This is a genomic window from Rhizobium sp. 22-785-1, assembly GCF_053521965.1.
On record NZ_JBNWDI010000001.1, the window covers coordinates 285,245 to 342,696 of the forward strand.

At 57.1% G+C, this 57,452-nt stretch carries 49 protein-coding genes and 1 tRNA gene (1 of these 50 cut by a window edge); 18 read left to right on the forward strand and 32 right to left on the reverse strand.

Annotated elements, in window-relative coordinates; translation table 11 throughout:
• The 3 genes from ACQZ5M_RS01365 to ACQZ5M_RS01375 all read left to right on the forward strand — a co-directional run.
• Nucleotides 1-1,709, forward strand: partial view of an extracellular solute-binding protein gene (locus tag ACQZ5M_RS01365; RefSeq protein ID WP_449078925.1) — the 3' portion only. Its footprint begins 118 nt before the window's first position; 1,709 of the gene's 1,827 nt are visible here — the last part of the coding sequence; its start codon lies off the left edge, out of view; it ends in the stop codon at nt 1,707-1,709.
• Between the two features lie 107 nt (nt 1,710-1,816).
• Complete coding sequence (locus ACQZ5M_RS01370; RefSeq protein ID WP_449078926.1) at nt 1,817-2,488, forward strand: DsbA family oxidoreductase; 672 nt, start codon at nt 1,817-1,819, stop codon at nt 2,486-2,488.
• Nucleotides 2,489-2,562: 74 nt separating this feature from the next.
• A complete protein-coding gene (locus ACQZ5M_RS01375; RefSeq protein WP_449078927.1) occupies nt 2,563-3,507 on the forward strand; it encodes a DMT family transporter in 945 nt (314 codons plus the stop codon).
• Nucleotides 3,508-3,578: 71 nt separating this feature from the next.
• Here the strand turns inward: ACQZ5M_RS01375 and ACQZ5M_RS01380 are convergent, their stop codons facing one another.
• The 3 genes from ACQZ5M_RS01380 to ACQZ5M_RS01390 form a co-directional block, all read right to left on the reverse strand.
• The gene (locus ACQZ5M_RS01380; protein ID WP_296037215.1) at nt 3,579-3,899 is read right to left on the reverse strand and encodes a hypothetical protein; all 321 of its coding nucleotides are present in this window, start codon (nt 3,897-3,899) and stop codon (nt 3,579-3,581) included.
• Between the two features lie 151 nt (nt 3,900-4,050).
• A complete protein-coding gene (gene mfd / locus ACQZ5M_RS01385; protein WP_449078928.1) occupies nt 4,051-7,560 on the reverse strand; it encodes a transcription-repair coupling factor in 3,510 nt (1,169 codons plus the stop codon).
• Between the two features lie 3 nt (nt 7,561-7,563).
• The gene (locus tag ACQZ5M_RS01390) at nt 7,564-7,875 is read right to left on the reverse strand and encodes an FAD assembly factor SdhE (RefSeq protein ID WP_296018560.1); all 312 of its coding nucleotides are present in this window, start codon (nt 7,873-7,875) and stop codon (nt 7,564-7,566) included.
• Nucleotides 7,876-8,045: 170 nt separating this feature from the next.
• On the opposite strand from ACQZ5M_RS01390, the gene recG reads away from it, so the two are divergent.
• A complete protein-coding gene (recG, locus tag ACQZ5M_RS01395) occupies nt 8,046-10,151 on the forward strand; it encodes an ATP-dependent DNA helicase RecG (RefSeq protein WP_449078929.1) in 2,106 nt (701 codons plus the stop codon).
• Nucleotides 10,152-10,156: 5 nt separating this feature from the next.
• The gene (locus ACQZ5M_RS01400; protein ID WP_296018556.1) at nt 10,157-10,423 is read left to right on the forward strand and encodes a hypothetical protein; all 267 of its coding nucleotides are present in this window, start codon (nt 10,157-10,159) and stop codon (nt 10,421-10,423) included.
• 60 nt (nt 10,424-10,483) lie between these two features.
• Here the strand turns inward: ACQZ5M_RS01400 and ACQZ5M_RS01405 are convergent, their stop codons facing one another.
• From ACQZ5M_RS01405 to coaD, 7 genes are all read right to left on the reverse strand, one after another.
• Nucleotides 10,484-11,971 (reverse strand): esterase-like activity of phytase family protein, encoded by a 1,488-nt coding sequence (locus ACQZ5M_RS01405; RefSeq protein WP_449078930.1) that lies wholly within the window; start codon nt 11,969-11,971, stop codon nt 10,484-10,486.
• Between the two features lie 181 nt (nt 11,972-12,152).
• Nucleotides 12,153-13,307 carry an aminodeoxychorismate synthase component I gene (locus tag ACQZ5M_RS01410; RefSeq protein WP_449078931.1) on the reverse strand — a complete coding sequence of 385 codons (1,155 nt, stop codon included), beginning with the start codon at nt 13,305-13,307 and terminating at the stop codon, nt 12,153-12,155.
• 21 nt (nt 13,308-13,328) lie between these two features.
• Complete coding sequence (gene tgt / locus ACQZ5M_RS01415; RefSeq protein ID WP_296018552.1) at nt 13,329-14,459, reverse strand: tRNA guanosine(34) transglycosylase Tgt; 1,131 nt, start codon at nt 14,457-14,459, stop codon at nt 13,329-13,331.
• Nucleotides 14,459-15,541, reverse strand: a complete 1,083-nt coding sequence (gene queA, locus ACQZ5M_RS01420; protein ID WP_449078932.1) for a tRNA preQ1(34) S-adenosylmethionine ribosyltransferase-isomerase QueA — start codon at nt 15,539-15,541, stop codon at nt 14,459-14,461. Before queA ends, tgt begins: the two co-directional genes overlap by 1 nt.
• Nucleotides 15,542-15,775: 234 nt before the next feature.
• Nucleotides 15,776-16,285, reverse strand: a complete 510-nt coding sequence (locus ACQZ5M_RS01425; protein ID WP_296018550.1) for a peptidylprolyl isomerase — start codon at nt 16,283-16,285, stop codon at nt 15,776-15,778.
• Nucleotides 16,286-16,351: 66 nt separating this feature from the next.
• Nucleotides 16,352-16,921 carry a peptidylprolyl isomerase gene (locus tag ACQZ5M_RS01430; RefSeq protein ID WP_296078197.1) on the reverse strand — a complete coding sequence of 190 codons (570 nt, stop codon included), beginning with the start codon at nt 16,919-16,921 and terminating at the stop codon, nt 16,352-16,354.
• A 28-nt stretch (nt 16,922-16,949) separates the two neighbouring features.
• Nucleotides 16,950-17,444, reverse strand: a complete 495-nt coding sequence (gene coaD, locus ACQZ5M_RS01435; protein WP_449078933.1) for a pantetheine-phosphate adenylyltransferase — start codon at nt 17,442-17,444, stop codon at nt 16,950-16,952.
• Between the two features lie 394 nt (nt 17,445-17,838).
• Between coaD and ACQZ5M_RS01440 the strand changes: the two genes are divergently transcribed.
• The 7 genes from ACQZ5M_RS01440 to ACQZ5M_RS01470 all read left to right on the forward strand — a co-directional run bounded on the left by ACQZ5M_RS01440 (nt 17,839) and on the right by ACQZ5M_RS01470 (nt 23,955).
• Nucleotides 17,839-18,018 carry a hypothetical protein gene (locus ACQZ5M_RS01440; RefSeq protein WP_449078934.1) on the forward strand — a complete coding sequence of 60 codons (180 nt, stop codon included), beginning with the start codon at nt 17,839-17,841 and terminating at the stop codon, nt 18,016-18,018.
• A 38-nt stretch (nt 18,019-18,056) separates the two neighbouring features.
• Nucleotides 18,057-18,191, forward strand: coding sequence for a hypothetical protein (locus ACQZ5M_RS01445; RefSeq protein ID WP_296018542.1), 135 nt, complete (start codon nt 18,057-18,059; stop codon nt 18,189-18,191).
• Nucleotides 18,192-18,401: 210 nt separating this feature from the next.
• Complete coding sequence (locus ACQZ5M_RS01450) at nt 18,402-20,294, forward strand: SurA N-terminal domain-containing protein (protein ID WP_449078935.1); 1,893 nt, start codon at nt 18,402-18,404, stop codon at nt 20,292-20,294.
• A gap of 13 nt (nt 20,295-20,307) precedes the next feature.
• Entirely contained in the window at nt 20,308-21,321 is a 1,014-nt protein-coding gene (gene trpD, locus ACQZ5M_RS01455) for an anthranilate phosphoribosyltransferase (RefSeq protein WP_296037238.1), read from the forward strand.
• A gap of 6 nt (nt 21,322-21,327) precedes the next feature.
• The gene (gene trpC, locus ACQZ5M_RS01460; RefSeq protein WP_449078936.1) at nt 21,328-22,143 is read left to right on the forward strand and encodes an indole-3-glycerol phosphate synthase TrpC; all 816 of its coding nucleotides are present in this window, start codon (nt 21,328-21,330) and stop codon (nt 22,141-22,143) included.
• Nucleotides 22,140-22,622 carry a cyclic pyranopterin monophosphate synthase MoaC gene (moaC, locus tag ACQZ5M_RS01465; RefSeq protein ID WP_449078937.1) on the forward strand — a complete coding sequence of 161 codons (483 nt, stop codon included), beginning with the start codon at nt 22,140-22,142 and terminating at the stop codon, nt 22,620-22,622. Before trpC ends, moaC begins: the two co-directional genes overlap by 4 nt.
• Nucleotides 22,623-22,737: 115 nt before the next feature.
• Complete coding sequence (locus ACQZ5M_RS01470; RefSeq protein ID WP_449078938.1) at nt 22,738-23,955, forward strand: molybdopterin molybdotransferase MoeA; 1,218 nt, start codon at nt 22,738-22,740, stop codon at nt 23,953-23,955.
• A 76-nt stretch (nt 23,956-24,031) separates the two neighbouring features.
• Here ACQZ5M_RS01470 and ACQZ5M_RS01475 read toward each other — a convergent pair whose 3' ends face one another.
• Together ACQZ5M_RS01475 and ACQZ5M_RS01480 are read right to left on the reverse strand one after the other, a co-directional pair.
• A complete protein-coding gene (locus ACQZ5M_RS01475; RefSeq protein WP_449079180.1) occupies nt 24,032-26,545 on the reverse strand; it encodes a GcvT family protein in 2,514 nt (837 codons plus the stop codon).
• A gap of 165 nt (nt 26,546-26,710) precedes the next feature.
• On the reverse strand, nt 26,711-29,323 hold the full coding sequence (locus tag ACQZ5M_RS01480; RefSeq protein ID WP_449078939.1) for a mechanosensitive ion channel family protein: 2,613 nt from the start codon (nt 29,321-29,323) through the stop codon (nt 26,711-26,713).
• A gap of 168 nt (nt 29,324-29,491) precedes the next feature.
• Here ACQZ5M_RS01480 and ACQZ5M_RS01485 point away from each other — a divergent pair, with 168 nt between their 5' ends.
• The 3 genes from ACQZ5M_RS01485 (at nt 29,492) to ACQZ5M_RS01495 (ending at nt 31,064) form a co-directional block, all read left to right on the forward strand.
• Nucleotides 29,492-29,743 (forward strand): GlsB/YeaQ/YmgE family stress response membrane protein, encoded by a 252-nt coding sequence (locus ACQZ5M_RS01485; RefSeq protein WP_296018489.1) that lies wholly within the window; start codon nt 29,492-29,494, stop codon nt 29,741-29,743.
• Between the two features lie 162 nt (nt 29,744-29,905).
• A tRNA-Lys gene (locus tag ACQZ5M_RS01490) sits at nt 29,906-29,981 on the forward strand.
• A gap of 870 nt (nt 29,982-30,851) precedes the next feature.
• A complete protein-coding gene (locus ACQZ5M_RS01495) occupies nt 30,852-31,064 on the forward strand; it encodes a hypothetical protein (RefSeq protein WP_296018486.1) in 213 nt (70 codons plus the stop codon).
• A gap of 493 nt (nt 31,065-31,557) precedes the next feature.
• On the opposite strand, the gene ACQZ5M_RS01500 is transcribed toward ACQZ5M_RS01495, so the two are convergent.
• Both ACQZ5M_RS01500 and ACQZ5M_RS01505 read right to left on the reverse strand, forming a co-directional pair.
• Nucleotides 31,558-31,809 (reverse strand): hypothetical protein, encoded by a 252-nt coding sequence (locus ACQZ5M_RS01500; protein ID WP_449078940.1) that lies wholly within the window; start codon nt 31,807-31,809, stop codon nt 31,558-31,560.
• A 117-nt stretch (nt 31,810-31,926) separates the two neighbouring features.
• Nucleotides 31,927-32,088: a hypothetical protein gene (locus ACQZ5M_RS01505; protein WP_296078177.1), complete on the reverse strand. Its 162-nt coding sequence runs from the start codon at nt 32,086-32,088 to the stop codon at nt 31,927-31,929.
• Nucleotides 32,089-32,319: 231 nt separating this feature from the next.
• Here ACQZ5M_RS01505 and ACQZ5M_RS01510 point away from each other — a divergent pair, with 231 nt between their 5' ends.
• A complete protein-coding gene (locus ACQZ5M_RS01510; RefSeq protein ID WP_449078941.1) occupies nt 32,320-33,093 on the forward strand; it encodes an NAD kinase in 774 nt (257 codons plus the stop codon).
• A gap of 14 nt (nt 33,094-33,107) precedes the next feature.
• Nucleotides 33,108-33,608, forward strand: coding sequence for a hypothetical protein (locus tag ACQZ5M_RS01515; RefSeq protein ID WP_296018483.1), 501 nt, complete (start codon nt 33,108-33,110; stop codon nt 33,606-33,608).
• Between the two features lie 93 nt (nt 33,609-33,701).
• On the opposite strand, the gene ACQZ5M_RS01520 is transcribed toward ACQZ5M_RS01515, so the two are convergent.
• The 4 genes from ACQZ5M_RS01520 to ACQZ5M_RS01535 form a co-directional block, all read right to left on the reverse strand.
• Nucleotides 33,702-34,166: a hydrolase gene (locus tag ACQZ5M_RS01520; protein ID WP_449078942.1), complete on the reverse strand. Its 465-nt coding sequence runs from the start codon at nt 34,164-34,166 to the stop codon at nt 33,702-33,704.
• 256 nt (nt 34,167-34,422) lie between these two features.
• Nucleotides 34,423-35,554 (reverse strand): peptide chain release factor 2 gene (prfB, locus tag ACQZ5M_RS01525; protein ID WP_296078171.1). Its coding sequence is split into 2 segments (ribosomal slippage): nt 34,423-35,484 and nt 35,486-35,554, totalling 1,131 coding nucleotides; the frame shifts between segments, so codons are not numbered across the junction.
• A 100-nt stretch (nt 35,555-35,654) separates the two neighbouring features.
• Nucleotides 35,655-38,090 carry a penicillin-binding protein 1A gene (locus ACQZ5M_RS01530; RefSeq protein WP_296018476.1) on the reverse strand — a complete coding sequence of 812 codons (2,436 nt, stop codon included), beginning with the start codon at nt 38,088-38,090 and terminating at the stop codon, nt 35,655-35,657.
• Between the two features lie 338 nt (nt 38,091-38,428).
• Entirely contained in the window at nt 38,429-39,598 is a 1,170-nt protein-coding gene (locus tag ACQZ5M_RS01535; RefSeq protein WP_296018655.1) for an N-acetylmuramoyl-L-alanine amidase, read from the reverse strand.
• Nucleotides 39,599-40,342: 744 nt separating this feature from the next.
• Here ACQZ5M_RS01535 and ACQZ5M_RS01540 point away from each other — a divergent pair.
• Nucleotides 40,343-43,273, forward strand: a complete 2,931-nt coding sequence (locus ACQZ5M_RS01540) for an Rne/Rng family ribonuclease (RefSeq protein WP_449078943.1) — start codon at nt 40,343-40,345, stop codon at nt 43,271-43,273.
• Between the two features lie 306 nt (nt 43,274-43,579).
• Here ACQZ5M_RS01540 and ACQZ5M_RS01545 read toward each other — a convergent pair whose 3' ends face one another.
• The 14 genes from ACQZ5M_RS01545 to rpsB form a co-directional block, all read right to left on the reverse strand.
• Nucleotides 43,580-43,900 (reverse strand): hypothetical protein, encoded by a 321-nt coding sequence (locus tag ACQZ5M_RS01545; RefSeq protein WP_296078167.1) that lies wholly within the window; start codon nt 43,898-43,900, stop codon nt 43,580-43,582.
• Between the two features lie 221 nt (nt 43,901-44,121).
• Nucleotides 44,122-45,312 carry a lipid-A-disaccharide synthase gene (gene lpxB / locus ACQZ5M_RS01550; protein WP_449078944.1) on the reverse strand — a complete coding sequence of 397 codons (1,191 nt, stop codon included), beginning with the start codon at nt 45,310-45,312 and terminating at the stop codon, nt 44,122-44,124.
• Nucleotides 45,309-46,217: an LpxI family protein gene (locus tag ACQZ5M_RS01555; RefSeq protein ID WP_296078162.1), complete on the reverse strand. Its 909-nt coding sequence runs from the start codon at nt 46,215-46,217 to the stop codon at nt 45,309-45,311. Before ACQZ5M_RS01555 ends, lpxB begins: the two co-directional genes overlap by 4 nt.
• Nucleotides 46,180-46,992 carry an acyl-ACP--UDP-N-acetylglucosamine O-acyltransferase gene (lpxA, locus tag ACQZ5M_RS01560; RefSeq protein WP_296037276.1) on the reverse strand — a complete coding sequence of 271 codons (813 nt, stop codon included), beginning with the start codon at nt 46,990-46,992 and terminating at the stop codon, nt 46,180-46,182. The genes ACQZ5M_RS01555 and lpxA overlap by 38 nt, the downstream gene beginning before the upstream one ends.
• Nucleotides 46,989-47,456 carry a 3-hydroxyacyl-ACP dehydratase FabZ gene (gene fabZ, locus ACQZ5M_RS01565; protein ID WP_296018466.1) on the reverse strand — a complete coding sequence of 156 codons (468 nt, stop codon included), beginning with the start codon at nt 47,454-47,456 and terminating at the stop codon, nt 46,989-46,991. Before fabZ ends, lpxA begins: the two co-directional genes overlap by 4 nt.
• Nucleotides 47,449-48,510 carry a UDP-3-O-(3-hydroxymyristoyl)glucosamine N-acyltransferase gene (lpxD, locus tag ACQZ5M_RS01570; protein ID WP_296078159.1) on the reverse strand — a complete coding sequence of 354 codons (1,062 nt, stop codon included), beginning with the start codon at nt 48,508-48,510 and terminating at the stop codon, nt 47,449-47,451. The genes fabZ and lpxD overlap by 8 nt, the downstream gene beginning before the upstream one ends.
• Before the next feature lie 49 nt (nt 48,511-48,559).
• Nucleotides 48,560-50,884, reverse strand: coding sequence for an outer membrane protein assembly factor BamA (gene bamA, locus ACQZ5M_RS01575; protein WP_449078945.1), 2,325 nt, complete (start codon nt 50,882-50,884; stop codon nt 48,560-48,562).
• Between the two features lie 199 nt (nt 50,885-51,083).
• Nucleotides 51,084-52,205 carry an RIP metalloprotease RseP gene (gene rseP, locus ACQZ5M_RS01580; protein ID WP_296078156.1) on the reverse strand — a complete coding sequence of 374 codons (1,122 nt, stop codon included), beginning with the start codon at nt 52,203-52,205 and terminating at the stop codon, nt 51,084-51,086.
• 61 nt (nt 52,206-52,266) lie between these two features.
• Nucleotides 52,267-53,100, reverse strand: a complete 834-nt coding sequence (locus ACQZ5M_RS01585; protein WP_296018456.1) for a phosphatidate cytidylyltransferase — start codon at nt 53,098-53,100, stop codon at nt 52,267-52,269.
• Nucleotides 53,100-53,843 (reverse strand): isoprenyl transferase, encoded by a 744-nt coding sequence (locus ACQZ5M_RS01590; protein ID WP_296018448.1) that lies wholly within the window; start codon nt 53,841-53,843, stop codon nt 53,100-53,102. Before ACQZ5M_RS01590 ends, ACQZ5M_RS01585 begins: the two co-directional genes overlap by 1 nt.
• 77 nt (nt 53,844-53,920) lie before the next feature.
• Entirely contained in the window at nt 53,921-54,478 is a 558-nt protein-coding gene (frr, locus tag ACQZ5M_RS01595) for a ribosome recycling factor (protein ID WP_296018447.1), read from the reverse strand.
• Between the two features lie 70 nt (nt 54,479-54,548).
• On the reverse strand, nt 54,549-55,271 hold the full coding sequence (gene pyrH, locus ACQZ5M_RS01600) for a UMP kinase (RefSeq protein WP_296018445.1): 723 nt from the start codon (nt 55,269-55,271) through the stop codon (nt 54,549-54,551).
• 198 nt (nt 55,272-55,469) lie between these two features.
• Nucleotides 55,470-56,396, reverse strand: coding sequence for a translation elongation factor Ts (gene tsf, locus ACQZ5M_RS01605; protein ID WP_296018442.1), 927 nt, complete (start codon nt 56,394-56,396; stop codon nt 55,470-55,472).
• Nucleotides 56,397-56,664: 268 nt separating this feature from the next.
• Nucleotides 56,665-57,432 carry a 30S ribosomal protein S2 gene (gene rpsB / locus ACQZ5M_RS01610; RefSeq protein WP_296018441.1) on the reverse strand — a complete coding sequence of 256 codons (768 nt, stop codon included), beginning with the start codon at nt 57,430-57,432 and terminating at the stop codon, nt 56,665-56,667.
• Nucleotides 57,433-57,452: the final 20 nt, after the last annotated feature.

A 57,452-nucleotide genomic window follows, 5' to 3' on the forward strand; every position in this document is an offset into this window, starting at 1 on the left:
TCCCTTACGTAAATCCAGACGTCAAGAAAGGCGGGCGCGTATCCTATGGCGTCGTCGGCACGTTCGATAGTCTCAATCCCTTTGTTCTCAAGGGCATGCGCACCACGGCGCGCGGTGTCTGGGACCCGGAATTCGGCAATCTTCTCTATGAACCCCTGATGCAGCGCTCCCATGACGAGCCCTTCACGCTCTACGGACTGCTTGCAGAAACAGCGGAGTGGGATGATGAACGCACCTATATCCAGTTCAATCTCAACCCGAAGGCGCACTGGCAGGACGGGAAACCCGTCACCCCGGAAGACGTGATCTTCAGCTTCAACCTGTTGAAGGAAAAAGGCCGGCCTCCCTACGATAGCCGTCTGAACGGTGTGGCGAAAATGCAAAAGGTAGGCGAGAGAAGCATTCGCTTTACCTTCAACGACAAGGCCAACCGCGAAACGCCGCTGATTCTCGCATCCTCCACGCCGATTCTCCCAGCGCATGCGACGGACCCCAAGACATTCGAGCAGGCAGGTCTTGGCAAGGTCGTCGGTTCAGGTCCTTACCGAATCAAAACGTTGCGTCCCGGCGAGCAGATCGTCTGGGAACGGGACAGGAATTATTGGGGTAAAGACCTTCCCGTGAAGGTCGGCTTCGACAATTACGATGAAATCAGCGTGATCTACTTCCTCCAGGTGACGACGATGTTCGAGGCTTTCAAAAAGGGCGATATCGACATCTACCCGGAGGGTGACGCCATCAACGGAACGTCCGACACATCCCATTGGGGGCAGGCCTACAATTTTCCGGCGGTTCACCGTGGCGATATCGTCAGGGACGTCTTCGAACCCGGTCTGCCGTCCGGCATGTTCGGTCTTGTTTTCAATACTCGTCGCCCGATATTTGCCGATGAGAGGGTGCGCGAGGGCCTGTCCTATGTCCTCGATTTCGAATGGATGAATCGCAACATCCTCGGCGGCGCGTTCAAACGGACCCAGAGTTTCTGGCAGAACTCGAAACTTGGCGCCTTTGGCAATGCAGCCAACGACAAGGAACTTGCGCTTCTGGGCAATGCGGCAAAACGTCTGCCGCCGGACATACTCGCTGGCACCTATCAGATGCCGGTTACGGATGGATCCGGCGCAGACCGGAACGTGTTGAAAAAGGCCGTCACTACGCTTGCAGAAGCAGGCTTCACCATAAAGGGCGGCAAGATGTTGGATAAAAACGGCACACCCCTGCGCTTCGAGATCATGACACAGAACCCCGCTCAGGAGCGGATTGCGTTGGCCTATCAGCGCTCCCTACGCCTGATCGGCGTCGATATGGCAATCAGATCGGTGGATGACGGACAGTACCAGTCGCGCTCCAACAGCTTCGACTACGACATGATCATCCGCTCATACCCATCCTCGCTTTCTCCAGGTGCAGAACAGATCAATCGCTGGGGCTCGATATCGAAAGACGCCAACGGCAGCTTCAACTATGCGGGCGTTGCCGATCCGGATATCGACCGGATGATCGAAGCGTTGTTGCAGGCCCGTGAAACAGATGATTTCGAGGTCGCGGTTCGCGCCTATGATCGCCTTTTGACAGCGGGGCATTATGTAATCCCTCTCTATTACATTGGCGCGCAATGGGTTGCCCGCTGGAAATACATCGACCGGCCGGACAAAACGCCGCTCACCGGAAACCAGAAGCAAACGTGGTGGGACGCGCGCGCGCAGTAAAAAGGTGCGCGTCTCTGCCTGATAGGTTCTCTTTTGGTAACGCCTTGTGCCGCAAGGACAGACTCTCTAGATCAGATGCATATTCAAAAGCAGGAAGGAACAGCACCATGCAGCGCATTGTCATCGACATCGTTTCGGACGTGGTTTGTCCCTGGTGCTATCTCGGCAAGGCCCGGCTCGATCTCGCCTTGGCGGAAGTGCAGGATGAGGTCAGCGTTGACGTCAACTGGCGGCCTTATCAGTTGAATCCGGATTATCCGGCGGAAGGCGTCGATCAGAAGGCCGAGTTGGAAAAGAAGCTCGGCGGCAAGGATCGCGTCGAGCAGGCGCACAAGATGCTCACCGAGCTTGGTCGCGACGTGGGCATCGCTTATGATTTCGATGCAATCAAGATCGGCCCGAACACGTTGGACGCACACAGGCTGTCGCTTTGGGCACATGCAGAAGGGCGTGAGCTTCAGGACAAGATCGTCACAGCGCTGTTCAAGGCAAATTTCGAAGAAGGCCGCAATATAGGTGATCACGCAGTACTGATCGATATTGCGGGCGCATGCGGCATGGATCGCGAGATGGTGCGTCGCCTGCTGACATCGGATGCCGACAAGGACACGATCAAGGCCGAAATTGATGCCGCACAACAGATGGGCGTTTCCGGCGTGCCGTTCTTCATCCTGGATCAAAAATATGCCGTGAGCGGCGCGCAGACGCCGGATGTGCTTGTTAATGCGCTACGGGACATTGCCAAAATGAAAGCGGAAGAGCATAGGGCGATGAACTGACCGTGAGCGTGCGAATCCGTTGATTGACCCTTCGCCGCTCCGGTTTTCCATTCATATGATTGAGCGGTGATTTCGTGTCAGACAGCAGGTTGAAGGGCATCTCGCTCGCCTTTGCCGCGTTTGCGGCCTACGCATTCAGCGATGCATGCGTCAAACTGATCGATGGGCAGCTTCCACCCGTCCAATCTGGCTTCTTCGGAGCGCTCTTTGGCCTGATGGCTCTGCCCTTCATCCGAAAAAGCAAGGATGCCTGGACGGATATCGTCAAGACGACAAATCGGTCCTTATGGCTGCTTCGTTTCTTCGCCACCGGCGCGAGCACCATTGGCAGCGTGGTCGCTTTCACCCATCTTTCCATGGCAGAAGCTTTCGCGCTGATATTTCTGCTTCCGTCCTTCGTCACGATCATGTCCGTGATCTTCCTGAAGGAACAGGTAGGTATCAAGCGCTGGTCGGCGGTCATTATCGGCTTTGCAGGCGTGCTGATCATTCTGAGGCCAGGCTTTCGCGAACTATCGATCGGCCACCTGGGTGCGATTATCGGCGGGGTTGGTGGGGCTCTGTCCATCGTCATATTCAGAGCGATCGGCCCGAGGGAAAAGAACATCTCTCTCTACGGCGCAGGCGTCCTGGGATGTCTCGCCGTATCTGGCGTCCTGATGATCCCCACTTTCACCATTCCAAATGCGGAGCAGTGGCTGATGCTGGCAGGTTACGGTTTGCTGGCAGCCTTGGCAAATGTGCTCATCATGTATGCGGCACAATATACCCCCGCAGCCGTCATCGGCCCAACGCAATATAGCCAGATGCTCTGGGCTATCCTCTTCGGCTACCTGATCTTCGGAGATCGTATCGATGGCTGGATGGTGCTGGGGATCGCGCTAATCGTCGGGTCCGGCCTGTTGACGCTAATGCGCGAGAAGCAGCGCAACGTGCCGCTCCCGAATTCGGTTGCTGCATCCGATCAGAACGTAACGACGGTTATGCTGCCGCAGGAAGAGACGAAGGCGGGCCGATGATCGGCCCGCCTGGATTTCTGGCACACTCGGTTCAAATTGATATTTTAAAGACCTGAAATTTTACGGGCGTATCAATTGCAGACGCGAACACGGTACATGTCGCCAAAACCGTCCTGACGCCACGCAATGTGGCAACGGGGATAGACGGGTTCGTAAACGACGGGTGGCGGGCCGTAATAGGTCGGCTCAGCATAAACCGGAGTGGTGTAGACAGGCCTGTCATGCGCAGCCGATAGTAAAGCGCCGCCCACGAGCGTACCGGCGATGCCAGCGGCAAAGCCGCGGCCGAAATTGTTGCGTGCTTCAGCTTGGCTGGTGGTGGCAATTGTGGTGCCCGCAATTGTCAAAGCAACCAGACCAGCGGTGACAAATCTGTTCTTCAACGTCCACATAGTCCTGCTCCTTGAATGATCCAGCACATTGTCCTGTGCTGATGAAGGACAGACTACTCCTGCTATGGCTACCGCCACATGTCCGTTTGATTAATTCCGTGTAAGGATGCGAGTTGGCGTCAGATATCTGGACGCCAACGGCGTTCAGGCGTCACGATTTCGCCAGCTCGGCAAGCTGCGTCATGATCATCGCCGCACCCGCCAACCGCTTCTCAGGCGTCGGCAGATCGCGGGTCAGGAACACGCTGTGATCGGGACGGATTTTTGCCATGGAGCCCTGCTTGCCGATATAGCCGACCAGTGCTGCCGGGTTCGGGAACTCCTTGTTGCGGAACTGCACGACAACGCCCTTCGGACCGGCATCGAGCTTCTCGACATTGGCTGTACGGCAGAGCGACTTGACGTAGACGATCTTCAACAGATGCTGCACTTCCTTCGGCAACGGACCGAAGCGGTCGATCATTTCAGCACCAAAACCGTCGATCTCATTGAGATCTGTCAACTCGCCAAGGCGGCGATAAAGACCCATGCGCAAATGCAGGTCTGGCACATAGCTTTCCGGAATCATGACGGAGGTGCCGACAGAAATTTGCGGCGACCAGCCGGTATCGACGACGTCGTCCTCGCCCTTCACTTCAGCGACCGCCTCTTCCAGCATCTGCTGGTAAAGCTCGAAGCCGACTTCCTTGATATGGCCGGATTGCTCCTCGCCAAGCAGATTGCCGGCGCCGCGAATATCGAGATCGTGGCTGGCAAGCTGGAAGCCCGCACCAAGCGTATCGAGCGACTGCAACACCTTCAGACGACGCTCAGCCATGGTCGTCAGCACCTTGTTGACCGGTAGCGTGAAGAGGGCGAAAGCGCGAACCTTCGAACGCCCGACACGACCGCGCAGCTGATAAAGCTGCGCCAGGCCGAACATGTCGGCGCGATGGACGATAAGAGTATTGGCTGTCGGCACATCGAGACCGGATTCGACGATGGTAGTGGAGAGAAGCACATCATATTTGCCGTCATAGAAGGCATTCATGATGTCTTCCAGCTCGCCCGCCGGCATCTGACCATGGGCCACCGCCACCTTCAGCTCCGGCACGTCCGATTGCAGGAAGGCATGGATATCGGCGAGATCCGCCAGACGCGGGCAGACATAGAAACTCTGGCCACCGCGGTAATGTTCTCGCATCAGCGTTTCACGGATCACCAGCGGATCGAAAGGCGAGATGAAGGTGCGCACCGCCATGCGGTCCACCGGCGGCGTGGTGATGAGCGACAGTTCACGAACACCGGTCATTGCCAGTTGCAAGGTGCGCGGGATCGGCGTCGCCGACAGCGTCAGAACGTGAACGTCGCTCTTCAGTTCTTTCAGCCGCTCCTTGTGCTTCACACCGAAATGCTGCTCTTCATCGATGATGAGGAGACCGAGATTGGCGAAGGTGATGCCCTGCCCGAGCAGCGCATGCGTTCCGACGACGATATCGGTCTTGCCTTCGGCCACTTCCTTCTTGACGAGATTGAGTTCCTTGGCGCCCACGAGGCGCGAAGCCTGCTGCACACGGATCGGCAACCCTCTGAAACGCTCGGAGAAGGTGCGGAAATGCTGGCGTGCCAGAAGCGTGGTCGGCACCACGACGGCCACCTGCACGCCGTTCATTGCCGCAAGGAAAGCGGCGCGCAGCGCCACTTCCGTTTTGCCGAAGCCGACGTCTCCGCAGATCAGGCGGTCCATCGGACGACCGGCGCCCAGATCATCGCGGATCGAGTCGATCGCATTCATCTGATCTTCGGTTTCATCGTAAGGGAAGCGTGCCGCGAACTCGTCATAGAGACCGTCGGGTGCCGTCAAGACTGGAGCCTGGCGTATCAGGCGGGCAGCTGCGATGCGGATCAGATCGCCTGCCATATCGAGTAGGCGCTTCTTGAGCTTCGCCTTGCGCATCTGCCATGCGCCGCCGCCAAGCTTGTCGAGCTGCGCTTCCGCGGCATCCGATCCGTAGCGGGAGAGAAGATCGATATTTTCGACGGGCAGGAAAAGCTTCGCATCATCGGCATAGTGCAGTTCGAGGCAGTCGCGCGGCGCACCGGCAGCCTCGATGGTGCGCAGTCCGACGAAACGGCCGATACCGTGTTCGGCATGAACGACCAGCGACCCTTCATCCAGCCCGGCAACTTCCGAGATGAAATCGGCGCCGCGCTTGCGGCGCTTGGAGCGGCGCACCATACGGTCGCCAAGAATATCCTGCTCGCCGATAACAGCGAGATTGCTTGCCCCGTAGCTCGTCTCGAAGCCAGCCTCAAGGCTGAGAACGGCGGAGGCCGCCTCCCCCTTGCCGAGCTTCTCCACCTCTCTCAACGAAGCGATCGGCTTGATCTTTTCCAGCCCATGCTCGTTCAGAACCTGCATCAGGCGGTCGAGCGATCCTTCCGACCAGCCGGTAATCAGCACCTTCCAGCCTTTCGAGCGCCGCTCGGCAATGTGCTTGACCGCGAGATCGAAGACATTGACCCGGTCTTCGCTACCACCTTCAGCAGCCGGCTTCGCCCAACGGGGCCCAACATGCGCATCGAGCGTTGCAACCGGCCTGTCGTTGGTGTCCTGCTCGTTGAACGGCGTCAGGCGCACGGCATTGACCGCGTTCAACGCCTCATCGAAGCCCTTGCCGCCAATATAGAGTTGGCTGGGTGATACCGGCTTGTAGGGTGCGCCTTGCGTCGCGCCCTTGGTCTGGCCGGAATTGCGCCGCGCCTCGAAATAGTCATGCACCAGCTTGGAGCGCTCGACGGCGGCCTCGCGGGCGGTATGATCGGTGACGATGCGAAAGCCCTGGAGGTAGTCGAAGGCGGTTTCCAGCTTTTCGTAAAAAAGCGGCAACCAGTGCTCCATGCCCGCATAGCGGCGGCCCTCGGAGACGGCCTGATAGAGCGAATCGTCTCGCGTCGCGGCACCGAAGAGCGACAGGTAGTTCTTGCGAAAGCGGCTGATCGTATCGGGCGTCAGCGTCACTTCGCTCATCGGGTTGAGATCGAGCGACCGGGCCTGACCGATGGTGCGCTGGCTGGCAGGATCGAAGGTGCGGATGCTCTCCAGCGTATCCCCGAAGAAATCGAGACGCACCGGCTCTTCCGTGCCGGGGACGAAGACATCGAGAATGCCACCGCGCACGGCAAACTCGCCGACTTCCCGCACCGTCGCCACGCGATCAAAGCCGTTACGCTCGAGGCGCGCGGCGATGTCTTCCATGCGGATCTGGTTGCCCGGCTTGGCGGAAAAGGCCAGACTCTCGATAATGTCGCGCGGCGCCATCTTTTGCAGCATGGCGTTGACGGTGACGAGAACGATGGCCGGATGCGGCTTCTTCTGATGCTGGATCAGCCCCGACAGCGCCGCAAGCCTGCGCGCAGAGGTGTCCGCGCTCGGTGACACGCGGTCATAGGGAAGGCAGTCCCAGGCGGGTAGTGTCAGCACCGGCATTTCCGGCGCAACGAAGCCCAGGATCTGCTCGAGATCGGCAATACGGTGCCCGTCCGATATGACATAGGCGACGGATGTTCCTGCCCGCGCCATATCCGCCAGGAGAAGCGCCTCCATTCCGGATGGCACATTTCCAATGGTCAGCGGCGTATCGGCCGATGCCACCAGCTTCACATCAATCCCGGCGATCATAAATCAGGCTTTCGTTGTCTCGGATGTGACCGGATCGAAGTCCGGGCGATAAGAGGCGATTTTCATGAAGAGAGGTGTCTGGAATTTTTCAGGGATCGGCAGAGCGCCCGTCACCATTTTGACGAGGTCGTTATCTTCCTCGGCCATGATGACTTCCAGCTCATCGAGGTCCGCGTCCGAAAGATCGGCGATATTGTCTTCGGCGAACTGCCCCAGCACCAGGTCCATCTCGCGAATCCCGCGATGCCAGCAACGATAGAGAATCCGCCGGCGCCTCGGTTCGAGGTCGGCACTCGTGCGCACCAGTCCAGTCATCGCATTCACCTGTTTGTTGGTTTCGCATTCCTATAGAACAGGACAGGAACGCTTGGGAACCGCTATTTGTGCAAATATGCGGCATTGGGCATAAAAACTACCGGTGATAAACGCTCTTTATCCGTCTCGCACTCTTGCAATGGGCGCAGCCTTACCCGATTTTGCAGCCCATGCGCCCCGCCATCCTCGATCCCCTTTTTGCTACAGTCTCTTCGCTTGCAGGCGTTGGCCCGAAGCTTGCCGATCTCTTGGCGAAACTTCTGGGCCGGGAGAACGCCGAGGACACGCGTGTTATCGACCTTCTGTTTCATGCGCCGTCCAACATCATCGACCGGCGCAATCGTCCGGGTATCGCGCTTGCACCCCAAGGGGCTATTGTCACCATTCAGGGACGTGTCGAAAGGCATCAGCCTGCGCCCCCCGGCAATCGCTCCGCACCCTACCGCGTCTTCCTGCATGACGAGACCGGCGAACTGGCGCTGACCTTTTTCCGGGCCAGAGGCGACTGGTTATCCAAAGCGCTTCCAATCGATGAGGAGGTGATGGTCAGCGGCAAGATCGACTGGTTCAATGGCCGCGCCTCCATGGTTCACCCGGACTTCATGGTAAAGGTATCGGAGGCGGATAATCTACCGCTGGTGGAAGCCGTCTATCCGATGACGGGGGGGCTTTCGCCCAAGATACTGAAACGCGCCATCGATACGGCTTTGCAGCGCCTGCCGGTCTTTGCCGAATGGATCGACGAGACGCTTGCCACGCGCCAGAGCTTTCCGCATGTGGCGGATGCCTTCCGAGAACTGCACGATCCACGCGATGGGGCCGATATCGATCCGCAAGCCCCTGCCCGCCGCAGGCTCGCCTATGACGAGTTTCTGGCAGGCCAGCTTTCACTCACGCTCGTTCGCCAAAGACTGCGAAAGGTCGCGGGCCAGCCGATCCGCGCCAGGGGTGATTATGCCGCACGAATTTTGGCGGGTCTGCCCTTCTCGCTCACCAACAGCCAAAGTGCTGCGGTGAAGGATATTCTGACCGATATGGCGGGCGAGGACCGCATGCTTCGGCTGCTGCAGGGCGATGTCGGCGCGGGGAAGACGCTGGTGGCCCTGATGGCCATGGCGACCGCCGTTGAAGCTGGCGGTCAGGCCGTGCTGATGGCGCCGACGGAAATTCTGGCGCGCCAGCATTTCGCGACGATCTCGAAATATGCCGCGGCTGCGGGCATCTCCTGCGAGGTTCTGACCGGCAGAACCAAGGGCAAGGAGCGCCGCGAAATCGAGGAGCGCATCGCATCCGGCGAAGCGCAGATTGTTATCGGCACGCACGCTCTGTTTCAGGACAGCGTCACTTACAAAAACGTCGTTCTGGCCGTGGTGGATGAGCAGCATCGCTTTGGCGTACATCAGCGGCTGCGCCTCACCGCCAAGGGCATAACACCGCATATGCTGGTGATGACGGCAACGCCCATCCCGCGAACGCTCGTTCTCGCCGCCTTCGGTGACATGGATGTCTCCAAGTTGACGGAAAAGCCCGCAGGCCGAAAGCCCATCCAGACGGTCACCATTCCCAATGAGCGGATCGGCGATATTGTCGACAGGCTGCGAGGCGCTCTGGCCGAAGGCAAGAAAGCCTACTGGATTTGCCCGCTGGTGGAGGAATCGGAGGAATCCGATCTCATGTCGGCGGAGGAAAGACATGCGGTGCTATCGCAATCCTTGCGCGCAAATATCGGCCTCATCCATGGCCGCATGAGCGGGCCTGAAAAGGATGCCGCTATGCTGGCCTTTAAGAGTGGCGAAACGCGCCTGCTTGTGGCAACCACCGTCGTTGAGGTGGGCGTGGATGTGCCCGATGCAACGATCATGGTCATTGAGCACGCCGAACGTTTTGGCCTTGCACAGCTTCACCAGTTGCGCGGTCGTGTCGGCCGTGGCGACGAGGCCTCCACCTGCATATTGCTGTACAAGGGTCCACTCAGCGAAAACGGCAAGGCGCGGCTTTCCATCTTGCGCGACAGTGAAGACGGCTTCCTGATTGCCGAAGAGGATCTGAAGCTGCGCGGCGAAGGCGAACTTCTCGGCACGCGCCAATCCGGAACGCCGGGCTTTCGTATCGCCAGTCTCGAGGCCCATGCAGACTTGCTTGAAATCGCCCGCAAGGACGCCGCCTATATGATCGAAAAAGATGCCGAGCTCGTCAGCGAGCGCGGCAGGAACCTGAGAACCCTGCTTTACCTCCATCGCAGGGACGAAGCCATCCGCTTCCTCCACGCAGGCTGATAGACATGACAATCACACCCAATCCGCCACCGGCCTTTCAGAAGGGTTTTGCCCTTTGCTCACCTGAAAACATTCTCCAACCGAAGACATTCGCCAAGAGCGAGAAGAAAGCGATTGCCAAAGGCTTCAAGAAGCCCGGTCGCAAGCAAGCATGGGCGGACGCCCTGGAACAGGGCTGGAGCGTCAAGCTCGTCTATATGCGGCTCTTTGTGCCGGTGTTCCATTCCACTGCATCCGGCACGCAGGAATTCAACGACGTCGAAGACGACTGAGACGCATAAACAAAGCCGCGCCGATTGTGTTCGGCGTGGCCCTTGTAAAGCGATCTGTCTCTAGCGCTTGGTAACGCCCGGCAGCGTCACGCGAAACACCTGGAACATGGTGTCCACATCCGCATCACCTTCCGCCTTGTAGGACTTTCCGACCTGGAATCCGTCTTGCGTCAGGAAGTCGTTGTCATTGGCAACGAAGAGGAAGTAGTCGTCCGGTGCGGACGCGTCGATGGCGCTGGCAATTGACATGGCTTCCCACTTTTCCGACAGGTTGTTCTTGTCGTTCGGCGCGCCGTTGTGCAGGCCGAAACGAGCAAGCTCCTTGCTGTCATTCAGATCGATGAAGTCATGCAGAGTAGCGGGTTTGACGGCGCTGTCCAGAACGCCCTTGGGCGCAACCGCTTTCACGTCATCATACTCGCCGCCGGCAATATCAGTGGCGCCGGAAAGATCAACGAGTTCGATTTTACGGTAGACAGACGTATCGCCCTTCAGGCCCTGACCGTTGTTGCTGTCACGCGCCAGCATCAGGAAGGCCTTGTCGGACAGCGCCAAAATTTCGCTCTGGGCTGCCACGAGCTTCTTGTCCTTGCCTTCGAACTTCGGCAGCGGCACGACATATTCATGCGCAAGCTTCAGGTGGTCGACATCGCTCGCATCGTAGACCAGTGCGCGGGTATGATCGCGAGTCGACGAGGAATCACCACCATCCTGACGGGTCGCCGATTGCAGAACTGCAATGAGGTATTTGCCATCCGGAGTCAGTGACATGCCTTCCAGGCCCTGGTTGTTCTGACGACCGGTTTCAGGGTCTTTTGGATCGGGCTTCTTGCCGCCTTCGCCGACATTGTTGGACGAGAAGTTGATCTCCCCCTTGCGCATCGGCAGCAGCGCCTTCGGCGGCTGCGTGGCCGAGAGCATCTTACCGTCGGCAGAGAAATGATAGATATAGGGTCCGTACTCGTCGCTGATGAGGAACGAGCCATCCGCTAGGCGCACAACAGCCTCGGCATCGAGAGAGACCTTACCGGTAGAGGCAAAAGGCAGCACTGGCGTTGCGCCGCTCGCCGGACGGGTACCTGCCTCCGGGTCGAGGCCTGTCATGTTCTTGCCCTGCTCATCGGTCAAAAGCAGCGTATCGGCAAGTTTCGCCTGAACACCCGTCTGCTGCTTCTCCGCAGCCACATCGCCGCCCGTTGCGGGCATCAGCGTGACATCGATCTTGTTGATGCGGGCATTATAATCCGTCGTGCCTTCGACATTGTAGCCGCGGTCCGGCAACAGCCACAGCGAACCGCGATAGGCATCGCCATCCTTCTTCCAGCTGGTGACATCGATCGCCATGCCGGAACCTGAGCCGAAGGTTTCACCGAACTTGTCGCGCTGGCTGGCGGGAATGCGCCCGATGGCGACGAGACCCTTGTTAGCATAGCTGACGCCATTCGCGGTGGCGCTGCTTTCAGCCATAGCAGCGGCAGGAAAGATGAAGATCGATGTCGCCAGCGCAGCGGCAAGCCTGCGAGAAGCCACGGAACGGAATGATGTCATGGATAGATACCCTTGAGGAAACAAAGAAAGGTGATCTCTTCGACATGTCCCATCGCGCAACCGCGCGTGGTTTTGGTGCATGTCGAAGCGTACCGTCTGCGCACTGTCTCTAAGAGGAGGATATGACACTTGCATGACGGCGATGCCGTCTCTTCATCCGACCTTCATGCGTTTGACAGGCTTAGAGGAGCTTTCGATCGCCAGCCGCAAACTTGGCCTTGAGCAGGCACTCGTCATATTCGGATTGCGCAGTGGAATCGAAAACGATCCCACCGCCGACATTGAAGATCGCTCGTCCATCGTCGAACAAAGTAATGGTGCGGATTGCTACGGAAAACCGCATGTCTCCGCCTGGAGATATCAGTCCGATGGCGCCGCAATAGATATCGCGCGGACCAACCTCCAGGTCGTGCAGGATTTCCATCGCCCGTATTTTCGGCGCACCCGTCACCGAACCGCAGGGAAAGAGAGCGGCGAAGATATCGCCAATGCTCGCATCGGATAAAAGCTTGGCCCGCACATGGCTGACCATCTGGTGAACCGTCGGATAGGTCTCTATCTCAAACAGCTTCGGTACATGCAGCGTGCCGACTTCCGTGATCCGCGAAATATCATTGCGCAGCAGATCGACAATCATGCGATTTTCGGCAAGCGTCTTCTCATCCTTGCCCATGGCTTCAATCAAAGCGGCATCTTCGTCCGCTGACGCTCCGCGCTTGACGGTACCCTTCATCGGATGGGTCTCGATCCAGCCTTCCGCATCGACCGAGAAAAACAGTTCGGGAGAGCGCGACAGAATCACAGGCCCGCCAAGATCGATCAAGGCGCCATATTTTACCGGCTGACGGTCGATCAGAGACCAGAAACCGGCAAGCGGATCACCATGCCACCAAGCGGTGACTGGCATAGTAAGGTTAGCCTGGTAACAATCTCCCTGGCGCAGATGCTGATGCAATGTGTTGAACTGTTTTTCATAATCCGCGAAAGACCAGGAGGGTTTGAGATCGCTCAACAAAGCGTCAGCCGCCAGGATATTCAATGGCTTAGGCATAGAGATCATATCACCGACTGGCGAGCTGAAGACACCAAAACACAGGAGCGGTGTCTGCCGGCTCCCCTCTGCCAAGGGTGCAAGCTTCGGCTCGAAAAGGTATCCTGCCTCATAGGACATATAGCCGGCTAAATACTTACCCTCAGCCTTGGCGGCTTGCATCCGCGCAAGGGCGGGAAAGAACGCGTCAACCTCATGCGCGACTATAATCTCCTCCGGCTCCGTAAACAGCGTTACGGTGCCGGTCGTATCGTCACGAAAAAGAACGTAGGGCGCATCTAGCATTCGGCGATCCGATGATGTTTGTCACACCGGATCGATATCGCCTTTCGCCCACATTTCAATGGTCTCCGCGTAGAAATCCGCAAAGCGACCTTCTTCAATCGATTTGCGAATACCCTGCATCAACTCCTGATAATAGGCGAGATTGTGCCAGGACAGAAGCATGCCGCCCAGCGCTTCATTGGATCGGACCAGATGATGCAGATAAGCGCGGGAATAATCGCGCGATGCCGGGCAGTTGGACTGCTCATCAAGCGGACGCATATCTTCGGCGTGGCGCGCATTGCGAATATTGACCCTGCCCCTGCGGGTAAAGGCAAGGCCGTGGCGGCCAGACCGAGTCGGCATCACGCAGTCGAACATGTCGATGCCGCGCGCCACGGATTTCAGGATATCGTCCGGCGTACCCACACCCATCAGATAGCGCGGCTTTTCCGTCGGCAGAACCGGCAGCGTCGTGTCGAGCATGGCCAGCATCACGTCTTGCGGCTCGCCGACTGCCAAGCCACCAACGGCGTAGCCCTTGAGATCAAGCTGCTTCAATCCCTCGGCAGAACGGATGCGCAAGTCCGGCTGGTCGCCGCCCTGGACGATACCGAACATTGCCTTGCCCTTCTGCTCGCCAAAGGCCACACGGCAGCGTTCCGCCCAGCGCAGAGACATTTCCATGGCCCGCTCGATTTCCTTGCGTTCGGCGGGAAGCGCCACGCATTCATCGAGCTGCATCTGGATATCCGAATCGAGCAGACCCTGGATCTCGATGGAGCGCTCCGGAGACATATGATGCAGCGAACCATCGACATGGCTCTTGAAGGTCACGCCCTTTTCATCGAGCTTTCGCAGACCAGACAACGACATGACCTGAAAGCCGCCGCTATCGGTCAGGATCGGATGCGGCCAGCGGATCAGCTCATGCAGGCCGCCGAGGCGCGCCACCCGCTCCGGGCCGGGGCGCAGCATCAGGTGATAGGTATTGCCGAGAATGATATCGGCGCCGAGCTCGCGCACCTGATCCAGATACATGGCCTTGACAGTACCGACTGTGCCGACCGGCATGAAGGCGGGCGTGCGGATCACGCCGCGCGGCATCGCCACTTCGCCGAGGCGCGCGCCGCCGCTGGTTGCTTTAAGGGTGAAGGTGAAGTTTTCGTGCATCAGACTTTCCGGAAGAGCAGGCTGGAATCGCCATAGGAATAGAAACGGTAGCCTGTTTCGATGGCATGGGCGTACGCCGCTCGCATCGTCTCCAGACCGCAGAAGGCCGAAACCAGCATAAAAAGAGTGGATTTCGGCAGGTGAAAATTGGTCATCAGAATATCGACCGCCTTGAAGCGATAGCCTGGCGTGATGAAGATGCCGGTCGCACCTGACCATGGGCGGATCTGCCGGTCGTCGCCGGCAGCACTTTCGATCAGCCGCAGCGATGTCGTACCAACGCAGACGATCCGTCCGCCCCTCGCCTTCACCGCATTCAGCTTCTGCGCCGTTTCGTCCGACACATAGCCGATTTCGAGATGCATCTTGTGGTCTTCAGTGTCATCGGCCTTGACCGGCAGAAATGTTCCGGCACCGACATGCAGCGTAACGAAATGGCGCTCGATGCCAGCCTTGTCTAGCGCGTCGAAGAGTGCTGGCGTAAAGTGGAGGCCAGCCGTCGGTGCGGCAACGGCACCTTTTTCCCGCGCATAGATCGTCTGGTAATCTTCCTGGTCCTGCGCATCCTCGGGCCGCTTCGCAGCGATATAGGGCGGCAGCGGAATATGCCCGACAGAAGCAATCGCCTCATCGAGTGCGGGACCGGATACGTCAAACAGCAGGGTGATTTCACCCTCCTCGCCCTTTTCCTCGACCGTCGCTTCCAGATAGGCAAGACCGCAGGCATTGTCGCGCTCATAACCGAAGCGAATGCGGTCGCCCGCCTTGATGCGTTTGCCCGGTCGCGCAAAGGCCTTCCACCGGCTGGCATCGGCGCGCATGTGCAGTGTCGCGGAAACCGAGGTCTCCTGCGCACCCTCGCGCAAGCGTATGCCTTCGAGCTGTGCGGGAATGACGCGTGTATCGTTGAACACCAGCGCGTCGCCAGGCTTCAGGAAGCTCGCAAGATCAAAGACCTGATGGTCCGTCATCCGGTCCGTATTGGGATCGACCACGAGTAGTCGGGCGCTGTCACGCGGATTGGCCGGGCGCAACGCAATATTTTCCTCGGGGAGATCGAAATCGAACAGGTCAACACGCATTCGGAAGCTCTTATAAAATTCGTCTATTGTCACTTTCACCTCTCTCGCCGCAGAGAAAAGCGAAAAGCTCAGAATATCAAAACCCGCCTCGCAGCGAACTGCCGGCGGGTCATGGTTGGCACGAAGGATGCCTTTTCCTCGACGTCGTCCTTGGTCCTCGGGTTAAGCCCGAGAGTGCCCCGAGGATAGAAAACGTCGGCGGCCCGCCCTGCCTCTCGGCAAGGCGAGAACTCCTTAGGCTGCAGACGCCAGACGGATCGACACGATCGAATCGGGGTCCTTCACAGGCTCGCCCTTCTTGATCTTGTCGATGGCTTCCATGCCCTCGATGACCTGGCCCCAGACCGTGTACTGCTTGTTCAGCCACGGAGAATCCGTAAAGCAGATGAAGAACTGCGAGTTGGCGGAGTTCGGGCTCTGCGAACGGGCCATGGAGCAGGTGCCGCGAACATGCGGAATGGCCGAGAATTCAGCCTTCAGGTCTGGCTTTTCCGAACCGCCCATGCCGGCACGCGCCGGGTTGAAATCGGCAGAACCCTTCTTGCCGAACTTAACGTCACCGGTCTGTGCCATGAAGTCTGCGATAACGCGGTGGAATACGACGCCGTCATAAGCCTGCTCGGACACCAGTTCCTTGATGCGGGCAACATGGCCTGGAGCAACTTCTGGCAGAAGCTGGATGACAACCTTGCCGGTCGTCGTTTCCATGATGAGGGTGTTTTCCGGATCCTTGATCTCGGCCATGATATCTCTCCTTGCTAGGGTTAGGCTAGAGGGGCAGAACGCCCGTTTGACGTGGTTGTCGCGATGTTACTTCTTGGTCACCGTTACCTTGACCATGCGGTCAGGATCGGAGACTTCGCCGTTTCCGCCGGCGCCACGCTTGATCTTGTCGACGAATTCCATGCCCGAAACGACCTTGCCGACCACGGTATACTGGCCGTTGAGGAAAGGTCCCTGATCGAACATGATGAAGAACTGCGAGTTTGCAGAATTCGGGTTTTGCGACCGGGCCATGCCGACGGTGCCACGCTCGAAGGGAACTTTCGAGAACTCGGCGGGGATGTCCGGAAGGTCGGAACCACCGGTACCGGCACGCCGCGCATCGAAGCCCTTGTTCATATTGCCGTACTGCACGTCGCCGGTCTGCGCCATGAAACCGTTGATGACGCGGTGGAAGGCAACGCCATCATAGGCGCCCTTCTTGGCGAGAGCCTCGATCTGCGCCACATGCTTCGGCGCAACCTCGGGCATAAGCTGAATGACGACCGGGCCATCCTTCAACTGGATCGTCAGAAGATCGGCCGCAGAGGCGATCGTGCTTGTGGCAATCGCGCTGACGAACATGGCGCCTGCAAAGGCAAATTTCAGCAACTTCATTCGGATTGGCTCCACCTATATGCCGAAACTATCGTTTCAGCTTCGTGTTAAGGGCTTCAAGCACGGCTTTGGGCACGAAGGCCTCGACATTGCCGCCCATGGCTGCGATCTGACGAACCAATGTGGCGGTAATAGGCCGCGACGCAGTTCCCGCCGGCAGGAAAACAGTCTGTATATCTGGCGCCATCTGCCGGTTCATTCCCGCCATCTGCATCTCATAATCGAGATCGGTACCGTCGCGCAGGCCTCGAACCAGAAGCGTCGCACCATGATTGCGGGCCGCATCGACAACGAGATTGTCAAAGGAAACGACGCGCAGCCTGTCCATAGCGTCCGGCAACACGTCGTTGAGAGATTGTCTGATGAGATCCGCACGTTCTTCGAAGCCGAACATGGGTACCTTACCTGGATGAACGCCAATGGCGACGATCACATTCGATGCCACATTCAATGACTGGATGAGAACATCCAGATGTCCGTTGGTCATCGGATCGAAGGATCCAGGATAAAAGGCAATCGTCATACCGCTCTCGATACTTCCGTCTCGGTGGGCCTTTTGTCACGTCAGCATCGCATCTGCAAGACTTATACCTCGATCGCTTAAGTGAATGTCCAATGAATGCAGCATTCAGCACAGCTTCAAAGCCACTCTTTATAAGTTGAACCATCGACAACGCATCGGGTCTGACATCCCAATGGAGACGGAAATGCTGGCATTCATGGTGATCCTGACGGTAGCCACCTCATTCGTGGTGGAACAGCTATTCATGGATTGACGCAAACTGCCAATTTCCTGAACGCCAGATGAACGCGGCATTCAAGGAAGCTTCACAGGCGCAATGCTAATCGATTTTTAATAGTATTTCGGAACCCGACTTGAAGTCAGGCGTTCTATTCGCAGGCAAAGGAACGGACAAATGTTTGCAAAAGAAAAGCAGTCTACTTCGGCGAAAATCGGTGTGATCAGCACCGCCTGGACAATGCTGCTCATCGCGATGGTTGCGACGACGTTCAGCCTCTACGCTCAGAAGCCACAGCAACAGGAAGCAAGCTTTCCTCAGCTTACATCCCGCTATCAGTATATGAACTACTACTGATCGGCAGGGGAAACCCAGAAAGACCGGAGTAATACGCCATGATTTTTGTTTTGACAGTGCTTTCTGCCTTGATCAGCGTCATGTTTGTGGCATCGGTCGTTTCGGTGGTTTCCGAACTACAGAAGGAAGATGAGGAGTTGAAAGATATGCTGGAACGTAGCAAGTCGTTCTGACAGCGTCACGATCACTACTCCATCGCCGCACCAAGCCGCCTTATCCCAGGCGGCTTTTTTGTGCGTCTCAGGCCATGGCATCTTCATGAGGTCTGCACAATCAGTTGACCCTCAGGTTTCAACAGAACAGCTTCCATTTACCAATAAAACGCTCTAAGGAACCCCGATAGACCCGGCGTAACGGGCGCATATTGTGAGGTTTGCATAACGATGCTCGATTCCCTGAGAAACGCTTCCAGAACCATGGCGGCAAAGCTGCTCCTTCTTCTTCTTGTCGTTTCATTCGGCATATGGGGTGTGTCGGCATCACTCGTTTCGAGCAATTCACACGCCGTGATGACGGTCGGTGATCAGACGGTGACACCGAATGAGTTTCGCATGGCCTACCAGCGGCAGATGGCAGAGATCGGCCAACAGTTCGGTACGCGTCTGACCACGGAACAGGCGAAAGCTTTCGGCATCGACCGGCAGGTCTTCAGCCAGCTTGCAGCGGGCGCTTCGCTTGATCAACTCGCGGAGAACATGAACCTTGGGCTTTCCGAGGACCGTCTGGCGAATCTCATTGCCGAAGACCCAGCCTTCAAGTCGCCCACTGGCCAGTTTGACCGACAGCTCTTCAGCCAGCGTCTACGCGGCGCTGGCTTCAACGAGGACGACTATGTGAAGGAGCGCAGCAAGGTCGCGGTCCGCAGCCAGATCGTCGATGCCGTTTCCGATGGTTTCACGCCGCCACAGGTTCTGGTCGATGCATTGAAGCAGTACCGCAACGAGCAGCGCTCGGTCGATTATCTCCTGCTGTCCAACGCCAATATCGATCCGGTGAAAGCTCCGGCGGAGGATGTGTTGGCTGCCTGGTTCGAAAGTCACAAGGCGCAGTACCGCGCACCCGAATATCGCAAATTCACATATGTGAAGCTTGAGCCGTCCGATATCGCAAATCAGAGCGACATCACCGACGCTCAGGTCGCCGAATACTACGAAAAGAACAAAGACAAGTTCCGCACCGCAGGCCGCCGCACGGTCGAGCAGCTGGTTTTTCCGAATAAGGAGATGGCGGAAGCTGCTGCTGTTCAGATCCGCGCTGGAACGACGACCTACGATCAGGTCATCAAGGATCAGGGCAAGCAGCCGGCAGACGTGCTGCTTGGTGAGTTTACCAAGGAAACGATGCCTGATCCCTCCATCGCCGATGCAGCCTTTGCGGTTCAGAAAGACGGCGGCATTTCGCCTGTGGTCGATGGAGCCTTTGGCCCAGTCATCCTTCGCGTCACCGGCATAAAGGGTGAGAGCATGAAGACGCTGGATGAGGCAAAGGAAGAAATTCGCACGCAACTTGCGACCGCAAATGCTGCTGAACAACTCAACAGTGTTCACGATCGCTACGAGGACCTGCGTGGCGGCGGCTCGTCGCTTGCGGATGCGGCAAACCAGCTGAACCTCAAGGCAGTGACCATCAACGCCATCGACGCGAATGGCGAGGACGAAAAGGGCAACCCAGTCGAAGGCCTTCCTACGCCTGCTCTGTTGACAGAGGTATTTAAAACGGAACCCGGCACAGAAGCACCAGCGGTTAACATCGGTCGCGAAGGTTACGTCTGGTTCGATGTCGATCAGATCATCCCGCCGCGTGACCGCACGCTGGATGAGGTTCGCGAACGAGTCGTCGCTGAATGGACGGCCGAGCAGCAGCGCAATGCACTGACAGCCAAGGCAGCAGAGCTGAAGGCTCGTATTGAAAAAGGCGAGAGCCTTCAGACGATTGCCGGCGAAATGGGTCTTGCTGTTGAAACCAAGATGGGGCTGCGTCGCAACAGTGACGATGCTCTCTTCGGTCAGCAGGCCGTTTCGGCGATCTTTGCAGGCGCTGAGGGCTTGGCCGGCACCGCCGTCAATGCGGATGGTTCCGGTCGGATTCTCTTCAAGGTGACGGAAGTCAACACCAATGCCCCTGTCGATGCCCTGAACAACGACGATCGTCAGATCACGGCCATGGCAAAGGCTGCGGGTGAGGACATGCTGGATCAGATGGTCAGCCGTCTGCAGAACGACTATGGTGTCAGCATCAATCAGGCGCTCGCAGATCAGGCGATGACTGCATACTGATAGGGAACGGGACATGGCCGAACTGAAGCCGCTAATCGCCAAGGTTGCAAATGGTGAAAGCCTAAACAGGGAGGAGGCCCGCCAGGCCTTCGATATCCTGATGTCCGGCGAGGCCACGCCGTCTCAGATCGGCGGTTTTCTCATGGCGCTGCGGGTACGTGGCGAAACCGTGGATGAAATCGTCGGTGCAGTCTCGTCGATGCGGGCTCGGATGCTTCCTGTCTCCGCGCCCGCCCATGCGGTAGATATCGTCGGAACGGGTGGTGACGGTCTCGGCACGTATAACATCTCCACCCTCGCCGCGATCATCGTTGCAGGCACCGGACTTCCCGTGGCCAAGCATGGCAACAAGGCCTTGAGCTCGAAGTCCGGTACCGCCGACGCTCTTTCGGCCCTGGGCGTCAAACTCGATATTGGACCTGAGCTCATTAGCCGCTGCATAAACGAAGCTGGCCTTGGCTTCATGTTCGCGCAGTTGCATCACTCTGCGATGCGCCATGTCGGCCCAACACGAGTGGAACTCGGCACCCGCACGATTTTCAACCTTCTCGGCCCGCTATCCAACCCCGCAGGCGCGAAGCGTCAACTGCTCGGCGTCTTTTCACCGCGTTGGCTTCAGCCAATTGCCGAGGTCTTGCGCGATCTTGGCTCGGAATCGATCTGGGTTGTCCACGGCGATGGCATGGATGAGATCACCACCACAGGCGTTACCCACGTCGCAGCGTTGGAAGATGGCAAGATCCGCACCTTCGACCTGACGCCGAAGGACTTCGGCGTCTCATCCGCGACGATCGACGACCTCAAGGGCGGAGACGGCATCTTCAATGCCAATGCACTTCGCGGCGTGCTCTCCGGTCATAAAAACGCCTATCGAGACGTTTCTCTTTGCAATGCGGCAGCGGCACTCGTCGTTGCCGGCAAGGCCGAAACGCTCAGCGACGGTATGAAGATTGCCAGCGCTTCGCTGGACGAGGGCCAGGCTGCTGCTGCACTGGACAAGCTGGTTGCAGTCTCCAACGAGGAGTAAGCGAAGATGAGCGACATTCTGAGAAAGATAGAAGCCTATAAGCGCGAGGAAATCGCAGCCGCCAAGGCCAAGGTGTCTCTTGCCGATCTGAAGGCGATGGCCGCCGATCAGGCCGCCCCTCGAGGCTTCTACAACGCTTTAAAGCGCAAGCAGGCGGAAGGCACCTATGGCCTGATCGCGGAGATCAAGAAGGCAAGCCCATCTAAGGGCCTCATCCGTCCGGATTTCGATCCACCGGCGCTTGCAAAAGCCTATGAAGCAGGCAACGCAGCGTGTCTCTCGGTTTTGACCGATACACCGAGCTTCCAAGGAGCGCCGGAGTTTTTGACCGCTGCCCGCAACGCTTGCTCCCTACCCGCCTTGCGCAAGGACTTCATGTTCGAAACCTATCAGGTGCATGAAGCCCGCGCCTGGGGCGCGGACTGCATCCTGCTGATCATGGCATCGCTTACCGACGATGAGGCAAAACGTCTTGAGGCCGAAGCCTTCGCCCTCGGCATGGATGTGCTGGTCGAGGTGCATGATGAAGAGGAAACGGAGCGTGCGCTGAAACTCGCCTCCCCCATGCTCGGCGTCAACAACCGCAATCTACGCACATTCGAGGTCAGCCTCGAAACCAGCGAGCGGCTGGCGAAGATGGTGCCAGCGGACAAGCTGTTGGTCGGCGAAAGCGGCATCTTCACCCATGAGGACTGCCTGCGGCTGGAAAAATGCAACATTAGCACCTTCCTGGTTGGTGAGAGCCTGATGCGCAAGGACGACGTCACTGCTGCGACACGCGCCCTGCTCACGGGCCGGAGCGGCATTATGGCAGCCGAATGAGCTCATCCCCGAAGCTCACTCATATCGGCGCCTCCGGCGAGGCGCATATGGTCGATGTCGGCGACAAGCTGGATACCGTCCGCACCGCCGTGGCTGAGGGTTTTGTCAGGATGAAACCGGAGACACTGGCGCTGATCCGCGATGGCGACGCCAGGAAGGGTGACGTCATCGGCACCGCTCGCCTCGCCGGTATCATGGCTGCCAAGCAGACATCCAATCTCATCCCTCTTTGCCATCCTCTGATGCTAAGCAAAGTGTCCGTCGATATCTGTGAAGACGACGCTCTACCCGGTTTGCGTGTTCAGGCAACCGTCAAGCTTTCCGGCAAGACGGGCGTGGAAATGGAAGCGCTGACGGCTGTCTCCATTGCCTGCCTGACGATCTACGATATGGCCAAAGCCGCTGATAAGGGCATGGAAATCGGTTCGATCCGGCTGCTTGAAAAAAGCGGCGGAAAGTCCGGCGATTACCGGGCCTGAGTCTCCGACTCAACTCTTCTTGAAAAGCCCGACTGGCCTCTGCTGATCATCCTGATTCTCATCCCTGTGATACAGTAATATCTGAAGGTCGTGCTTGTGACCGAAAAGGAAGCGTATGAAACCCCTTCTGCCTGTCAACGAAGCTATTGAACGATTACTAGGTGCGGCACAGCCTCTCACTGTCACAGAGCGCGTCACCCTCACCAATGCCGATGGGCGCGTCCTGGCCGCTGACCTTGCGGCACGGATTACACAGCCGCCCTTCGATTCCTCAGCCATGGACGGGTACGCACTGCGCGCCGCGGATGCTCCGACGGTCGGCTCCGAACTGACTGTTATCGGCACGGCCTCTGCGGGGCACGCTTTTGAAGGTTCGGTGGGACCGGGGCAAGCTGTTCGCATCTTCACCGGCGCGCCAGTACCTAAGGGGGCGGACACAGTCTTGATTCAGGAGGATGCTGAGATTCTGGATGCTAACCACATCCGTACCACATTCGATGTCACTCAAGGGCGACATATCCGCCCGCGCGGCCAGGACTTCATGGAAAGCGAAGCCGTTCTCGATGCAGGCAATTGCTTGAGCTTCGCCGATCTGACCGTTGCTGCCGCAATGAATCATGCCGAGGTCACGGTCTATCGCAAGCCGCTTGTCGCCGTGCTCGCAACAGGCGATGAACTCGTCCCGCCGGGCGGTGATCCGCAGGTGGCACAGATCATCGCATCGAACACCTTTGGCGTTTCAACACTCGCACGTCAGGCCGGCGCGGATATTCTCGACCTAGGGATCGTCAAGGATGACGACGCGCTGATCCGCGCCGCAATCGGCAAGGCCATCGCCGCCAAGGCCGATATTCTCGTCACGCTTGGTGGCGCCTCGGTTGGCGATCACGATCTCGTCCAGGCCGCGCTGAAGGCAGAAGGTATGACACTGGACTTCTGGCGCATCGCTATGCGGCCGGGTAAACCGCTTATGGTCGGTACTATCGGCGCGATGCAGGTGCTGGGCCTGCCGGGAAATCCAGTCGCCAGTCTTGTCTGCAGCCTGCTGTTCCTTGAGCCTCTCATCCACAAGCTTGGCCACCAGCAACACCAATCCCGCGAGATCACGGTCAAGACGGCAACCGCTCTCAAGGCCAATGACATGCGGCAGGATTATCTGCGCGCCCGCTTCACTGGCACAGACAATGGGCTCCCCATCGCAGAAGTCTTCACCAAGCAGGACTCGTCGATGATGAAGATCATGGCGAAGTCCAATTGCCTGATCGTCCGCCCACCGCACGCGCCTGAACTGCCCGCCGGGGCGGAATGCACAGCAATCAGGCTAAGAGGCTGAAGACAATAGTCTCATAAATGCAAAGGGCTCCGTCGTAACGGAGCCCATCCTTGTTTGATAGATGCGACCTGACGCCTTAAGCACGCAGCACTGCGTTGTCCGGATCGAACGGGCTTTCGACCACGACCTCCGCATCATAAAGATCGCCAAGGATCTTGATCTTCAGCTTGGTACCAATCGTGGCGTAGTCTGGTGCGAGCATAGCGAGCGCCACCGACTTGCCGATACGCCAGCCGAAACCACCGCTTGTTGCACGACCGACAACCTCGCCCGCATCGTTCAGGATGGCTTCCGAACCGCGTGCATCAACGGTAGTGTTGCCGCTGACGATCAGCGTGGAGAAGATCCACGGCAGACCCTTTTCCTTGCCAGCAACCACTGCGTCACGACCGATGAATTGCTTCTCCGGCTTGATGAAGCGGTCGAGACCGGACGAGTACGCGTTGTACTCGACCGAAAGTTCACGGCCCATGTTGCGGTAAGATTTTTCCAGCGACATGGACACCATGGCGCGAATGCCGAATGGCTTGATGCCGAATTCGGCACCGGCTTCCATCAGACGGTCGAAAATGTAAGTCTGCATTTCGATCGGATGATGCAGTTCCCAGCCAAGTTCACCGACGAAGTTGACGCGAAGCGCATGTGCGGTTGCGACGCCAACGGAGATTTCCTTGGCGGTGAGCCACGGGAAATCCTTGTTTTCGAGGCTGGTGCGCGTCAGCTTCTTCAGGACTTCGCGAGACTTCGGACCGGCCAGAGCCAGAACGCCGTACTTCTGAGTGATCTGCTGCAGAGTGACTGAGCCATCGGTGGGCGCAAGACGGCGAAGCGTGTCGTGATCGACCGATTCAAGACCACCTGCGGAAACCAGATAGAAGCGACCGGGTGCCCACTCATAGACCGTGAATTCCGCCTTGACGCCACCATTCGGCGTCAGGAGATGCGTCAGCGCGATACGGCCACGCTTCTTCGGAATGGCATTCGCCAGGATCGACTCGAGCCATGCGCGAGCGCCGGGACCGGAGACTTCCATCTTCGCAAAAGCCGACATGTCCAGAACGCCGACATTCTGAGTAACGTTCTTCACTTCATTCCCGACGTGCTCGAAGTAGTTCGACCGGCGGAACGACCACTTTTCAACAATGCGTCCACCTTCGAGCGGTGGTGCGTAGTTGTGGTTGGTAATGACGTCTGCGCCAACACCAAGTTCTTCTTCCTTCAACGCATAACCTTCGGGTGCAAACCAGTTGGCGCGTTCCCACCCATAAACCGAGCCGAACACACCGCCGAGTTTCTTGAGGCGATCATAGACCGGCGTCGTTTTCAGCGGGCGAGCAGCAGAGCGCTCCTCATCCGGATAGTGCATGGTGAAGACGTTGGCATAAGCCTCTTCATTCTTGGCAATCAGGTAGCCTTCGGTTGCATAAGGGCCGAAACGACGCGGATCGACACCCGTTAGATCGAGAGTAGGCTCGCCATCGACGATCCACTCTGCCAGCTGCCAGCCAGCTCCGCCTGCAGCGGTGATGCCGAAGGAGTGACCTTCGTTCAGCCAGAAGTTCTTCAGACCAGGCGCTGGACCGACGATCGGGTTGCCATCCGGGGTGTAGGCGATCGCGCCGTTATAGACTTTCTTGATGCCGACTTCGCCAAAAGCCGGAACGCGCTCGATGGCGCTTTCGATATGCGGCATCAGACGGTCGAGCTCTTCCTGGAACAACTCGTATTCGCTGTCGTCGGAAGGGCCGTCGACATAACAGACAGGCGCGCCAACTTCGTACGGACCAAGAATCAGGCCACCGGCTTCTTCGCGCATATACCAAGCGCTATCCGATTCGCGCAGAACGCCCATTTCCGGAAGGCCCTGCTTGCGGCGCTCCAGAATGTCTGGATGCGGTTCGGTGACGATATACTGGTGCTCGACCGGAATGACCGGAATGTTGATGCCGACCATCTCGCCTGTCTTGCGGGCGAATGAACCCGTACAGGAAATGACATGCTCGGCAATGATCTCGCCCTTGTCAGTCGTCACCTTCCAGTGACCGTCTTCGGTCTGCTCGATCGCAGTAACGGTTGTGTTTCTGTAGATAGTCGCGCCCTTGTCACGCGCGCCCTTGGCCAGCGCCTGGGTGAGGTCAGCCGGCTGAATATAGCCGTCATCCGGATGCTGGATCGCGCCGAGAAGGCCATCGATCTCACAGAGCGGCCAGACTTCCTTGACTTCTTCCGGCGTCAGCATCTTCACATTGACGCCAATGGTTTCAGCGATACCGGTGTAATACATATACTCGTCCCAGCGATCCTTGGTGCGGGCGAGACGAATGTTGGAAACCTTGGAAAAGCCGACATTCATGCCGGTTTCCTGCTGCAATTCCTCGTAGAACTTGACCGAGTACTTATGAATCTGGCCGACCGAGTAGCTCATGTTGAACAGCGGCAGGAGGCCCGCCGCGTGCCATGTGGAGCCAGATGTCAGCTCCTTGCGCTCGATCAGAACGGAATCCGTCCAGCCCTTTTTGGCCAGATGATAGAGCGTCGAAACGCCGACAACGCCACCACCGATAACCACTGCCCGCGCATGTGTCTTCATAGTCATAGTTCCCCTTGAGGCATGTCATCCGCATGAACGCGGCTTTTTCCGAACCTATGGCGCAGACTATGCAATGTCGCATCGCCGCCCAAACGCCTGATTACGACATGCAAAAGGCTCGCCGCGACGGCGAGCCTTTTGACGATTTTCAAGCAGCGAGAATGCTCAGCTTGGCTTCTTTGCAGCTGATGCTTTAAGCTCCCCAACCTTTGCCTCTCCCGGCTTTTCCTCCTCGGTCTGCACATTGGGAGCCTCGGACTTCGCTACCTCTTGCTTGGGAGCAGTTGCGGCAGCGGTATGGGAAACCACCGCCTTGTCACCCTCCTCCGAAAGAAGTGCCGCGAGGATTTGCGGGTTCGTCTCGCCTTCCATGTGGATGTTGAGATTACGCTGCGGCATCGGAATACTGATCCCCTCCTCTCGGAAGCGCTTCAGAATTTCCATCCGCAGATTGTTCTTGACGGCTAGTCCATGCGAAAGATCGGCAAGATGGAAGCGAAGCTCGAAATCGAGCGAGAAATCGCCAAAGCGCAAGAATTCCACATGCGGCTCCGGATTTCTCAAGACCGGCGTCTGCTTCTTCACCAGTTCAAGCAGGATATCCATCACCTTCTGCGGATCCGTCTCATAGGCGACCGAAACCGGAATTTCAGCACGCTGAATGCGATTGCGATGCGTCCAGTTGCCGACGGAGGAATTGATGAACTCCGAGTTCGGCACGATGATCGATTGGCCTCGGAAGGTTTCAATCTCGGTGGCGCGAACGGAAAGCCGCTTTACGGTGCCTTCGACTGCGCCCGTCACCACCCAGTCTCCCACCTTGAATGGACGCTCGACAAGAAGGATCAGACCGGAAACGAAGTTGGAGACGATGTTTTGCAGGCCGAAACCGATACCGACAGACAGGGCCGACGCCACGAGAGCAAGGCTGGACAGATCAAGACCGGCAGACGAGATACCAAAGATTGCGGCAACAACGATCCCTAGATAGCCGATACCCGTGCCGACCGAGTTTCGCACGCCAGCATCGACTTGGCCTCGCGCCATGACATTGCGATCCAGCCATTTCTGGAACCACCGTGTCACCGCGTAACCGACGATGAAGACCAGAATACCGCTGAAAATGCTGATCAGCGAGATCGAAGTGTTGCCGACCTTAAAGCCTGTCAGCAGGCTGTATGCCCAGTTTTCGATATCGCCGGGCTGGAACCCCCAGGAGAACAGAACAAGCGGGACGCCAAAGGCAAGCGCAATCGCATAGATACCAAGTCCTGCAACGAGACCGGTCTGATCCAGACCTACCGGGCCGAGAGAGAATCGACGGCCGAGATACCGTCCCGCAAGCGTTTCTCCAAAGGCTCCCTGACGAGAGATCGCCTTGCCGGAAAGGATGCCGATATAAACGGTCGCCACCACCGCACCCGTCGCTACGATCTGCGTAGCAAGAAACCGGGCAAGCCCGACATAGCCTGTCAGACAGGCACCGATCAGCACCAAACCGCCAACTCGCAGCAAAATCGCGAGCCAGCGCGGCATGCGCTTGTGGCCGGTTTCGGCATCCTGACCTTCTCCCACCACGGGTTTGAGGAAGGAAATCCCAAAAAGGATAACGCCGATGACAATCGAGGCCACGAAACTCTTCGCCACCGTCAGAATGAGCGGCGAATTTAGTGTCTCGCTGATCGTGCTGAAGAGGTAATCCAGGCCGTTGACGATCGCCATGACGAGCATCGCCGACGATATCGTATGCGCGCCGCTGTTGGACACACGCAGAAGACGCCATTCCGGCTGTGTGGGGGCAAAAATTGCGTAAGTCAGGCGAGAGATGAAATACACGAAGGCAATCACTGACATCGCCACGAAGACGATGGGCGCGATATCCGGTCTCAGCACACCAAAATTATCGAGGAAAAAGGCCGACGTCACCATGAAGAGGAAGACCGACATCGACTGCACCGTCGTCGACCAGAAGGCGACGGACAGGCGGCGCAGATAGGACGGCTCGCCGGAAAAAGCGCGTCGCTCCATGCGGTGTCCAAGAAGCCGATAACCGCCGACAAGAAACAGAAGTGCTGCCAGTATCGAAAGCGATACGGCACCGAACATCGAAAGCCGCTTGTAATTCCAGACGAATATGGACCAGCTTGTCAGCGAACTGCTGACCATCGAGATCTCGTCGATGAACTCCCTGCCAGCCTCCGCGAGCACCGGTAGAGAAATTTCCGTTCTCTTGAACAGAGTTGCGGCAAACAGCGCACGCCGGATCGACGTGATGTTGTTGGACAGAGCATTGGCTCGCCCGGCTACGGCTTCTGCTTCGCCCAGAACCGCATTGATCTGGGACTTTTCAGAATTGAGCTTGTCACGCTCGTCCGTCACGACGCTTGCCTCGGGCGGTGCGCCTTCCTTGGGCGGCGCGCCGAGCGATATGATACGGGCGTTGATCTCATCCAGCCGGCCGCGCAGATTGCCGAGGACGCCGTTCACGGACGCCGCAAGATCATCCGCCCTGCCTTTCAGATCGACGAGACGGGCATCGTCTCTACCGCCCTCTTCGAGTTGCCGGCTTATATCGGAAAGCGAGGCCTTAGCCGTGTCGAGCTCTTTGGTAGAGCGCTCGACGACGGGTGTTGCCGCAGCCGGCTGCGCCGCTGTGTTAGACCCATTGGAAACCGGCGCTGAACCTTGCCCCTGATCTTGAGCGAAAACGAACGATGACAGCAGAAGCAACAGAACAGGCAGAAGAGGCAGAGGCCGAACCCAGCGCGTGCCACTCATCGAAAACCTCATCACGGATACCCTTCTGCTCCTGTCGAATCATGGGGCCTAGATAATGGACCTATAAGGCAATTCAACAGCGGCGTTACGCCTAAGATGTGGAACTTCTTTCGGTTTCAGCCATTAGAGTGTGCACAAGCAAATAGTGTCCATAGATGGAGGGTAATCATGGAAGCAGCAGGTATCGGTTGGCTCGCAGCAATCATCATCGGTGGCATCGCCGGGTGGCTCGCAGAGCAGTTCATGAAGAGCAATATGGGTGTTTTGATGAACATCATCCTCGGGATCGTGGGCGCAGTGATCGCCAACGCCATCCTGTCGGTGTTCGGAATCGTTCTGGGAGGTTGGATTGGCTATCTGATCGCTGGTTTCATCGGCGCCTGCATCCTCATTGCAGTTGCCAGAGCCATAAGGCGCTGAAACGCGTCAAAAAAACTTTCTTTTTAAAAGCCCGGTTTTCCGGGCTTTTTCTTTGAAAGAGCATCACTCCCAGAAGAAAAATCGCAATATTTCGTCTTTGGCGCTAGACAAGGGAAATGAACCCCTTTATACGCCCCCTCACACCGCCACACGGTGCCGGTCGGGTGATTAGCTCAGTTGGTAGAGCAGCTGACTCTTAATCAGCGGGTCGTAGGTTCGAGCCCTACATCACCCACCATTCTTTCAAAGGCTTACAGCCTGTTTCTCAAACATCAAGTTATGTATTTGCGCAAGATATAGCGCCTCGCGCGATGCAGAGAACGTCGTAAACTACGCGCATTACAATCTGTATCGAGTAAGATAGGCGGATACGGTTCAGGCAAGCAAAACGGCTGCGCGATGCTTGAACAAACTTTCGATAATTTTTATCGAAGAACGCACGACACAAAAGTCCCGGCTCTTACCCTGGTTTAGAGGGCACCGAGCAAGACAATAGGCACAGGCTGCACCGCTCCTCTAAGTGAGTCTTCAGACGAGCCCCACCGGACTGTGAGCGAGCGTTGGAGGGCTAAAAGGGCCTCACGATGCCACAGGCCCGAGTGATCGCCACCGACTTCATCAAAATAATGCCGCTGGAGCTGCTTCTTTCTAGATGTCCGCAAAGACGTCTTATTCTTGATCATACTCCGGCACCATGAGACTGTTCACCAATATCGTGTTGTTGCTTGGAGGCGTCGTGGGAACCGGCCTCGTCTCTTTCTTCATAGGAAGGACTGTGGTGCAAGCCGCGACCTTCGGAACCTGTTTCGACGGCGGCTGCGGGTATGGGGCTGTGTTCCTGGCGTTTCCGCTCGTTTGGTTCGTGACCTTCGCGCTCTATCTCATGGCGCTTCTCGTCTGGCGAAAGCGACCCTTCAGGCACAATCGAAAAGATGCATAGTCCTCCCGACTGGTTGACATAGCAGCTAAGATAAAAGAATCTCCCGACGCTGGGGATTCGTCGCTTGATACTGCTTGACGTCGTAACGACGTTCGGCTTCAAAAAGCTAATGAATTTCGCGCATGTTCTGCAATGGGGAGCAGGATATGTGATATAATGGAGTGCTGCATGCGCGCTTTGATCAATCCGCCTTCGCTCACGATCGACACAATGGACTACCAGGCGGAATGCCAGTTCGCTCTCGAGCCTTCCATCAATGGGTTGCTTGAAATAGCCGAAAGTGCTGGCTGGGACCGCCAGCACGCCGCGCTCGCCATCGTGGCGCTCGCAAGCGGTCGGCTTTCTGCGGATAGCTTCACAGAAGAACGCGCTCTTTCCTGACACGAAAACGCTATCTTTATTAAAAAAGGTCCGGCTCTGCCGGGCCTTTTTTCGTTTGCTCGCGAAACCGCCCGCCGCGGGTGAGAGCGACGACGAAGATTAGGCCTCAGACTGGAGGGTACGATGATGCTTCGCGTAGACCCACTGAAACGTCTGAACTGGACGATATTGACGAATCATTCAAAAAAGAACATAAAGTGAACAAAGGAGATTTGGATGACGACGTCAGAAAGATCGATAGAACAGGCACTTGCGCTCGTAGCGCAATCCAGAAGCTTGAGAGAGCGCGCAGAAGAGCGCCGACGAGACCTCCGCCGAAAGACGGAGATGATGACGACGAAGCCCCTATACAACTTGAAGAAAAAGAGTAGCCGTCAGCTCACGCTACGGCTTGATTCGTAAGGTCTGGCAAAAGGCGCCGTTCCTTTCAGACTCGAAAAAAGGCCACGCCCGTTCGTCCGTAGCGCGGCCTTTTTGCTTCGGAATCGCACTCTTACTGCATTCTTGCCACTGCGCTTTCTGGTGAGGCAACAGTTGTTTCGGCGTTTCCAGGAAGCCTATCGGTCTTCTTCAACACAAGAGCGGTCTTTTGATGCATCTCCGACGACGCCGAAATACTCGCTGTCGTAAACTCGCGGTCGATACCAGGAGGCACCGCCGTGGTCTCGATATTTTTGACACAGTCAGCGAAGGCCGAACCGGCAGTGAGAGCCAATGCTGCGGCGGTAATGAGAATTTCCTTCATGTCATTCTCCTCTCGCGGTGATCGACGGCCGATTTTCCTGAAATCAGATCCGTGGATTGTAAGTGTGTGGCGTCGCGCTGCCGCTCATCGGCAACGCATAGTAACGCGCGGCTATGTTCAAGTTTTCACCAGTTTAGATGCACTCCTGATCCCCCTGCGGAAGATCATGGCAACATAGGTTCCAGCAAGCGGCATGATGATCGGCTTATAGGTAGTAGCGGAGGCCTTGTTTGCGGCCTCAAGAACTCTTCGGCGACCGGAAGTACCTTGCGACGTCATGTTACAATCTCCATTGAGCGGAGAGAACGGAGAGAAATTCCTTTTGTTCCAACCGTCGATGGTCCGTCGTTAATATTTAAGGCATGGCTCGCGCCACCGCTTCTCCCGCACCGAAGAAAAACAATTACCAGTCCGTGGAGGTGTGAATCGCGAGTTGGCGCTTGCGGTCCGAAAGAGCTTGTCCATGATGCATTTCTTCATGTACCAGAGAGCATCAATCGGGATGACCGTATGTCGCGCTCAGTATACAAAATTTCCTTCGTTGCATCCCCCGCAGATCACGCGCAGGCAGCAAGAGAAGACCTCATCCGCGAATATGGCAATGCCTCTTTCGAGGAGGCGGAGGTGATCGTCGCACTTGGGGGCGACGGATTTATGCTACAGGTTCTGAACGAAACGATGAACCTCGGAAAGCGCGTCTATGGTATGAACCGTGGCTCGGTCGGCTTCCTGATGAATGATTACAGAGTGGCACGGCTGCATGAGCGGATCGCGATTGCCACCGGCAACGATTTCCACCCCCTTAAAATGACCGCAGTGGACGATACTGGCAATGAAGTTTCGGCACTTGCAATGAATGAGGTCAGCCTATTTCGCCAATCTCACCAAGCCGCAAAGCTTCGCGTCGATATAGATGGCAAGACGAGACTGGAAGAGTTGATCTGCGACGGAGTGATGGTTGCTACGCCTGCGGGTTCAACGGCATATAACTTCTCTGCCCATGGTCCGATCCTGCCTCTCGAATCTCCGCTTCTTGCGCTGACCCCCGTAAGCGCCTTCCGCCCAAGACGCTGGCGCGGTGCGCTGTTACCCAACCAGGTCACGGTGGATATTCATGTCCATGAATTTGAAAAGCGCCCCGTTAACGCGGTTGCTGATCATCGTGAGGTCAAATCCGTTCGCAGCGTCAAAATTGCGCTTTCTCAGGACAGAACGGCAAGAATTCTTTCGGATCCGGATCGTTCCTGGTCTGACCGCATTCTCGCAGAGCAGTTCACCAATTGATAAAGGACGTGACCATGAAAGCTCTTTTTGCGGCAGCGCTCCTGCTTGGCAGCTTCAGTCAGGCCTTCGCTCAAACTCCGGACATCGAAGCCCTGCCCGTCTCGACGATCTTCGTCACCAGCAGCGGCATGTGGGAGCGTGAACCAGCGGATGACGCAGCCAAGCCGAGCGAGCCTGCGCAAAACAACCCGACTGCGCGCGCCGAGCCCACGCGCGGCTATTACAAGGTCGTCGCCATGCGTCAGGGAGACGGTACGGCGAAAATCTACCTCCAACAGATCGCCTACACTGCAGATGGCCCCGCTTTGGTCGATACGCTCGAGCTGGAAGAGTTTACCCAGATGAAAGCTTACGTCACCGACATCCGTCCGGAAAGCTCAGCAGGCGCATCCAGCTTGCCTGGCCTATTCGTCACGGTGCATCTGAAGACCGATCCGGCTCAGAAAGAGCCCGATGCATGGACCATCCTCATCGACGAACTGGGTGACATGAAGATCGAAAAGGCGTCCAATTAGAACGGCTCGCTGTGTCTCGCCCCTTGCCTAAATGCAGCTTAGGACCATAATGGCCGCTTTCGTCACAATCTGTCGGAACCCGATAGAGAGCGCCTAAAGTTCTTCGGGTCCGCTTAGAACTGCGCCGAAATGGTGCTTCCACAGCCTTACACCCAGTGCGCCCGACCGGTCCAGACTGGAACCAACGGTCAGCCACGGCAAGAGAGCGGGCGAAAGACCGGCGTCGAATAGACAGAATCCGGCAGCCAGAACGCAAGTATCGGTTTGGATACCACAAACCAAAACCCGATCGAGTTCCAGCGACAGAAGATAGTCGATGGCGTCCCTTGGCGGCGAATAGCCATGCTTGACGAAGACTCGATCCGCAGCCACCAGCGAATCATCGTCTTTGGCCGGTTTCCAACCCAATTGCCGTTCAAAGGGTGTGATCTTTTCATCATGCCGCTCGACGCTTGCAATGCTCGGCATTTTCAGAGCAAGAGCCGCGATGTCCTCGACGAGGCGCTGTGGGGGATTGAAGCTCGGTTGAACATCGACGATGTAAAGAGCCTGTCTCAACGTCAATCTCCTGCCAAGTTGCCTGGATCTACCAATATGCGCCCTGCAAAACTACGGTGCGGCTAAGCACCATTCGTCCGCACGGAACTCTTAAGACGTTTCCGTATCATATAGAACGCACTAATCGGCTCATCGAGCTTTTCAAAAATTCCGATCGCCGGGCAGATGGTAGGAGATTACCAGCCAGCTGCCGTAAAAAACCTCCCGCAGCGTATGCCGCGAGAGGTCATGATCTCATAGCCCTTTAAAGCAACGATCAATCGATATCGGAAACTTCCACTCCCGCGCCGCCGCTGATGCGGTGAGCAAGCGCTGCCTCCATGAACTCGTTGAGATCGCCATCGAGAACGCTGCTTGGCGAGGTGCTTTCCACTCCGGTGCGCAGATCCTTGACCAGCTGATAGGGCTGCAGAACGTAGGAGCGGATCTGGTGACCCCAGCCAATATCCGTCTTGGACGCGGCCTGCGCATTGGCGGCCTCTTCGCGCTTTTGCAGCTCGACTTCGTAAAGACGCGACCGCAGCATTTCCCACGCCTTGGCGCGGTTCTTGTGCTGAGACCGCTCCTGCTGGCAGGCAACGGCAATACCGGTCGGAATGTGAGTGATACGCACCGCCGAGTCGGTCGTGTTGACGTGCTGACCGCCGGCGCCGGACGACCGGTAGGTGTCGATACGGCAATCGCTTTCGTTGATGTCGATCTGGATCGAGTCATCCACCACCGGATAGACCCAGATGGAAGAAAACGACGTGTGGCGGCGTGCGTTGCTGTCGTAAGGTGAGATACGCACAAGACGATGAACACCGGACTCGGTCTTCATCCAGCCAAAGGCATTATGGCCCTTGACGAGGATAGTCGCAGACTTGATTCCGGCTTCTTCGCCATCATGCACTTCCAGAACTTCGACCTTGAAACCCTGGCGCTCGGCCCAGCGCGTATACATGCGCAGCAGCATGCTCGCCCAGTCCTGGCTTTCCGTACCGCCGGCACCGGAATGCACTTCGACATAAGTATCGTTGGAATCGGCCTCGCCGGAAAGCATCGCTTCCACCTGGCGACGGTTCGCCTCGCTTCTGAGCGCCTTAAGCGCCTCTTCCGCTTCACGTACGATTTCGTCGTCGCCTTCAGCCTCACCCATCTCGATCAACTCGATATTGTCGTTGACCTGCTGCTCGAGCGAGCGAACGCCCGTGATGGATTCGTCCAGTTGCTGGCGTTCGCGCATCAGCTTCTGCGCTTCACCGGCATCGTTCCAGAGGGTCGGATCCTCTGCCTTGTTGTTCAACCAGTCCAGTCGTCTTATCGCCTGGTCCCAGTCAAAGATGCCTCCTCAGCAGGCTTATGGCCTGCTTGATTTCGTCGACTACATTTACGATTTCATTGCGCATTTCGCAGATTCTTCGCCTTTTTAAAAAACTGCCTGGGTGAATAAATGCGAGGGGCGCGGATGTAAAGACCCGCGCCCCTCGACTTCGTACGGAATTGATTTCAGTAAAGTCCGCCGCCGCCGCCAGTGATGGCCTGCTGCGCCTGTGGAGATTCCCGCAAAATGTCTTCCTGAGACATGTTGCCGTCCATGCCGATGACATTGAAGCTCGATGCGGGGCCGGTACCGGGCTTGAAGGCTTCCATGATCGTATCAGGCTCGCCTTCCATCGCCGCCATACCCGTCTTGCGGTTGACGGCAACGAAGTTCATGCCGTTCGGCACAATGAACTTGCTGTGCGGCAGGTGCTTGGCAGCCTGCGAGATGAACTCGCCGAAGATTGGTGCTGCAAGCGAGCCGCCAGTACCGCCACGACCAAGCGGTGCCGGGCTATCGAAACCGATGTAGAGCCCGGCAACCAGGTCTGGCGTATAACCGACAAACCAGGCGTCCTTCTCGTCATTGGTAGTGCCGGTCTTGCCTGCAACTGGGAGATCGACCTTGATCTTGCCAGCAGCCGTGCCGCGCTGAACGACGCCTTCCATCATCGAGGTGACCTGATAGGCGGTCATCGGATCGAGAACCTGCTCCCGCTTGTCGAGGATGGTCGGCTCGTTCTGATCTTGCCACACCGTCGCGTTACAGCCTTCGCAGGCGCGATCCTCATGGCGGAAAATGGTCTTGCCATAACGATCCTGAATGCGGTCGATCACTGTCGGCTTGATCTGCTTGCCACCATTGGCAATGACCGAATAGGCAGAGACCATACGCATGACGCTGGTTTCACCGGAACCGAGCGACATGGAAAGCAAAGGCGGCATCTTGTCATAGATGCCGAATCTCTCCGCATACTCCGCGACCAGATTCATGCCCATGTCCTGCGCAAGACGCACCGTCATTAGGTTACGCGATTTTTCGATGCCAAGTCGCAGCGTGGATGGGCCGGCAACCTCGCCACCATAGTTCTGCGGTCTCCAGACCTCGCCCCCGGATACCACTTCAAGTGGCGCATCCATAATAACGGATGCCGGTGTATAGCCGTTATCGAGTGCTGCTGCGTAGATAAACGGCTTGAAGGACGATCCCGGTTGACGCATGGCCTGCGTGGCGCGGTTGAACTCGGACTGCGCGTAGGAAAAACCGCCGACGATTGCCAGAACACGACCCGTATGCGGGTCCATCACAACCATTCCACCTTGCACTTTCGGTGGCTGACGAAGACGATAGGACGTACCCTGTGCTGCGATGGGCTCGACATAAACGACATCTCCGGGTTTCAGCACTCCGGTCGGAGACTTTGCTGTGCTGCGCTGCCCTTTGGAGTCGCGATAAGCCCACTTCATGTTCTCTGGCTTGATGGAGCCGCGGCTCCCCTTATCAGGGGTGTCGCTGTCGGGATCCGGACGCAGGCCGATATCGACGCCACCGGCACTCGCATCCAGCACCACGGCAAGCCTCCACTCGGGAACGTCGCGTAGAGGTTTCATTTTGGAAAGGAGCGCCGCCCAGTCGCCATTGATGTCGATCTGATCGATCGGGCCATGGAAACCACGGCGCTCATCATAATCGATGAGACCGTCCTGCAGCGCTTTACGCGCTTCCATCTGGATTTCAGGATCGAAAGAGGTGCGCACCGAAAGGCCGCCCTTGAGCAACTTGTCTGCGCCGAACTGATCGACGATCTGGCGACGCACTTCTTCTGCGAAGTAATCCGAACCGGCAAGCTGTGGGCCACTGCGACGGACGTTGACGCCAAGCGGCTGTTGCTTGGCTTCTTCGGCATCCGCCTTGGTAATATAGCCATTCTCGGCCATACGATCGATCACCCAGTTACGGCGCTCGACAGCGGCCTTTTCGCGACGGAAAGGATGATAGTTGGCCGGCCCCTTCGGCAGAGCAGCAAGATAGGCCGTCTCCGCGATGGTCAATTCCGTCACGGACTTGTTGAAATAGGTCAGCGAGGCGCTGGCAATGCCGTATGAGTTCAGACCGAAGAAAATCTCGTTGAGATAAAGCTCCAGGATCTTATCCTTGCTGTAGGCCTGCTCGATACGGAAGGAGAGAATGGCTTCCTTGGCCTTACGCTCCATCGTCTGCTCGTTCGTCAACAGAAAGTTCTTCGCCACCTGCTGGGTAATCGTCGAGCCGCCTTGCGTCGGTCCGCCAGTCACATAAGCGAGTGCCGCACGCGCGAAACCAGTCACGTCGATGCCGGGATGCTGATAGAAATTCTTGTCTTCCGCCGAAAGGAAGGCAGCCTTCACCCGGTCGGGAATGGCCTGGATCGGCAGGAACAGGCGCCGCTGCTCCGCATATTCCGTCATGAGCGCGCCATTGCCGGCGTGAACGCGCGTCGTCACCGGCGGTTCGTAGCTGTTCAGAACCGCATAGTCAGGCAAGTCCTTCGTTATCGTCACCAGATAAATGGCAACGCCAGCAGCGACCACGAGAAACAGCGTGCTCGCCAAGCCGAAGAAATATCCAATCAGTCTGATCATATGAGGCTACCGATACTTCGAATCGCACTTTGCGCCTGCCCGTAGGCGCGCAAATTTATATGGAGCGTGCCGTTTTGCACACCGCTTAACCGATGACAAGTCGCGGATATTACCATTCGCGTCCATGTTACCGGGAGATGGAGTTCGCGCAACGGGTAAAGAGCCCGCTACCATACCGAATCCATCTATCGCAGTAACGCGGGGAATGTGAGTAAAATAGGGCTCTTGCTGACAAATCCCGCAGCTTTAGGGTTGCTAGACGTCGCTTTCCAGCAACCGTCACAAAAGCAACACAGCCATGCAGGACTGGCCCGCCGGGTAGACTGACCCATCAGCGATTAACCACCATTGGCAAGAGCCTGAGCGCGATATTTGGTGACCGCTTCCGACAACCTCTCGGCCACCTTGTCGCGCCATTTCTCATCAAGAAGAAGCTTCTCATCTTCCGGATTTGAAAGGAAGCCGAGTTCGACGAGGACCGAAGGGACATCATGCGCACGCAGAACCTGGAAACCCGCATAACGATGGGGATTGTTGATCAGCCCTACCTGCCCCTCGAATGAGGAGACTATATTCTCCGCAAGCGTTACCGAAAAAGCTTGAGTTTCTCTCCGCGTCAGATCGAGCAGGATATCGGCGACCTCGGGCTGCGCGTTCGAGACCGTCACACCTGCAATTTGATCGGAGAGGTTTTCGCGCTCCGCCAGATTCTGCGCCATTCTGTCAGAAGCCCTGTCAGAGATCGTGTAGACCGTGGCACCTCGAATGCCCTTCTGGCTCAGTGTGTCGGCATGAACGGAAATGAAAAGATTGGCGCTGTGCTGGCGAGCAATGGTGACGCGCTCGGAAAGCGCCAGAAACGTATCGTCATCTCGGGTCAGGAACGCTTTTATACCGGCAATCTTGTTCAGACGATCAGCCAGTTGCTTGGCAAATGCCAAGGTGATGACCTTTTCGTCCGTGCCGCTGACGCCACCTGTAGCCCCCGCATCGATACCGCCGTGACCGGCATCAACCGCAATGACGAAATCGGACTGCCGTGGTGATTTTTCGATGATATCCGGCGTGACGGATGCAGTCGTGGCAGGCGCCAGCGATTGCCAGTCCTGTTGCTTCAAAAGGTCCCCAAATTTCTGTTTGGAAGCAATTTCCGTATCGAGAACGAAACGGAACAGCTTGCCATTCTCTTCCGCTTCAACCTTGGCAATCGCAACCTGGACCGGCTTTCGGGCCGTCAGCACCAGCCGCGCACTCCCCTCGCCCATACTGCCGAAACGGATATCGCTGAAGAGGCCCGTGGGTTTCAACTCATGGGCAGGAAAGGCAAAGTTGACCGCTGGCATGTCGATCACGACACGCACTGGCGAATCTAGATAGTGAACCTCAAACTCGGGTTCGGCGTTGAAATCGAGAACGACGCGTGTGCGAGCCTCATCGCCAATGATACGCGCGGCCTTCGCGACAAACTCAGGTGCGGCATGAACGTGAATGCTCGACATAAACGTCATCAGCAGAGCCGGAACAACAACACCCGCATAACGAGTGATTCGTGGGAGAATGCTCTCCCGGTTCAATTCTGCCACCGTAGCCAGCCAATTTTTCATCGTCGTCAATATCTTTAAATTTTCATCGTTTCGCACGAACTTTGCCGGCTAGTTAGACAAAACGCGCATTTCCTCAGATAAGAATGACCCTACTTGAGCCCTGGGGCAACATTCGCAAGCCTTGATGAAGCAATTCTTAACTGCGAAATTCCATCAATGATATGGCATATTTAGCCTGCCTATTGCTATTGTGACGGATAAACCATACAACACGATTGAGGGTTAAAAATGTTGACGGGATAGATTCCCGCCGGCTGCCAATCGAGAATGACTCTGGCGCTGAATTACGGGCAATCATCTGCCGTCGCTTCATTTTTATCCTGAAACTGGATCAATCCGGCCGCGGCGGGAGACATACCCGGTGGCATGCCACCGATCGCTCTGTGGAGAGCATTTTCATCGGACTCTCAGGAGTCTATTTATTATAGTCGTTCTAGCTTGGCCAATGATGTCGTTGCAGCAGCTTTCATACGAACCGGACACAGGAAGCAGGCAAATTGCCCTGTACGTTGTCCGGATGCTGCCAGTTTACATGCGTCGGGCAGGACACTTCATTTCCGGCACACCCTTGAAAAAATATGAAAGGCCTGTCCCTGCGGCAGGCCTGTTCTCGTATGGGACAAGGCTGCGCCGAGGAGCACAGCTTACATGGCAGACAAAATGCTTATCGACGCCTCCCACGAAGAGGAGACGCGCGTAGTCGTTGTTCGCGGAAATCGCATAGAAGAATTCGATTTCGAGTCCGAACATAAGAAGCAGATACGCGGCAATATTTATCTGGCAAAAGTGACGCGCGTCGAACCGTCGCTTCAGGCAGCTTTCGTTGATTACGGCGGCAATCGTCACGGATTTCTGGCCTTCGCCGAAATCCACCCCGACTATTACCAGATCCCGCTGGCCGACAGGCAAGCGCTTCTGAAGGCGGAAGCCGAGGAGCATCGCCGCGGCGATGACTTCGAGCCAGCCGATGCGCCCAACGAGCCTGCGATCGATCTCTCCAAGGCGGACCAGCCGGATATTGGCATCGTGCCGGCATCTGAGGAAAAGGCCGAAGAAGCTGCGGCGTCCGAAGACGTCGTAATCGCGGAAGAGACCGTCGCCGTTGCGGAAGAAGCGGTTGCCGAAGAGCAGCCTGCGGAAGAAGAAAAGCCAAAAAAGCGCACCCGTCGTCCTCGCGCGAAGAAGAAGACTGACGCCGAAGAGGCTTCTGCCGAAGCGCCGGCCGAAGAAGCCTCCGACGAGGACGGCTCCAAGGGTGGCGAAATGGCGGCCATGGTCGACACCGACACGATTTCCGAGGACGTCGAACGCGTCGGCGACGACGATGATGACGACGACGATCATCACGAGAAGGAGGTCATCGAGTCTGTCGGCGCTGAAGACGCGATGGAAGAAGTTCCAGACCGCGCCATGCGCAAGCCGCGCAAGCAATATCGTATCCAGGAAGTCATCAAGCGCCGCCAGATCCTGCTTGTGCAGGTTGCCAAGGAAGAACGCGGCAACAAGGGTGCTGCGCTGACGACTTACCTGTCGCTCGCCGGACGTTATTCCGTTCTGATGCCAAACACGGCACGTGGCGGTGGAATTTCGCGCAAGATCACACAGCCTGCAGACCGCAAGCGCCTAAAAGAAATCGCCCGCGATCTTGAGGTTCCGAACGGCATGGGCGTTATTCTGCGCACCGCTGGCGCCAACCGCACACGCGTCGAAATCAAGCGCGACTTCGAATATCTGATGCGACTGTGGGAGAACGTCCGCACACTGACGCTGAGCTCTACGGCACCTTGCCTCGTCTATGAGGAAGGCTCGCTGATCAAGCGTTCGATCCGCGACCTCTACAACAAGGACATCAGCGAAATCATCGTTTCCGGTGAGGAAGGCTATCGAGAAGCGAAAGACTTCATGAAGATGCTGATGCCGAGCCACGCCAAGGTGGTTCAGCCCTACCGCGACATTCATCCGATCTTCTCGCGCTCCGGAATCGAAGCGCAGCTCGACCGCATGCTTCAGCCGCAGGTCACGCTGAAATCCGGTGGCTATCTGATCATCAATCAGACCGAAGCCCTGGTTTCGATCGACGTGAACTCCGGTCGCTCGACCCGCGAACATTCGATCGAAGAAACGGCACTCGCAACCAATCTCGAGGCTGCAGAAGAAGTTGCCCGTCAGCTTCGCCTTCGCGACCTTGCCGGTCTGGTCGTCATCGACTTCATCGACATGGAAGAGAAGCGTAATAATCGCTCTGTCGAAAAGAAGCTGAAGGATTGCCTGAAAAACGATCGCGCTCGCATTCAAGTCGGCCGCATCTCGCATTTCGGTCTTCTTGAAATGTCGCGCCAGCGCATCCGCGCTTCTGTGCTCGAATCCACCACTCAGATCTGCTCGCATTGCGGCGGCACGGGCCATGTGCGCTCGGAATCCTCCATCGCGCTGCACGTGCTGCGTGGTGTCGAGGAATACCTGCTGCGCAACACGACCCACAACATCACAGTGCGCACGACGCCTGAAACGGCGCTCTACCTGCTCAACCACAAGCGTGGAACGATCGTCGATTATGAAGAGCGCTTCGGCGTCGCAATCATCATCGCGGCAGATGCCAGCGTCGGTGCCCAGCACTTCGCTATCGACCGTGGTGAGGCCGTCGAAAACCCAGTGAAAATCGAAAGCCTTCTGCAGGCTCTTCCAACCTTCGAAGAAGACGAGGACGACATCGTCATCGAAGCCGAGGAAGAGGAAGACGAAGAAGAAGTCGTAGCAAAGGCTCAGAACAACGAGCCTCGGCAGCCTCAAGCTGAGAACGGCGAAGACGGCAAGCGCAAGCGCAAGCGCCGCCGCCGCCGTCGTGGAAAGGGCAACGGCCAGAACGGCGACGTTCAGGCTGATGCCAATGACGACACATCCGGCGAAGGCGATGACGAGGATGGCGACGATGCCTCCGAAGATCAAGCTGAGGCTACGGAAGCACGTGGCGAAGGCGACAATGCTGGCCAGGACGAAGGCAAGCGCAAGCGTCGTCGTCGCGGCAAGCGTGGCGGTCGTCGCAACCGCGACGAAAACGGTGAACTGCTGGATGCCGAAAATGGTGACGGCGATCAGGATGGTTCTGATGACGGCGTTGAAGATGGTGAAGCTGCTGCTGCTGTCGAAGGCGTAGAGCCGACCGCCGCTGTCGAGGCGAGCGAAGCCGAAGCGCCTGAGGTTGAAGAGGCTGAAAAGCCGAAGAAGCCACGCCGTACCCGCAAGGCCAAGGAGAAGACTGAAGCGGTTGCCGAGGCGCAGGTCGAGGCAGAAGCTCCCGCCGCTCAGACAGCCGTTACAGACGCTGCCCCTGCTCCGCAGGAAGCACCCGCGGCCGAAGCACCTGCAGTGCCATCACCTTCTCCAAAGGCTGCTGAACCCGCTGTCGAACCGGCTCGAGAAGAAGCGGACGACGCTGCAAAGCCAGCCCGCGCCAACCGCGGCGATAACGTTTCCTCGTCCGAGCCCGTTGTCACCTCGTCCGGTAAGAGCGACAGCGCCGATGGCGAAGAACCGAAGCCGCGCAAGGGCGGCTGGTGGCAGCGTAAAGGCTTTTTCTAAGCCTTGAAGCACACGCAGTAGAATCGAGACCCGGAGATTGGAGAGCCAATCTCGGGGTTTTTCGTTTGATGGCGATAAAATTCTGCGGTGTCCAAGGCGAGATCAGGCCGATGTCATCGAGGTTGAGCGGTGAAGAATCGAGGCTCGCCTCGTTTCGGACGGAGATTAGTAAGCGAGACCACGTAGAAAACCAGTGAGCTTACTTTTTGATTTCGCTCGTTGTTCCGACGCGATGCAAAATAGCGCGAAAAGGCGCTGTCGATGCGATAGCCTGCCAATAACGCAAGCTTGGAACGAGCTACTTTCTCATCGAGTGCTGGAAGAACTGCCCTCAGTTCTTTCTTCAGCCATCAAAGCTCGGTCTTTTTCGACGGCGTCGAGCGCTTTCACTATTTCCTGCGATAGGTGTTTTAACTCCACGAGAGACATACCGTATATAAAGGAAGCTTCATTGAGGTGCAGTCGAATCCGTCCGGTGTAGGTGAAATTGGGCAACCTGATTAACTGAACGAGACCCCGGCGACTTTGGTTGTGTGATATATCTATTTGATAGATCAGCTCTCCGCCATAGACGCCGCGCTCCGCCTGCTGCTTGAGACCGCCGAAAAATCTACGAAAAAAATTCATGATGACCAGCTATCGGATGTCGATGATTTCGTTGAAGGCGATCTTATTAAGCATCGGCTGCTTCGTATTCAAAGAAAAATAGCTTACTTCAAACTGCCTGTCTTGCCTCACATGTATCAACATGCGGATCGGAGCGGTTGGAATAAATAGATCGAGGAGTGCGGGTTAAAAACGAGGGGCGATATTCTGAATGCGGAAGGAATTCATCCACCCGTCACGCCTTAGTGATCGTTCTGGCCGCTCTTTTCTTTAATCGTCTCAAGCAGTATCGCTGCCCCGCGTTCGCCAGGCGGCAGGTCTGTCCTCAGCCGTTCCTGCACCAGCTCGAACCCTTCCAGCATGGCGCGGCGTTGGATGGTGTCGGACGACAACCGCTCCGCCCAGCGTAGCATCGAGCCGGCGCGGACGACCTCGTTGAAATATTCGGGCACAACGGCGTAATCGGCGATCAAATTGGGTAACGCGCCTGTCCATGTCTTCACTCGCTTGCTCAGCATCGTGAAAATCCAGTCGGTCTTATAGACGGACACGACCGGAACATGGCACAGCGCGAGTTCCAGAATGACCGTGCCGGAGGCCGCAATCGCTGCATCCGCATCAGCAAAGCAGCGCCACTTGAACGTAAGATCGGTGTCGATCTCGGGGCGAATAGCCTCCGGCCAAGAGGCCGCAAGGTCCCTGATCCTCTTTTCCTGTCGCAGCACAGTTGGCAGGACGAATCGCGTTGGCCCATTCCGCTCCACGAATGCGCTTGCAGCCTGCTCGAATGGCTCCATCAGGCGGCTCGTTTCCGTCGAGCGAGAGCCCGGCAGGAGAAGGATTGTCCGCCTATCACCAGCAGAAGGCGCAGGACGCAAAGCCCGTTGTGTACGCACCGCCAGCACATCCGCATCGACACTTAAACGGTGGCCGACGAAAGTCGTTGCCGGACCGCCGAGCCGCTGCATCGCCTCCGGTTCGAACGGCAACAGCGCCAACACGTGGTCGACATAAGAGAGCATCGCCTTCGCCCGGTACTCTTTCCAAGCCCACACACTCGGACAAACATAGTTTACCACCGGCAGATCTGGCAGCACTTTTCGCACGCGCTTGGCGACGCGATGCGTGAAATCGGGGCTGTCGATGATTAGCAGCGCGTCCGGCCGATTGGCAATAATGGCATTTGCCGTTTCCCTGATGCGGGAAATTAGTTGCGGCAGTTTCTTCAGAACCTGAGTGAAGCCCATGATCGAGAGTTCGGAATAGTCGAACAGAGAACTCAGTCCCTCAGCCGTCAGCTGTTCACCGCCGACGCCAAAGAGTTCCACCTGCCCCGGATACTGTTTCTTAAGCGCGCGTACAAGGTCAGCACCGAGGAGATCACCGGACACCTCGCCCGCCACGACAGCAAGTTTCAGCACGCCGTCTGTCACATCATATCTCCTTCAAGCGCCGTATCTATGCCGCACACGAAAAGGCCTGCCTCATCAGCAGCTTTCAACATCGCTTCTCGATCAAGAATGAAGGCCCTGCCCGCCTCTACGGCTATGCCGGCCAGTCCGGCCTTTGAGGCGTTCTCGACGGTCGAGGGGCCGATCGTGGGGAGATCGGCGCGGATATCCTGCTGCGGCTTGCAGAGTTTGACGAGCACGCCCTTGCGGCGCTGCGAGATGCGGCCGGCAGTACGAAGATCAGCCACCCGCTCCAGCATGCCATCGGTACCCTCAACCCCTTCCAGAGCAACGATGCGTCCACTGACAGAAACAGCACCCTGGCCAACATCCAGCACACCGAGTGCCAGCGCCGCGCGTGCGGCTTTCACGATATCTTTGCGGTCATCATCAGTCGGCTTGATCTTGCCTAGCGGACCCGTGGTCGCAAGAAGTCGAGGTGCAATCTCGTGAGCGCCGATAACGCGCACGCCCTGCGCTTCAATCAAGCCGATCACCATCTGCAGCACCGTGTCATCACCGCCCGACAACAGCGTGCGGATAATCGAGGGCATTTTGGCGATCATTTTCAGGTTCGGGCGAATTTCCCGCCACTCTGGGCGCCGTGCTACACCACCCGACAGAACCACGCGATCGATGCCATGATGGCTCAGGAGGAGACCCAGCCCTTTGACATCGCCAACACTGATCGAGGCACTTTCGAACTGTGACCAGTCCAGATCGGCTTCATCCTTCAGGCGGATGATCAGCGGGTCCTCTCCCGCAGATCGTGCGGCAATCGCCACATACAGGGGAAGAGAACCGCTACCGGCGATGATCGCCAGACGCTGGGCGCCCGCAGCCACCGCGTTACTTGCCGCGGTTCGGCGATGAGATCGCCCGGTCATTGGCGGCGGCTATAAAGTCGACGATCTCCAGCGCTTGTGGGCAATCGAGATAGTCTTCGCGGATGGCCGCAGCGTTGGCGCGTACGTTGCCTTCGCTTTCGAAGATTTGCTTGTAGGCGCGGCGAACAGTGTGAATATCTGCGCGCTCTATGCCTGCACGCGTCATGCCGACAACGTTAAGCCCGCTCAATACCCCCGGATTACCGTTCAACATACCATAGGGAATCACGTCATAGCTCACAGCAGACAGGCCGCCGATGAAGGCTTGGCGACCGATGCGGGTAAACTGGTGCACCGCGCAGCCACCGCCCAGAATAGCCTTGTCCTGAATGTGCACATGGCCAGCCAGCATCACATTGTTCGACAGGATAATCTCGTTGCCGAGAATGCAATCGTGCGCCACATGGGAGTTGGCAAGAAATAGGTTGTCGTCACCAACCACCGTTCTGCCGCCGCCATCCGAACTGCCGGTATTCATCGTCACGCCTTCGCGGATCGTGCAACGCGCGCCGATGTCGAGCGTCGTTTCAGAGCCATCGTGGCGGATCGCCTGCGGTTGACCGCCAATAATAGCCATTGGGTGGATGACGGTACCCTCACCCACCACTGTGCGACCTGCCACGACAGCGTGGTTCAACAGCTTGACACCGTCGCGCAAAGTCACCTTTGCGCCGACATGAGCGAATGCCCCGATTTCGACATTCTCGCCGATGATCGCGCCATCCTCAACAATCGCCATGGGATGGATTTTGGCAGAAGCCGAAACCGCACTCATTGCTGATCCTCTGGGATCATCATCGCACCGACATCAGCCTCGGCCACGAGAGCGCCATCCACCTTGGCTTCGCAATGGAATTTCCAGACATTGCCGCGCTGGCGCTGCTTGACGACGTGGATCTCCAGACGATCACCCGGCACGACGGGCTTGCGGAAGCGGGCATTGTCGATCGTCATGAAATAGACGAGATAGCCTCCGCCGTCCTGGTTTCGAGCGCAGATCGCGCCAGCCGTCTGCGCCATGGCTTCGACGATCAAAACACCTGGCATGATGGGACGGTCAGGAAAATGGCCAGTGAAATGCGGTTCATTGACGGTAACGTTCTTTATACCGATCGCAGAATTATCGCCATCAATGTCGATGATCTTGTCGATCAGCAGAAAGGGATAACGATGCGGCAGCAGCTTCATCACTTCAAGGATGTCAGCCGCGCCAAGCGTCGTCTTCGTCTCTTCAGACATTCTTGTCTCCTGTTTTTCTATCGCGTTCTTCTGCGCGGGCGAGAATGTCGGCCATGTCACGCAGGAAATGTTTGATTGGACGGGCAGGCGTACCACCGACCTTAGCGCCCGCTGGCACGTCGGACACAACCCCGCTCATAGCCGCAATCTGCGCGCCATCGCCAATCGTGATGTGACCATTGATACCGGCCGCACCGCCAATCATCACGCCATCGCCAATGCGCGTGCTTCCTGCGATGCCGACCTTGCTGACGATGCCGCAGTGACGACCGATCCGGACGTTATGACCGATCTGAACCTGGTTATCAATTTTGGTGCCCTCGCCAATGACGGTATCATCCATCGTGCCACGATCGACAGTCGTATTGGCGCCGATCTCGACGTGATCCTGAATAATAACACGACCGATTTGCACGATCTTGATCATACCACGCGGTCCGGGGGCATAGCCGAAACCATCTTGCCCGATCCGCACACCATTATGGATGATCACCCCGTTACCAAGGAGGGCAGAGAGAATACTGGCACCGCCGGCAATGGTGCAGTCACGACCGATCTGAACCTCGGCTCCGATAATGGCGCCGGGCCCGATGCGTGTGCCCGCACCAATTTGCACATGCGCGCCGATAACCGCAAAAGGCTCGACGATGACACCGGGTTCCAGACTAGCAGTCGGATCGACGTGAGCGGAGGCCGATACAGATGTGCCCTCGGCGACGGCAGAAGGCCGCATCGCCGACGGATGCAAAAGCTCACCGGCCTGCGCGAAGATCGTATGGGGGTTCTTGCAGATAAGAGCCGGAATATGCCCCGGCACGATGCTCTTAAGCGACTCGTCGCAGATGACGGCGGCTGCATCGCATGTCAGCAACTCATCCCTGTTCCTGCGGGACAAGATATAGCAGAGCTGGTCCTGCTTGGCCCGCGACACAGGAGCGATGGAACGCACCATACGGTCAGCAAAAGCTTGATCAGACAGTTCCGCCCCAAGACGGGCTGCGATGTCTTGCAATCGCAGGCCTTCGTGGGGCGGAAAAAAAGCATTGTATTCCATGACGCGGAAACTCCAGAACATTCAAACTCGCAGTTCTGGACTGCCGATATCAGAAAGTGTTGGACATGCCAAACCGGAAACGCTGTTCCTCGTCGTAGCTTTCCTTGGCAATCGGAACTGCATAGTCGACGCGCAGCGGACCGAACGGCGAAGCCCACATGATGCCGATACCCGCAGACGCACGGATGGAGCTGTCATCCTGGACGCCGGCTGCATTCGAGACCTTGCTGCCGTAGAGCGTACCGGCATCGACGAAGCCAGCAAGGCGCAGACCGACATCTTCCGGAACGAGCGGCATTGGTGCAGTCACTTCAGCCGAAGCTGCGAAATATGTCGTACCGCCAATCGCATCCGAACCAATACGCGGACCGATGCCGTCATTCTTGAAGCCACGGATCACACGTCCGCCGATCTTGAACTGATCGAAGACGTAGAGATTGTCGCCCGTCGGAACGACATGACCTGCCTGACCCGTGAGAGAGCCGATGATATCGTACTCATCGGAAAGGGTATGGTAGTAACGAACCTTACCGAAGATCTTGTAGTATTCGGAATCGCCACCCAGACCCGCAAACTCGTTGGTCAACGCAGCCTGCCAGCCTTCGCGTGGCATATTACGGTCATCAAGCGTGTTGTAGTTCAGCGTGTTGGAAATGATCGACTGAGTCCAATCACCATTGTTACGATCGATCAGATCGACGTACGGACCAGCGAGATTGGTCTGATAATCGCCTTTACCGTCATAATTGATCTGCTTGTAGGTGTACTTGAACGTGGTGCTGAGCTCTTCGGTGATAGGCGCGGTGACGCGAAGCGCGAAGCCCTGTTCATCATAGTTATAATAATCTTCGCTCTTCGTCTGGCTCTTGAACAGGTCGAAGCCTGCGGCGAGACGGTAACCAAGGAAGTAAGGCTCGGTGAAGGACAGCGTGTAGCTGCGCGCATCATCCTGGCCTGCACCAGCGGCAACACGGATATACTGACCGCGACCGAGGAAGTTCTTCTCTTCGATGGACGCTTCCAGAAGAGCACCGTCGTTCTGCGAGTAACCTGCACCGATACCGAACGAGCCCGTTGGCTGATCTTCGACATCAACGACGATCACGACGCGGTCGGCAGCGCTACCCTGAGAGGTGCTGATATTGACCTTGGAGAAGTAACCGAGAGCCTCAAGACGACGCTTGGCAGCGCTGACGACCGTCTGGTTGAACGCATCGCCTTCGCTGATATCGAATTCGCGACGAATGACATAGTCACGTGTACGCGTGTTGCCACGGATTTCGATACGTTCGACGTAGGCGCGCTCGCCCTGATCGACGATGTAGGTGACACCGATCGTGTTGCCAGCCAGATCGCGGTCGCCACGCGGCGTCACGCGGGCAAAAGGATAACCTTCTGCCGCGACACGCTTGGAAATGGCTTCCATGCTCTGCTGAACTTCCTTGGCGCTGTAATAGGAGCCGGAGCGCGTATCGACGAGACCCTGAAGCTGCGAACCATCAATGCCAGGCACCGTGGATTCAACTGCGACATTGCCGAAATTGTAGCGCTGACCCTCATCAACCGTAATGGTGATGGTGTACTCATTGGTCGCCTCATCGAGGACGGCGTTGGAGGACACGACACGGAAATCGGCGTAGCCGCGGTTGTAATAGAACTGGCGCAACGCCTCTTCATCGGCGCGCAGCTTGTCTTCATTATAGACGTCCTTGCGTGTCAGGAACGACAGCATGTTGGACTTCTTGGTATTGATGACGGCAGCCAGACGGCCATCGCTGTAGGCATTGTTGCCGACGAAATCGATACGCGCGATCTTGGTGCGCTCGCCTTCATTGATCTGGAAAGCGAGGTTGACGCGACCCTGGGCAACAGGAACGACCTGCGTGGTTACCTGGACGTCGCTGCGACCGATGGCAGCATAGGCATCCTTGATACGGGCGATATCCGCCGTCACGACTGTCTGATCGTATGGTCCGAGAGACTGCGTCTGGACGATGCCCTGCAGCTTGTCGTCCTTGATCTTGCGGTTGCCGTTGAAAACCACCTGATTGACGAGATTGTTCTCACTGACGGTCACCACGAGCGCATTGCCTGCGACACGCATGCTGACGTTGGAGAAATAGCCCGTTGCATAAAGGCGCTTCACCGATTCATCGATATCGGAATTGGAGAAGTTACGACCGGGAGCGATCGTGATGTTGGAGCGAACAGCATCCGCGCCAGCGCGCTCTGCGCCGCGAACATCGATCCTGCTGACTACAGCTGCATTGGCAACACCGGCAGAAGCAAGCACCCCCATAGCTGCAATCGAAGAAACACCAGCAGACAGCGCAACCGCCGATACCGCGTTCAAAAATCTTGAACCAGCCTTCATTTCAATTCTTACCTTTTCCCGTTGTCCCTCAGCGGGCGGAACCCGACTCCGGCCATCTGCGTCGTTTTACCTGCTTTTCCTCTACAAGCAAGCCCGACCGTTAATTTCTGTTTACTTCGCAAGCCACCGTGACCCAATCGCCACTTTGGCTTCAAAACAAGGTAAACACCCTCTTAAAAAAACAGCTCGAAATGGCTCTTTAGCCGATCAAGCTGCTGATATCGTTCCACGTGGCAAAAACCATCAGACTGAAAATCATCGCCAGCCCGATACGAAAGGCCACCTCCTGCGCACTGGATCCAACCGGCCTGCCGCGCACCGCTTCTATCGCATAGAACACAAGATGGCCGCCGTCCAGAATAGGCACGGGCATGAGATTGAGTAGTCCAATGGAAATTGACAGAACCGCCGCCAGTTGGATCAGCGCTCCGAATCCCAGTGTAGCAACCTGCCCGGAGGCCTGCGCAACACGCACCGGCCCGCCCAACTGATCAGCATTCATCCGTCCCGTGACGAGGTTGCCGATATAGTTGAAGGTTCCTGTGATGACGTGGCCGGTCTCTCGCACACCCTCGACCAGCGCTTCCACAGGCGTGTAGCTCACATGACGGAAATTGCCCCGCGTCTGATCCGTGGTGATGCCGATAATTCCAAGCTCGATCTTGTTACCAAACTGGTCGGTCGTTTCCGTTCGCGTCGGAACCATAGGCAGCGACAGATCGCGGCCATCTCTCTCGACGGTGACATTGATTTGCGTGCCCGGACGGATGGAGACATAGCGGCGGACGTCTTCAAACGTCTGCACCTTTTCGCCATCGATTGCGATCAGCCGGTCACCCGGCAGAATGCCTGCCGTCTGGGCGGCGCTGTCAGGGCGCACTTCGGAAACGACAGGATCGGAAATCATCCGGCCGTAGACCGTGAAAAGGATCATAAAGATCAGGATCGCCAGGATGAAATTGGCAATGGGACCGGCCGCTACCGTCGCAGCCCTCTTCCAGAGCTTCGCACCGGCGAGCGTCTGCGCCCTCTCCTCAAGCGTAAGACCGGAAAGGCCGTCGCTGTCCGGCTTGCTGGACACATCCTCATCGCCGAAGAATTTGACGTAGCCACCAAGTGGCACAGCCGAGATCTTCCAGCGTGTCCCACGCTTGTCGGTGAAGCCGATCAGTTCCGGACCAAAGCCGACGGAAAATGCGGTCGAGCGAATCCCACACCAGCGTCCGACGAGGTAATGGCCCATTTCGTGGACGAAGACCAGCAGCGAGATCACGAGGATAAATGGCACCATATAACCGGTTAGAAAATTAACCGCAGCCATCACAGTGTCCATATTATTCCCGATTCCCTATATAGCGTCTCTTGTCATCCGTCTGGTCAGATCAGAAACCGAGCAAGATACCATCGCCCGATCCTGGCACATCACCAGTTACTGCTGCGTGAACCACCGCAATCAGGAATACGGTAAAGCAGGCGAAAACAAGACCGTCAACCCGGTCCATGAAACCGCCATGACCCGGAATAAGATGACTGGAATCCTTCACCCCGAACCGGCGTTTGATGAAGGATTCAAACAGATCGCCAATCTGGCTGAAGATGGAGAGCGCAAGCGCCAGCGAAAGTACGGTCAGCGAGATGGCGCCATGATAGGCCAGCGCTACAGCGCCGCCCGCAACCAGGCCAAAAAACGTGCCGCCAGCAGCACCCGACCAGGTCTTTCCGGGAGAGATCGATGGCGCGAGCTTTGGACCACCGACAGCGCGCCCGACGAAATAGGCAAGAATGTCAGTCGCCCAGACGATCGAGAAGACGAAAAGCATGCCGACGAGGCCAGTCGATTCCTCGCCACGAATGGCCGCGAGCGAAATGCCGCTGAGAGAAGAGTAGACGATGCCGCCAACAAGCCACCAGTTTGGACCCCGCAGGATCGGAAACAGAGCAGCAGTGATCGTAAAGCCGGATAGCAGAGGAAGATCAAGCGAGCTTTCGCCAAAGATCGTATTGCCACTCATCACCGCGACAGAGAACCAGCCCCAGGCATAACCCGTCGGATTGGTGTCAGAAAGTCGGGTGATCGTGCTCCACTCATAAAAGATGAGAAGCGACAGAAGTCCGGCGATAGCGCGGAACATGATCCCGCCATACCATGTCGCCGTCAAAATGACGACGGCCATCACGATGCCCGAAATGATCCGCAGCTTCAATTCGCGGCTCATCAGGCGCCCGCCATCGCAATTTGAGTGGAGAGGCCACCGAAGCGACGATCGCGCGTCATGTACTGATCGATCGCAGCCATCAGTGTCTGGCGATTGAAATCAGGCCAGTAGTCCGGAATGAAGAGAAACTCAGAGTAAGCGGCTTGCCACAACAGGAAGTTTGACAGCCGCTCCTCGCCGCTGGTTCGGATGATAAGGTCTGGATCGGGAATACCTGCCGTATCAAGCCGAGCGGAAATCGCCTCTGGCGTGATCGCGGAAGCGTCGAGCCGGCCTTCTGCAACATCCAGCGCAAGCGACGCGGCAGCGCGGGCAATCTCGTTACGCGAACCGTAGTTAAAGGCAATGATCAGTGTCAGCGCCGTATTATCGCGTGTCGTCTGCTCCGCCTCTTCAAGCAGGGCTCGGACATCGGCCTTCAGTCCTGCTCTGTCACCGATGATACGTACCCGAACATTTTCCTCGTGCAACTCCGCAAGGTCGCGACGAATGAAAGCCTTCAGCAATCCAAGAAGGTCGGAAACCTCAGATTGTGGCCGGCGCCAGTTTTCCGAGGAGAAGGCGAAGAGCGTCAGATACTTCAAGCCGCACTGGCCAGCCGCCCTCACCGTTTCGCGCACGGCATCGACGCCCCGTCTGTGGCCCATGATGCGTGGCAAGCCACGCTGCTTGGCCCAGCGACCGTTACCATCCATGATGATAGCGACGTGCTCAGGTAACGGTGAAGGTGCGATTTCCGACATCTCAATCCATTTCAGGGTGTGCGGAGTTCAAGACAGCAAGTCTATGCCATGACAGAGGCAGTGATCGGTTAAACCGATTATACCTGCATGATTTCCTTTTCCTTCTCCGCAAGCAAGCGATCAATTTCAGAAATCGTGTCGTCCGTCATTTTCTGAACCTTGTCGGATTTGGCACGGCTTTCGTCCTGCCCGATGTCTCCATCCTTTTCGGCCTTTTTGAGACCGTCCATACCATCGCGGCGAACGTGGCGGATGGCGACCTTGGCCTTCTCGGCATAGTCGTGCGCAACTTTCACGAGCGACTTGCGACGCTCTTCGTTGAGCTCTGGAAGAGGAATACGCAGATTCTGGCCGTCGACAATCGGGTTGAGCCCAAGATTGGACTCGCGAATGGCGCGGTCGACCGCGCCGACCATAGACTTGTCCCAGATATTGACGCCAAGCATGCGCGGCTCCGGCACGGTGATATTGGCCACCTGGGAGAGCGGAACGCGGGAACCATAGGCATCGACCGTGACGGGATCGAGAATGTTGGCGGAAGCGCGTCCGGTTCTGAGCGACGCGATATCGTTCTTGAACGCGTTGATGGCACCGTCCATGCGGCGCTTGATGTCATTGAGGTCAACACCACTCATCTTCATACTCCATTTTCGTTCTGGCCTTGGCGGCCCATTATCTTTACCGGCGCAATAAAGCGTCCGGCAATTATGCGTCGTGAACGATGGTCTTGAGACCGCCGCCCGTCAATATTTGCGCAAAACCACCCTTTTCGTGGATAGAGAACACGATGATAGGAATGTGATTTTCCCGCGCCAGCGCAACAGCCGCTACATCCATCACCGCAAGGCCCTTTGCCAGCACTTCCGAGTGGGTGAGTTCATCGAAACGCGTTGCTGTAGGGTCTTTCTTGGGATCGGCTGAGTAGATGCCGTCGACCTGCGTGCCCTTGAAGATTGCCTCTGCTCCCATTTCCGCAGCGCGTAGAGCTGCGGCAGAATCAGTGGTGAAGAACGGATTGCCGGTGCCGCCGGCAAAAATCACCACCCTGCCCTGCGACAGATGATGGATCGCAGCACGCTGCGAGAAGCTTTCGCAGATCTCCGGCATGGCGATAGCGGAAAGAACGACGGTGTCGATGTTGAGCTTGCGAAGGGACGTGGCGAGCGCCAGAGCATTGATCACGGTTGCCAGCATGCCCATGTGGTCACCGGTCACGCGGTCGCCACCCTTGGAGGCAACGGCCACGCCGCGGAAGATGTTTCCGCCGCCAACAACGACCCCGACCTCAACGCCCATGGCCCGCGCTTCGGCGATATCAGACGCGATACGATCCGCGACGGCGACATCGATGCCGAAGCCTTGGTCGCCCATGAGGGCTTCGCCGGATGCCTTGAGAAGAACACGTTTATAGAGCGGCTTGGAAGACATCATGACTCCTTTAGCAGGCAACGCAAAAGCCAGGAGCGGCTTAGCGGCAATGGCAGGCGAAACATACTTGGTTCGACATCGCAAGAACATCTGTAAAGATTTTGCGGGCAAACCGAACGATAACCGGAACGCCGATACACGAAGGGCACCGCGTTGTCACGCGATGCCCCGGAGTTTTCCAATATTTGGGTAAAGGGATCAGCCCTTTGCGACGGCCGCAACTTCTGCAGCGAAATCGCTTTCTTCCTTCTCGATGCCTTCGCCGAGAAGCAGGCGAGCCATGCCCACAACTTCGATCTTGGCGCCGGCTTCCTTTTCGGCTTCTTTGATAGCAGCCTCAACCGTGAGGTCGGGGTTGATAACGAAAGCCTGAGACAGAAGAGCAACTTCTTCGAAGAACTTGCGCATGCGACCATCGACCATCTTTTCGATGATGGCTTCCGGCTTGCCCGATTCACGAGCCTGTTCGATGAAGACGTTGCGTTCGCGCTCAGCAACAGCTGCGTCGACTTCTTCAGCGCGGATCGCGAGCGGGTTGGTTGCAGCAACGTGCATGGCAACCTGACGACCGATCGAGGTCAGAACAGCCTTGTCGCCCTCAGACTTCAGAGCAACCAGAACGCCGAGCTTGCCAATGCCGTCGCCAGCAGCGTTGTGAACGTAGGTCGCAACAACGCCGTGCTCGACTTCGAGCAGAGCTGCGCGGCGAAGAGCCATGTTTTCGCCGATTGTGGCGATAGCGTCCTTGATCGTGTCGGAAACAGACTTGCCGGTCGCAGGATAGGTGGCGGCAGCGATCGCATCGACGGAGCCATCGGTCGTCAGAGCGACAGAAGCAACGCCACGAACGATGTCCTGGAAGGCGTCGTTGCGAGCAACGAAGTCGGTTTCGGAGTTGATTTCGACGACGACAGCCTTGTGGCCGGCAGACGCAATACCGATGAGGCCTTCAGCAGCGGTACGGCCAGACTTCTTGTCAGCCTTTGCAATACCCTTGGCGCGCAGCCAGTCGATTGCCGCTTCCATGTCGCCATTGGTTTCAGCCAGGGCCTTCTTGCAATCCATCATGCCTGCGCCAGACTTTTCGCGCAGTTCCTTTACCATTGCGGCGGTGATTTCGCTCATTGTGTGCCTCTTGTCGGTTCGGTCGGTCACGGCAGTCTTGCCAGGCCGAAATCGGATTGTGGGAACGAATGTACCCGGAACTGTGACAAGCTGATGAAACAGCCGCCACGAAACTTGTGAAACCAGCCGCTGTTCCCGTTTGGGCCAATTGCTCGGTCAACGGTGTGCTGCGGCTTGAAACGAACAAGGCCGTCGAACGTGCAGTCCAGAACGGCCTTGTCTTATCCTGATGAGAAGGCGGCGCGGTGAGCGCCGCCGAAGGCCAATATCAGGCGTTGGCTTCGTCTTCGAGAGCAGGCTCGATCGGAGCTTCTTCAGCAGCGCCGATGTCGCGGCCGGAAGCGCCCTGCTGACGTGCGATACCGTCGATGGCAGCGCGGGCGATCAAATCGCAGTAAAGCGAAATGGCGCGCGAAGCGTCGTCGTTGCCGGGGATCGGGAAGTCGATGTGGTCCGGATCGCAGTTGGAGTCGATGATGGCGACAACCGGAATGCCAAGACGCTTGGCTTCTTCGATCGCGATCTTTTCCTTGTTGGTATCGACGATGAACATCAGGTCCGGAACGCCACCCATATCGCGGATACCGCCGAGAGCCTTTTCAAGTTTTTCGCGCTCGCGCTCGAGGTTCAGACGCTCCTTCTTGGAGTAGCCAGAAGCTTCCGAGTTGAGGATTTCGTCGACCTTGCGAAGACGCTGGATCGAGTTCGAAATCGTCTTCCAGTTGGTCATCATGCCGCCGAGCCAACGCGAGTTGACGTAGTACTGAGCGGAGCGCTTTGCGCTGTCTGCAATGATTTCGGAAGCCTGACGCTTCGTGCCGACGAACAGAACGCGGCCACCACGAGCAACGGTGTCGGAAACGACCTGAAGCGCGCGCGACAGCATTGGAACGGTCTGAGCCAGGTCGATGATGTGGATGTTGTTACGATCGCCGAAGATGTACGGCTTCATCTTCGGGTTCCAGCGATGTGTCTGGTGGCCGAAGTGAACACCAGCTTCCAGAAGCTGGCGCATAGAAAAATCGGGCAATGCCATGCCTAGTTACTCCTTTTCCG

What these genes read in the sequence shown, in the direction of transcription:
- ACQZ5M_RS01370 (WP_449078926.1), top strand. Translation starts at nt 1,817, where the DNA reads ATGCAGCGCATTGTCATCGACATCGTTTCGGACGTGGTTTGTCCCTGG.
- ACQZ5M_RS01380 (WP_296037215.1), bottom strand. Translation starts at nt 3,899, where the DNA reads ATGTGGACGTTGAAGAACAGATTTGTCACCGCTGGTCTGGTTGCTTTG.
- mfd (WP_449078928.1), bottom strand. Translation starts at nt 7,560, where the DNA reads ATGATCGCCGGGATTGATGTGAAGCTGGTGGCATCGGCCGATACGCCG.
- ACQZ5M_RS01390 (WP_296018560.1), bottom strand. Translation starts at nt 7,875, where the DNA reads ATGACTGGACTGGTGCGCACGAGTGCCGACCTCGAACCGAGGCGCCGG.
- recG (WP_449078929.1), top strand. Translation starts at nt 8,046, where the DNA reads ATGCGCCCCGCCATCCTCGATCCCCTTTTTGCTACAGTCTCTTCGCTT.
- ACQZ5M_RS01400 (WP_296018556.1), top strand. Translation starts at nt 10,157, where the DNA reads ATGACAATCACACCCAATCCGCCACCGGCCTTTCAGAAGGGTTTTGCC.
- ACQZ5M_RS01405 (WP_449078930.1), bottom strand. Translation starts at nt 11,971, where the DNA reads ATGACATCATTCCGTTCCGTGGCTTCTCGCAGGCTTGCCGCTGCGCTG.
- ACQZ5M_RS01410 (WP_449078931.1), bottom strand. Translation starts at nt 13,307, where the DNA reads ATGCTAGATGCGCCCTACGTTCTTTTTCGTGACGATACGACCGGCACC.
- tgt (WP_296018552.1), bottom strand. Translation starts at nt 14,459, where the DNA reads ATGCACGAAAACTTCACCTTCACCCTTAAAGCAACCAGCGGCGGCGCG.
- queA (WP_449078932.1), bottom strand. Translation starts at nt 15,541, where the DNA reads ATGCGTGTTGACCTGTTCGATTTCGATCTCCCCGAGGAAAATATTGCG.
- ACQZ5M_RS01425 (WP_296018550.1), bottom strand. Translation starts at nt 16,285, where the DNA reads ATGGCCGAGATCAAGGATCCGGAAAACACCCTCATCATGGAAACGACG.
- ACQZ5M_RS01430 (WP_296078197.1), bottom strand. Translation starts at nt 16,921, where the DNA reads ATGAAGTTGCTGAAATTTGCCTTTGCAGGCGCCATGTTCGTCAGCGCG.
- coaD (WP_449078933.1), bottom strand. Translation starts at nt 17,444, where the DNA reads ATGACGATTGCCTTTTATCCTGGATCCTTCGATCCGATGACCAACGGA.
- ACQZ5M_RS01440 (WP_449078934.1), top strand. Translation starts at nt 17,839, where the DNA reads ATGTTTGCAAAAGAAAAGCAGTCTACTTCGGCGAAAATCGGTGTGATC.
- ACQZ5M_RS01445 (WP_296018542.1), top strand. Translation starts at nt 18,057, where the DNA reads ATGATTTTTGTTTTGACAGTGCTTTCTGCCTTGATCAGCGTCATGTTT.
- ACQZ5M_RS01450 (WP_449078935.1), top strand. Translation starts at nt 18,402, where the DNA reads ATGCTCGATTCCCTGAGAAACGCTTCCAGAACCATGGCGGCAAAGCTG.
- trpD (WP_296037238.1), top strand. Translation starts at nt 20,308, where the DNA reads ATGGCCGAACTGAAGCCGCTAATCGCCAAGGTTGCAAATGGTGAAAGC.
- trpC (WP_449078936.1), top strand. Translation starts at nt 21,328, where the DNA reads ATGAGCGACATTCTGAGAAAGATAGAAGCCTATAAGCGCGAGGAAATC.
- moaC (WP_449078937.1), top strand. Translation starts at nt 22,140, where the DNA reads ATGAGCTCATCCCCGAAGCTCACTCATATCGGCGCCTCCGGCGAGGCG.
- ACQZ5M_RS01470 (WP_449078938.1), top strand. Translation starts at nt 22,738, where the DNA reads ATGAAACCCCTTCTGCCTGTCAACGAAGCTATTGAACGATTACTAGGT.
- ACQZ5M_RS01475 (WP_449079180.1), bottom strand. Translation starts at nt 26,545, where the DNA reads ATGAAGACACATGCGCGGGCAGTGGTTATCGGTGGTGGCGTTGTCGGC.
- ACQZ5M_RS01480 (WP_449078939.1), bottom strand. Translation starts at nt 29,323, where the DNA reads ATGAGTGGCACGCGCTGGGTTCGGCCTCTGCCTCTTCTGCCTGTTCTG.
- ACQZ5M_RS01485 (WP_296018489.1), top strand. Translation starts at nt 29,492, where the DNA reads ATGGAAGCAGCAGGTATCGGTTGGCTCGCAGCAATCATCATCGGTGGC.
- ACQZ5M_RS01495 (WP_296018486.1), top strand. Translation starts at nt 30,852, where the DNA reads ATGCGCGCTTTGATCAATCCGCCTTCGCTCACGATCGACACAATGGAC.
- ACQZ5M_RS01500 (WP_449078940.1), bottom strand. Translation starts at nt 31,809, where the DNA reads ATGAAGGAAATTCTCATTACCGCCGCAGCATTGGCTCTCACTGCCGGT.
- ACQZ5M_RS01505 (WP_296078177.1), bottom strand. Translation starts at nt 32,088, where the DNA reads ATGACGTCGCAAGGTACTTCCGGTCGCCGAAGAGTTCTTGAGGCCGCA.
- ACQZ5M_RS01510 (WP_449078941.1), top strand. Translation starts at nt 32,320, where the DNA reads ATGTCGCGCTCAGTATACAAAATTTCCTTCGTTGCATCCCCCGCAGAT.
- ACQZ5M_RS01515 (WP_296018483.1), top strand. Translation starts at nt 33,108, where the DNA reads ATGAAAGCTCTTTTTGCGGCAGCGCTCCTGCTTGGCAGCTTCAGTCAG.
- ACQZ5M_RS01530 (WP_296018476.1), bottom strand. Translation starts at nt 38,090, where the DNA reads ATGATCAGACTGATTGGATATTTCTTCGGCTTGGCGAGCACGCTGTTT.
- ACQZ5M_RS01535 (WP_296018655.1), bottom strand. Translation starts at nt 39,598, where the DNA reads ATGACGTTTATGTCGAGCATTCACGTTCATGCCGCACCTGAGTTTGTC.
- ACQZ5M_RS01540 (WP_449078943.1), top strand. Translation starts at nt 40,343, where the DNA reads ATGGCAGACAAAATGCTTATCGACGCCTCCCACGAAGAGGAGACGCGC.
- ACQZ5M_RS01545 (WP_296078167.1), bottom strand. Translation starts at nt 43,900, where the DNA reads ATGAATTTTTTTCGTAGATTTTTCGGCGGTCTCAAGCAGCAGGCGGAG.
- ACQZ5M_RS01555 (WP_296078162.1), bottom strand. Translation starts at nt 46,217, where the DNA reads ATGACCGGGCGATCTCATCGCCGAACCGCGGCAAGTAACGCGGTGGCT.
- lpxA (WP_296037276.1), bottom strand. Translation starts at nt 46,992, where the DNA reads ATGAGTGCGGTTTCGGCTTCTGCCAAAATCCATCCCATGGCGATTGTT.
- fabZ (WP_296018466.1), bottom strand. Translation starts at nt 47,456, where the DNA reads ATGTCTGAAGAGACGAAGACGACGCTTGGCGCGGCTGACATCCTTGAA.
- lpxD (WP_296078159.1), bottom strand. Translation starts at nt 48,510, where the DNA reads ATGGAATACAATGCTTTTTTTCCGCCCCACGAAGGCCTGCGATTGCAA.
- bamA (WP_449078945.1), bottom strand. Translation starts at nt 50,884, where the DNA reads ATGAAGGCTGGTTCAAGATTTTTGAACGCGGTATCGGCGGTTGCGCTG.
- rseP (WP_296078156.1), bottom strand. Translation starts at nt 52,205, where the DNA reads ATGGCTGCGGTTAATTTTCTAACCGGTTATATGGTGCCATTTATCCTC.
- ACQZ5M_RS01585 (WP_296018456.1), bottom strand. Translation starts at nt 53,100, where the DNA reads ATGAGCCGCGAATTGAAGCTGCGGATCATTTCGGGCATCGTGATGGCC.
- ACQZ5M_RS01590 (WP_296018448.1), bottom strand. Translation starts at nt 53,843, where the DNA reads ATGTCGGAAATCGCACCTTCACCGTTACCTGAGCACGTCGCTATCATC.
- frr (WP_296018447.1), bottom strand. Translation starts at nt 54,478, where the DNA reads ATGAGTGGTGTTGACCTCAATGACATCAAGCGCCGCATGGACGGTGCC.
- pyrH (WP_296018445.1), bottom strand. Translation starts at nt 55,271, where the DNA reads ATGTCTTCCAAGCCGCTCTATAAACGTGTTCTTCTCAAGGCATCCGGC.
- tsf (WP_296018442.1), bottom strand. Translation starts at nt 56,396, where the DNA reads ATGAGCGAAATCACCGCCGCAATGGTAAAGGAACTGCGCGAAAAGTCT.
- rpsB (WP_296018441.1), bottom strand. Translation starts at nt 57,432, where the DNA reads ATGGCATTGCCCGATTTTTCTATGCGCCAGCTTCTGGAAGCTGGTGTT.